The organism is Flavobacterium sp., from assembly GCF_027531905.1.
In the GTDB taxonomy this organism is placed as follows: Bacteria; Bacteroidota; Bacteroidia; order Flavobacteriales; family Flavobacteriaceae; genus Flavobacterium.
The window spans coordinates 1-57,671 of sequence record NZ_JAPZSU010000007.1 but is presented as its reverse complement, the minus strand read 5'-3'; the positions used below and the strand labels follow the sequence as shown (position 1 = coordinate 57,671).

Genomic DNA, 57,671 nt, shown 5'->3' with positions numbered 1-57,671 from the left:
TAACAACTTTGCCAGGTTCTTTTGAAATTGGAAAAGAAATATTCATGACCGAATTATCGTCTTCATCTACTTCAATTCGTTCTACTTTATCCAGCTTTTTAATTAAAGACTGCGCCATCGATGCTTTGGAAGCTTTGGCCCGAAATTTTTCAATTAACTTCTCGGTTTCTTCAATCTTTTTGGCTTGATTTTTTTGAGTGGCTAATTGCTTTTCTCTAATTTCATGTCGTAATTCAAGATATTGAGAATAAGGCTTATTGAAATCATACGCTTTTCCTAAAGAAATTTCAATGGTTCTATTGGTTACATTATCCAAAAACATTTTATCATGCGAAACAATAACAACAACCCCAGGAAAATTTCTCAAAAAACCTTCTAACCAAATAATACTTTCAATATCCAAGTGGTTTGTAGGCTCATCTAGCAAAAGAATGTCGTTAGATTGCAAAAGCAATTTGGCTAATTCAATTCGCATTCTCCAACCTCCAGAAAAAGTCTCGGTTTGGTTATCAAATACTTCACGTTTAAACCCTAAACCTAACAAAATTTTCTCTGTGTCACCTACATAATTATAACCTCCCAACAACTCAAACCGATGGGTATAATCAGATAAATCTTCAATAATTTGGCTGTATTCCTCACTTTCATAATCGGTACGAGTCACCAATTGATGATTAATTTCTTCCAGCTTTTTTTCGACAATTTTTATTTCGGTAAAAGCTTCGTAAGCTTCTTCCAAAACGGTTCTTCCAGCTTCAAAATCAATATCTTGTCGCAAAAAACCCATTCTGATTTCTTTTTCTTGTGCAATACTCCCCGAATCTGGGGCAAAATCACGCGCTAAAATTTTAAGCATTGTAGATTTACCCGCTCCATTCTTGCCTACAAGCCCTACTCGATCGCCTGCTCCCAAGCGAAAAGTTACTTCTTCAAACAAATAAGAACCACCAAAAGAAACCGATAAATTGTGTATATTAAGCATAGATTGTGACTAAGGTTACATTGGTAGCAATCTAAAATTGTACCTTTGATAAAAAATTTTTGCAAATGTTAAAAAAAGGATCCAAACTAAATAGCATTTTAACAGGAAGTTGTCCGAAATGCCAAAATGAAAGCATGTACGAGGATAAAAACCCTCTTAATCTAAGTAAAGTACTAAAAATGAATGAAACTTGCAGTCATTGTGGCTTACGCTATCAAATAGAGCCTTCATTTTTTTACGGCTCAATGTATGTAAGTTATGCTTTGAATGTTGCTGTGGGCGTAGCTGCTTTTATCATTTCCTATGTTTTCTTTTCAACAAGTATTAAAAATTCATTCTTTGTAATTATTGCAGCCCTACTCATTTTATTCCCTTGGGTTTTGCGATGGTCAAGAAACATCTACATTAACATGTTTGTAAGTTATGACCCTAGTACCAACAAAAAGTAGCTTATTTTCTGAGTTTCTTTAAAAATCTTACCCAATTGATTTCAGGTGCCAAAGGTATTTTGTATTCGATATGATTATACAATGCCTTTGCCATTGCGGGGCCAAGCATTACTCCTCTTGTCCCAAGTCCATTTAAAATATGAAGCTGTGGATGGATATCATGTGTCCCAACAAGTGGCTTACGGTCTCGAACCGTGGGTCTTACTCCCGCAAAATGTTGAGTTACTTCAAAATCACAATTAATAATTTCATGAATACGTTCCAATAATTCCATACGCCCCTCTTCTGTGGGTAAATCAGTTTTATCTTTCCAATTATAGGTAGCACCTACTTTGAAAAAACCATCTCCCAATGGCAAAATAAAGACACTTGTATTTACAATAACATCAATATTTAATTCGGGTGCTTTTATGATAAACAATTCACCTTTGGTACCATCAAGAGGCAAAAAATTAAAGTAGGGATTTTGATGCAAACCAAAACCTTCTGCAAAAACTAGTTGCTTTGCTTTAATACCCATATAGTCGATCCCATCAGGTATTAGCGACAAAGAAGAATAGTGAAATTGGTCATTAAAATACATTCCTAAATTTCGTAAAAAATCACGGTAATGCTGTAAAAGGAGCGCAGTATCTACATAACCCGTTTGCAATACTTCACCATATCCATACGGAGCTTCTATACCGCTGTAATTTGAAAATTTTAAGGTCGTAGATAAAAAGGGAGCAAGGGCTTTTTTATCAGAAGCTAAAAACCAATTATTCTGTTCTTCAATGGAAAAAAACTTTCGATAAATTGGTAATTTATTATCAAATGTAACAGAAAATTTAGCTTTTAATGCGTCATAAAATTCTGCCATGTCTTGTAGTTGTGAGCCAGCATCCCAAACTTCTGAAAAACGTTTAAGAATTACAGGATTGTACAACCCCCCTGCAATGTTTGAAGAATTTTGAGAATCATTATCAAAGACCATAATCTTTTTATCATTCTTCAAAGCCAATTCAGCAAAAGAAATTCCAGCTAAACCTGCACCAACAATTAAATAGTCAATCATGTCAAAAAATTTATAAATAGAATAAAAACAAAAAAACTCTTACCCAAGAGTAAGAGTTTATTGATATTGCAACCAATTAAATTAGTAATTCCACATATCTTGTTCAAAATTGCGAATTTTTTCTTTAATTCTTTCAGACTCTAAAAGTTGATTTTGAGAATTATCTTTCATGTATTCTTCGATAGTACGATCTCCGTAAACATTTTCTTCTTTGTAAACCACTGCATTGAATCTTCTTGAATTCAAAATCTGATCAAATGAAATAGGCATAGATGAATTTTTATCGTTGAAAGCTTTAGCTTCATGCAAAACTTCTCTTGCCGCTGGGAAAAATATCCAGAACAATTCAATATAGTCCTTTTCTTCACTGTTCATACTGTAAACATCAGGCGTTACAGGACAAATACCAAGTAAACGATACTTTAATTCACTCTGACGTTTATCAAAATACCAAAAGCCTTTAATTTTATACTGACTTACATCCTGAGCCGTTAGATCTTGTTTTAATACAAACTCAAGCGGAATAGTTTTGGTTGGCCCCACTGTTTCGTCCACATAAGTAACTTTCTTCTTTTTTCCTGTTCCTGTCACTACTTTTTTCTTAACCACTCTAGTTCTATAAGCGTCTGGGTCTTGATTAATCAACTCACGACCAGCATCTGTAGTATCGATACGTGATAATGAACCTTGTATATCTTTCAGTGATTTTTTTGTATTAAAATAACTATCAGTATATACCTCAGTAATTTTTCCAGCTTTCATTGCTTTAGTCAACACATCATACAAAGAACGTCTGTCTGTACCAATGTTAGCTGTATCAATAGGAAAGTATAAAGGAAAATTGATTTTTTCACTCAAATCAATAATTTCCCATGTCGTTTTACCCATCAAGATATCTCTGTCATGAACATAGCCGTAAGCCAATGGTTTATCATTATCAGAAATACGCTGAGCTGCAGTTTTAAGTCCAATTTCACTAGGTTTTTTGGCATTCAAAAGATTGGATTGTGAATATCCAGCTGCACTACCTAATACGGAGACAATAGCTATTAAAAAAAATCTTACATTCATCATGGTGTCCTTATAAATATTGGAGTAGTTTTTTTACAAACGTACTATTATTGTATTTCGAAAATTACTGGTGCCGTTCTTGGTAATAAATAACTACCAGCTCCCACTAATTTAGTTTTTATTTCAGAAATCGTTACTTGATCTCCTCTACCCGCTTTTGATAAAGCAGTGATACATTGTGAATTCAAACGGTTCCCAGAAACTACAACGGTAGGCTGACCAGCAATTTTAAAATTGAATCCAACAACGTCTAATCCAACTTGAAAATCAAAATCAACTAATTTTGCTCCAATGGTCGCTACTTGTAGGTTTGATTTAGGTCCTTTTACCACACCCATTTCACCTCTAATTGTACCAGCTGGTCCAGGAATACCTTTAATTCTATAAACTTTCTTGTCAGATGCAATTTTGCCATCAGACATTTTACCTGTAACATTAATAACTACTTCGGTACCTGTACCCGGGCTCATGTTGTATTTTCCGTTACCAACTTTTGTCAAACCAGGCGCAGAAGCTACAACATCTTTATCAGAAATACCTGCAAATGAAATAGACATTGGATTTACCACTCCTCGGTACACTACATTCATTTTATCAGCAGAAATTGTTGCAGAATTAGGTCTTGGAACTACAACATATTTACCTTCAAATTTTAAAGGAATGGTTTTGCCATCTTCTAAGAAAGTAAATTGACCATTGATATTTTGTTCTCCAACACCACCAGCTGTAAGAGAAATAACAGCTTGACCATTCTCTAATCTCCCAGGACCTTGAAAAGAAGTTGGTTTAGTGTTTTCGTCATAACGACCTAAAACTACTTTACCTTTTACATTTTCACCTTGAAAATAAGCATTCTTTTCTAAAACTACAATTGCTTGATAGTTACTGTAAGATGCTGCTTCAACAGCTGCTTTTCCTAAGGCAGAGTTATACACATCTGATTCCGCTTTCTTAACATCATTTTGCCAAGCAGATAATTTTGCTAAAGATGCAATAGCGGGAAAACCTTTAAAATGATAATTCAAATATTTTATTTTAGTTCCCTCCGAATCTTTAACATCTTCTAAACTAAATTTGTTTTCTACTTCACGAACAATAGAGGCATATTTCTTGTCTGTACCTAAAGCAGCTTTCATATCTGCTTTGTACTTTTCAATTTTTGCTACAATTTCTTTTCCTTTTTTAGTATAGCCTTCTCCAATGAACCAATTGTCAATGTTGTCCCCCTTGTCCATATCTTCATACGGTAATTTCCCGGTTTCAGCATCTACGGTATATCCTTTAAGAACATCCGTTTTTAAAGTAGCGATATATGCATCAAATTCTTTAGAAATACTTTCTACTTTATGAGCTGTTGCAGCCGCAGCAACGAAATCACCTTTTGCCTCAGCCGCTTTTGTATCCAAAGACATCAATAAAGATTGATTAGTTTGGGTAGATGCAGCATTTGCACTTTCAAATTTTTCATTAAAAATACCAAATGCAGAAATGATTTCTTTTCCAACATTCATTGCTAACATTGCGATGAAAACCAGATACATTAGGTTAATCATCTTCTGTCTAGGGGTTAATTTTCCTCCTGCCATTTTTTCTAAATAATTAGTTTAATAAATAATAATTTTAGTCTAAAACTAATTATCCTTTGTTGTTCATTGCAGAAAGCATACCACCATAAACACTGTTTAATGAAGCAATATTTGCAGTCATAGAAGCCATTTGCTCTTTCAATTTACCAGCATTTTCAGCGATTTCTTTGTTAGCCTCAGCATTTCTTGAAGCGCTTTCTAATTGAACTTTGTATAAACTATTTAATGATTCCATTTGAGCAGCGGCCATTGAAAGCTCTTCGCTGTATTTTTTAGTAGACGCAATAGAATCAACTGTTGGAGAAATTGCTTTAGCAGCACCTTCGAAATTTTTGATGCTATTACCTAAGCTTGACATCAATTCAGAGTCGATTTTAGCTTCTTTCAACATAGCATCCAATTTTTGAGATAAAATCCCTTGAGCATCAACTTTTTCTTCGTTTTTAACTTTAGATTTAGCTTGACCGTTAGCTAATTCAGGATAAACTAAGGTCCAATCTAATTCGTCTTCTACTGGTTCGAAAGCAGATAAAGCAAAAATTAATGCTTCGGTAACTAGACCAACTGATAACATCACAGTTCCAGTTAATGGTCCTAATTCAAAGTGAGTAATTTTGAATAACGCTCCAATAATAACTACTGCCGCTCCCATCCCGTAAGCGAAATTCATTGCTTTTTTACTTAAAATTGCCATAATAATTTGTTTTTAGGTTAATATAAAATATTTAGATTTGGTTTAATACTATTTTTTTCTTTTGTTCCCTGTTGCTTGAGTTCCCATATAATCTTGAACTGTTCTGAATCCGATAAAGCTTCTAGCTGAATCAGCATATTCAAAATCACGTGTACTCACTTGTAAGAAGTAAGCAACATCTTTCCAAGATCCACCACGAACTACTTTACGTTTGTTTGATGCATCGGAAACGTTTGGATTCATTGTTGAAACATACTCGAAACCGTTTGGATCATATGCGTCATTTGTCCACTCTGAAACATTTCCTGCCATGTTATACAAATTGTATCCATTAGGTTCATAAGATTTTGCTTCAACCGTATACAAGGCATTATCTGCGGCATAATCTCCACGACTTGGCTTAAAGTTGGCCAAGAAACAACCTCTATCATTTTTAGTGTAAGGACCTCCCCATGGGTAAGTTGCTGATTCGAGACCACCTCTTGCAGAATATTCCCATTCTGCTTCAGTAGGCAAACGGAAAGAGTTTACTAAATCACGTCCCTTTTGTTTTGATTTGATATATGAGTTTTTATTTTGAGTTCTCCAAGCACAAAAAGCTTTGGCTTGCGTCCATTTAACTCCAACAACAGGGTATTCTCCATAAGCTTTATGCCAAAAATAGTCATTATGCATTGGTTCATTGTAAGAATAGGCATAATCTTTAATCCAAACCGTAGTGTCAGGATATACATTAATTTCTTCAGTTCTAATAAAATCTTTTCTAGAACCTTTAGCTTTAGCCGCTGCTTGTATATCCATCCAAGTGTATTTGAACTTCAATTTATTCACATCAATTGTTCTAAGACCGTTGTAGGATTGGTCAATTGGCAAATACATTGAATCCATAACCTCAGCGTAGTACTCATCTGGATATTTCTTCGTGTCTTTTATTAATTTTACTTTACGATTCAATTTTCTATTTTCTGTACCCACACTATAATAGTTGTCATACATGTATTTGTCGTAAGCAGTCATTTTAGCAGGATCAGCATCATTAAAGGCAAAGTCAGCAATACTTCCAGCATTTTTTCCTTTACCTGCAGTACCTTTTTGTCCACTAGCTTCAGCAAGAATCGCTAATTGAACTCTAATTGTAGAATCTTTTACCCATTCTACAAATTGACGGTATTCACTATTCGTAATTTCGGTTTCGTCCATGTAAAATGAACGTACGGTAACTGTTTTAGTTGGAGCATCGTCGATAGCAGCAATATCATCTTCTGATTTACCCATGATAAAAGATCCACCTGGAACTAATGTCATTCCATAAGGTTTTTCTGGGTGCCACTTACCTCCTTTAACTCCTACTAATTCTCCTTTATCGCTTGATTTTCCACAGCTTATTAACAGAGTTAAAAATGCCGTAAACACAATGACTTTCTTCATATAAATTTGGGGGTTAACTATTCATTATTTAAAGTGTGTAAACCTATTTATTATTTTTTAAATAAACAATTTTTACAACGAACAAATCTTCTTTTTTTTAAACTACTTTTAAACACTGTTTTTGCGCTGCGCTTTCCACCATCTCTCAGGTAGCTCTTGATTACAAGCTGCTAAATATTCTTCATAAGAACAAGGTAACAACGTATTTCTTTTTAATTTATTGCTTCCATTGGTCAAAAAAGGTATTTCGATCCACCAGCGATCTGTTTTATTGCTTTTATAAAAAACCAATTCTTCTTCTTCCAATGGCACTATATATTTAAGGTAATTGTCTTTAGTTCCGAAGGGATACTCCCCAGATCGAAACTGATATCCTTCCATAAAGTACCACACAATTTGCGCAATAAGAACCGCCTCTTGAGCACTATTTGCATGATTAAAAATACCAAACAATGACACCTTATCGCTTATTCCTGCATAGCGAGCCAAAGAACATATCTCTTTTCCATTAAACCCATTCGGCGCGAAAATATTAAAATTTCCGGAATCCGAAGACTTTACAGCCGTTAAATCCAAACTTACGACATCAGCATCCCTAAAAACGGGCTCTGCGAGTGCAATATTATTAGATATTTCTCCTAATCTATAGGCGTCAAAATATAATTTCTCTATAATATCTATCTCTTCTTGCGAGTTATAGTAGGTTTGATAACCAATGTTGCAATAATTGAATAAGTTATTTGGAGAATCAATAACCATTTTTGTCAAATACGAAGTGCTTGATAAGCGATCTGTTTCTTTACCAAAATCAAACTTATTATCTATTGCGACCAAATTAACCATTTGTTCCAACTCATCATAAGCTCTATAAAGTGCATAAGTCAAGTCTTGAGAACCACCAATAACAATTGGAACAATTCCTTTTTTTATTAAACTAGCGACTACTTTTTTTACTGCAAAATAAGTATCCATTGCCGAATTGCCTGGTAAAATATCTCCCAAATCTGCAATCCCCATTTTCCAATTCCCCATAAACAACCCGTAAAACGATTTACGAACTGGCGTTAAATCTACCATGGACTGCACATGATCTTCGCCTCTATTATCAAGCACACCAATTATTGCAATTTTAATTTCACTTAAATCAGGAAAACCATCTTCGGTATGCAATGCCATTACACCGCCTACATGATGAGTGGATAAATCGTTTTTGAAAGCTACGATTTCACTATCAATTGGTACTAGAAAATCAAACTCCATTGCTTACTTTTTTTTAGCTACTGCTTTTTTAGCAGGTGTAGATTTTTTTGCTGCTGCCTTTTTTGCAGGAGCTTTTTTTGCTGGTGTTTTCTTTGCAATCATTTCCTGAACTTCAGCTAAAGTCAGTTTAGACGCATCAACATCTTTACTTAATTCGATTTTTATCTTACCTTTAGTAATAACCGAACGTCCCCAACGCGCTTTTTCAACTAAAATTCCTTCGTCTTCCCAATTGTGAATGACTTTATCAATATTCTTCTGTAATTTATCCTCAATCAAAAACTCAATATCCGCTTGAGACAAATTATCAAAATCAAACTTCTTGGAAACATTGATAAAAATACCATTCCATTTGATAAAAGGTCCAAATCTTCCGGTACCTTTTTGAACACTTTCACCTTTATAAACAGCAATAGGCGCATCGGCCAATGCTTTTTCATCAATTAATTCTTGAGCGCGTTCTAACGAAACATCCAATGGATCTTCGCCTCTTGGCAAAGAAATAAAGACAGCTCCGTGACGTACATAAGGCCCAAAGCGTCCGTTGCTTACTTCGACTTCTTCTCCTTTATAGGTACCTAAATTTTTTGGTAATAAAAATAAATTCAGCGCTTCTTCTAAAGTAATGTTTCCGATATTTTGTTCGTTACGCAGACTGGCAAATTTTTTATCTTCATCTTCAGCATCTCCAATTTGAGCCATTGGACCAAACTTACCCAAACGAACTGAAACAGGTTTTCCAGAAGCTGGATCTGTTCCTAAAATACGCTCTCCACTTTCTCTATCAGCATTTGCTTCAACATCTTTTACATTAGGGTGGAATTTATCGTAGAACTCTTGCATCATTTTAGCCCATTCGATGTTGCCTTCTGCAATCTCATCGAAATCTTGCTCCACTTTTGCAGTAAAATTGTAATCTAATATAGAACCAAAATTTTTCACCAAGAAATCGGTTACTATGGTTCCAATGTCTGTAGGTACTAATTTTCCTTTGTCAGAACCTGTATTTTCTTTTAATACTTTTTCGGCTATTTTTCCAGCTTGAAGGGTAAGCTGAGTATAATTACGCTCCTGCCCTTCTAGTGTTCCTTTTTCAACATAATTTCTATTAATGATAGTAGAAATAGTTGGTGCGTAAGTAGAAGGACGACCAATTCCAAGTTCTTCTAACTTTTTTACCAAAGAAGCCTCTGTATACCTTGCAGCAGGTCGAGAATAACGCTCCGTTGCAGTAATAAATGTGTTGGCTAATGGCTCGTTTACTTTCAAAGCAGGCAACATTCCTTCTTGTTCTTCCTCGTCATCATCATGTCCTTCCAAATATACTTTTAGAAAACCTTCAAAAAGCAACACTTCTCCAGAAGCCACAAAAACTTCACTATGATTATTCGCTTCAATTTTAACATTAGTACGCTCTAATTCTGCATCACTCATTTGAGAAGCCAAAGTTCTTTTCCAAATCAAATCATACAAACGCGCTTGATCTCTATCCACATTTACAGTATGCAAAGACATATCAGTTGGACGAATCGCCTCGTGCGCTTCTTGTGCTCCTTTGCTTTTGTTAGCAAAAGTTCGTGGCTTAGAAAATTCTTTTCCGTAAGACTTTATGATTTCGGCTTGAGCCGCATCCATCGCTTCTTTAGACAAATTCACACTGTCCGTTCTCATATAAGTAATCAATCCCGCCTCATACAAACGTTGTGCTAACTGCATGGTGATTCCAACTGGTAAATACAATTTACGAGCCGCTTCTTGTTGTAAGGTTGAAGTTGTAAAAGGTGCAGTAGGTGATTTTTTCGTCGGTTTCGTTTCTAAATCTGAAACCTTATATAAGGAGTTGGCATTTTTATTTAAAAAATCTTGTGCTTCTTGTTTGGTAGCAAAATTTTTAGGCAATTTCGCTTTTACCGTTTTTCCTGCTTCGTTGGTAAACTCGGCAACAACAGAATAACTAGCTGTTGGCGTAAAATTTTGAATTTCTCTTTCGCGTTCCACAATCAAACGAACCGAAACAGATTGTACACGACCTGCAGAAAGTCCTCCTTTGATTTTTCTCCAAAGAACTGGAGACAACTCATATCCTACTAATCGGTCCAAAACACGACGAGCCTGCTGAGCATTAACTAAATTATAGTCAATCTCACGAGGATTATCAATGGCTTTTAATATTGCATTCTTAGTAATTTCATGAAAAACAATACGTTTGGTTTTTTTAGCATCTAATTTTAATTCTTCTGCTAAATGCCAAGAAATAGCTTCTCCCTCACGGTCCTCATCGCTTGCTAACCAAACCATTTCTGCATTCTTAGAAAGTGTTCTTAGTTTACTCACCAAAGCCTTTTTATCCGAAGAAACTTCATACTTGGGTTTAAATCCATTTTCAACATCTACCCCTATTTCTTTGGAAGGCAAATCGGCAATATGCCCATAACTTGACTCTACTTGAAACTCACTTCCTAGAAATTTTTCGATTGTTTTGGCCTTTGCAGGTGACTCCACTATTACTAAATTCTTTGCCATATACCGTTTGTTTATGTCGGCAAAAGTATATGATTTTTTTAAATTTTAAGATTATTACACTTTAAAAGTACATTTTATAGTTGAATTACATATTCTTTAAACTTTCAAATGCACCTGTTTTAGAACTATCAATTAGTAAAAAACACTCCTTTTTGTTTTGAAAAAAGGCTGTCGGTCATCACAAAATCAAATACAATATCTCCAGTTATTCTTCTTGAGAAAAACTCTAAAAACAATGTTAATTCTTAATCTGACATCTTGTCATATTTGCTAATTTTCACTTATATTTGCGCTTTTAACATTCCCATGGAAAAGATTATTGAAGAAAGCAAACAAGGCGAAAGTCTTGTTTTAGAAAATAAGCCCGAAAACACCAAAAAACTTTTTATAGAAAGTTACGGTTGTGCTATGAATTTTTCAGACAGTGAGGTTGTCGCATCGATATTATCGACTAACGGATACAACACCACTCAAAAACTAGAAGAGGCTGATTTAGTTTTAGTGAATACTTGTTCGATTAGAGACAAAGCCGAACAAACGATTAGAAAGCGACTAGAAAAATACAATGCTGTAAAACGAATTAATCCAAAAATGAAAGTTGGCGTTTTAGGATGTATGGCGGAACGTTTAAAAAGTCAATTTTTAGAAGAAGAAAAAATTGTAGACTTGGTTGTTGGACCAGATGCATACAAAGACTTACCCAACTTACTAAATGAAGTTGAAGAAGGTCGCGACGCTATTAATGTAATTCTATCCAAAGAAGAAACTTATGGTGACATTGCTCCAGTTCGATTAATGAGTAATGGAGTTACTGCTTTAGTTTCTATAACACGTGGTTGTGACAATATGTGCACGTTTTGTGTTGTTCCATTTACCCGAGGTAGAGAAAGAAGTCGTGAACCTCAAAGTATAATGAATGAGATTCAAGAATTACAAAACAACGGATATAAAGAAGTTACTCTTTTAGGACAAAACGTAGACAGTTATTTATGGTATGGTGGCGGATTGAAAAAGGATTTCGTCAATGCTTCTGAAATGCAAAAAGCCACAGCTGTAGATTTTGACCAATTACTCGAAATGGTGGCTGTAGGTTTTCCAAAAATGAGAATTCGTTTTTCGACTTCCAATCCGCAAGACATGCACGAAAGCATTTTGCATGTTATTGCAAAATATCCTAATATTTGTAAACATATCCATTTACCTGTTCAATCTGGAAGCAACCGAATTCTAAAAGAAATGAATCGTTTGCATACTCGAGAAGAATATATGGCACTTATTGACAAAATCAATACAATTATCCCAAATTGCGCTATCTCTCAGGACATGATTGCGGGATTCCCAACCGAAACCGAGCAAGACCATCAAGATACATTGAAGCTGATGGACTATGTTAAATATAGCTTTGGGTACATGTACAGTTACTCTGAACGTCCAGGAACTTTAGCAGGAAGAAAAATGGAAGATGATGTTCCGGAAGAAACAAAAGCAAGAAGATTACAAGAAATTGTAGATTTACAACAAGCCCACGCTCGATACAGAACAGAACAATACATCGGTCAAACCGTAGTAGTTTTAGTTGAAAAAGTATCCAAAAAGTCGCCAAACGAATTCTCTGGAAGAAATTCACAAAGCATCACTGTTGTTTTTCCAAAAGAAAACTATAAAATAGGTGATTTTGTTAATGTACTAGTAGAACGAACAACTGGCGCTACACTTATTGGTAAAGCAATTGGGCTTAGCGAGATGAATTAAGAAAAAGTTTAATAGTTTAAAATGGCTTAAAGTCGTTCCAAAAAACAACTTGAAACCATTAAACACTTAAACCTTTAAACGAAACAATATGGAAACAGTTCAAGCAATAAAACAACGATTTGAAATTATTGGGAATGACCCAAAACTCAATCGCGCCATCGAAAAAGCCATTCAAGTGGCTCCAACAGATATTTCGGTTCTGGTCTCTGGTGAAAGTGGTGTGGGGAAAGAAAACATACCTAGAATAATTCATTCTCTTTCTCATAGAAAACACGGCAAATACATTGCCGTAAACTGTGGTGCCATCCCTGAAGGAACTATTGATAGCGAACTTTTTGGTCACGAGAAAGGCGCTTTTACTGGAGCAACGAATACGCGTGAAGGCTATTTTGAAGTTGCCGATGGCGGAACCATATTTCTAGACGAAGTGGGAGAACTTCCTCTTACTACGCAAGTTCGTTTACTGCGTATTCTTGAAAATGGTGAATTCCTAAAAGTTGGTTCGTCTCAAGTACAAAAAACGAACGTTCGAATTGTAGCTGCCACCAATGTTAATCTTTTTGATGCCATTGAAAAAGGAAAATTCAGAGAAGATTTATACTATCGTTTAAGTACGGTAGACATTACTTTACCTCCTCTTCGCGACCGTAAAGACGACATTCATTTATTGTTTAGAAAATTTGCTGCCGATTTTGCGCATAAATACAAAATGCCTCCATTAAAACTAGACGATAACGCCGTTCATATATTGCAAAAATTTCGTTGGAGCGGAAACATCAGACAGCTAAGAAACGTTGCAGAGCAAATTTCTGTTTTAGAAACCAATCGCGATATTAATGCGGCTACTTTGCAATCGTATCTCCCAATGGAGAGTAGTAACTTGCCTTCTGTAATCAAAGACAAGAAAAACGATAGTGATTTTAATACCGAAAGAGAAATTTTATACAAAGTGCTTTTTGATATGAAAAGTGACTTGCACGATTTAAAAAAACTGACGTTAGAGCTAATGCAAAACGGAAGTTCTAAAGTGCAAGAAACCAACCAAAATTTGATTCAAAAAATTTATGGTTCAAAATCAGACAGCGAAATTGAATTCGAAGAAGAACCGAGAACAGCTGTAATTACGACTCAAAATATTGATAACAATTATCAAGAACCAGAAGAAAACTATCTTTTTGCCGAAACCATTGAAGAAGAAGAAATTCTGAAACTAGAACAAAAAGAAATCGAGCTGATTAAAAAATCATTAGAAAAAAACAAAGGAAAGCGAAAAGCCGCCGCCGATGAATTAGGCATTTCAGAACGCACTTTGTATCGAAAAATCAAACAATTTGATTTGTAAGAAGTAATTGTGATTCAAAAATAGCAACAGTACCTAATACAAAACAGTGAACCTTTCACTTTATATTATATGAAAAAAATACTTTATTTATCTGCCGTAGTAAGTCTTCTATTACTGAACAGCTGTGGTGTATACAACTTCACAGGATCAGGAAAAATAGACGCTAAAACCTTTCAGGTCAATTTCTTTCAAAACAATGCCGAGTTGATTGAACCTGGTATCGACCGAAAATTCACCTTACAATTACAAGAATTAATTCAGAATCAAACCAATCTAAACCTAGTAAAATACGGTGGTGATCTAGTATATGATGGAGAAATTACCGATTACCGAATCAGTCCAATGACCGCAACCGCCGATCAAAAAGCGGCTCAAAACCGTTTAAAAATCAGAATTAATGTTCGTTTTACTAATAAAAACAAAGAAACCGATAACTTTGAAAAACCATTTGAGTTTTTCTATGATTATCCTGCTGACCAACAGTTAACAGGTTCTACATTGACTGCTGGTCTAAAAGAAATTTTTGATAGAATTTCGCAAGACATTTTTAATGAATCACTTGCTAAGTGGTAATCTAATTAATCCTATCTTGATTATAAAATGAACGTTACTGATTATACCTTTTTGATAAACAAACCCGATACTATTAATAGTGTCTATACGGATGCACTTGGAAATATTCTAAATGAATTTCCCTACTTTCAAAGTGCAAGAGCCTTGCGTTTAAAAGGTCTTTTCAACCAAAATAGCTTCAAATACAATTATGCATTAAAAGTGACAGCGGCCCATACTACAGACCGTTCGATACTATTTGATTTTATTACCTCAGAACATTTTGACACCATACAAAATGATTTGTACGACAAAAAAAATCTCGAACTGATGAATATGGAAGTGGTAGATAGTGAAATCGTACATCCAAAAACTATTTTGGAACAACAACAAAAAGCACTAGAATTATCTATACTCACGTCTATAAAAGAAGCGACTAATAATAACGATACTATTTCCGATAACGAATCGGAATCGGTTATTGAACTCGGCAAACCCATTGACTTCACTCCAAATGAAAAGCACTCCTTTCAGGAATGGTTACAATTATCGAGAACACAGCCTATCGACCGAAGCATAGAGAGCAATTCAAAAACCTTCGAAGATAGTATGGAAGAAGAAAGAAAGAAAAAAGCAGCATTGATTGATAAGTTCATAGAAACCAATCCTAAAATTGCACCAATTAAACCCGGTTCTGCTCCAGCTCCGCAATTTGAACTCAATTCTTCAGACAATACCCACTTAATGACCGAAACTTTGGCGAGAGTTTACTTGGAACAAAAAAAATATCAAAAAGCGATACAAGCTTATGAAATATTAATTTTGAAATATCCAGAAAAAAGTAGTTTCTTTGCAGACCATATATCAGAAATAAGGAATTTACAAAATAACAATAATTAAACAATGAGCACATTTTCAATTTTTTTAGTTTTAATAACTATAGTTTGTTTTTTACTAATCGTAGTAATTATGGTTCAAAACCCTAAAGGTGGCGGATTATCATCATCAATAGGAGGATCACAAATGTTGGGTGGTGTTCAAAAAACGACTGACTTTTTAGACAAAAGTACTTGGACATTAGCTACTATCTTGATTGCTTTAATTTTGCTTTCTAGCTTAAGCTTTTCAGGATCTATGAGTGATACAGATTCTAAAATCATCGAAAAAACTGAAACTGCTGCTCCACAAACAGCTCCAGTACAAAATGCACCTGCAACACCTGCTGCACCTGCTACAAAATAATAGAAACCTATACATTATAAAATGCCAGCCTGTCAAAGCTGGCATTTTTTTTAGGAAAAATTGTCAGTTTATAAGGGTTGGCACAATTTCTGAAATTCAAGAATCGATTAAAAATTAATTCAAAATAAAAAATAAAAACCATGGCATTAAACATTAAACCCCTATCGGATAGAGTTCTTATCGAACCTGTTGCCGCTGAAACAAAAACAGCTTCAGGGATTTTTATTCCTGATACCGCAAAAGAAAAACCTCAAAAAGGAACTGTAATTGCTGTTGGTAACGGAACCAAAGACCACGCAATGACAGTAAAAATAGGTGATACCGTACTTTATGGTAAATATGCGGGTACAGAATTAAAATTAGAAGGAACCGATTATTTGATTATGCGCGAGGATGACATTCTTGCAATAATCTAAAATCCCCTCCCGACCTCCCCAAAGGGGAGGAGATTAGAATAAATAAAAAAATTCACTAACACACACCCATCTCGACTCCCTCCCTTTTGGGGAGGGCTGGGGTGGGGAAAAATTTAAAAAAATGGCAAAAGATATTAAATTTGATATTGAAGCACGTGACGGTTTAAAACGTGGGGTAGACGCATTAGCTAATGCAGTAAAAGTAACACTTGGACCAAAAGGACGAAATGTTATTATTGGAAAAGCTTTTGGAGGACCAAATGTAACGAAAGATGGTGTAACGGTAGCTAAAGAAATCGAATTGAAAGACCCATTAGAAAATATGGGAGCTCAAATGGTAAAAGAAGTAGCTTCAAAAACCAACGACTTAGCGGGTGATGGTACTACAACTGCAACTGTTTTAGCGCAAGCCATCGTAAAAGAAGGTTTAAAAAACGTAGCCGCTGGAGCCAATCCAATGGATTTAAAAAGAGGAATCGACAAAGCTGTTGAAGCTATTGTTGCCGACTTAGCCAAACAAGCTAAAGTAGTAGGAAGTGATTCTGAAAAAATCAAACAAATTGCTTCTATTTCTGCCAACAATGACGAAGTTATTGGTGAATTAATCGCTACTGCTTTCGCAAAAGTTGGAAAAGAAGGTGTAATCACTGTTGAAGAAGCCAAAGGAACTGAAACCTTTGTTGATGTAGTAGAAGGAATGCAATTCGATAGAGGCTATTTATCTCCTTACTTCGTAACGAATCCAGAGAAAATGGAAGCTGAATTAGAGAATCCATTCATCCTTTTATACGATAAAAAAGTTTCTTCATTAAAAGAATTATTGCCAGTTTTAGAACCGGTAGCACAATCAGGAAAACCATTATTAATTATTGCAGAAGATGTAGATGGCGAAGCTTTATCAACATTGGTAGTAAACAAATTACGTGGTGCCTTGAAAATTGCTGCTGTAAAAGCACCTGGCTTTGGAGATAGAAGAAAAGCAATGTTAGAAGACATCGCAATCTTAACAGGAGGAACTGTAATCTCTGAAGAAAGAGGCTATACTCTAGAAAATACTACTATCGATATGTTAGGAACTGCCAACAGAGTAACGATCGACAAAGACAATACTACTATTGTAAACGGTGCTGGAGATACGGAATTGATCAAAAACCGTGTGAACCAAATCAAAGGTCAAATGGAAACTACGACTTCTGATTACGATAAAGAAAAATTACAAGAGCGTTTGGCTAAACTAGCTGGCGGTGTTGCTGTTCTTTATGTAGGTGCTGCTTCTGAAGTAGAAATGAAAGAGAAAAAAGACAGAGTTGACGATGCTTTGCACGCTACTCGTGCCGCTGTAGAAGAAGGTATTGTTGCTGGTGGTGGTGTTGCTTTATTGCGAGCTAAAAATGTGTTAAGCACGCTTAAAGCGGACAACCCTGATGAAGCTACTGGTATCCAAATCGTTTCTCGTGCGGTAGAAGCTCCTTTGAGAACTATTGTAGAAAACGCTGGACTAGAAGGTTCTGTTGTAGTAGCAAAAGTTGCCGAAGGTACTGGAGATTTTGGTTACAATGCCAAAACAGATGAATATACTGATATGCTAAAAGCAGGGATTATCGATCCTAAAAAAGTAACTCGTGTAGCTTTAGAAAATGCAGCTTCTGTTTCAGGAATGATCCTAACTACAGAATGTGCTTTGATCGATATTAAAGAAGAAAATGCCGGAGGCGGAATGCCAATGGGTGGTGGTATGCCAGGAATGATGTAATTTCAAGTACGAGGTACGATATACGAAGTAAGAAGTTAAAAATAAAAAAAATCCGAAGTTTAAAAGCTTCGGATTTTTTGTTTCTATTAACTAAGGACTAATCACTGTTCACTAATTATTCTGGTCGCTTTTTTAACATCTTCATAAAAACCGGAATAGTTGATACTAAAATGATTCCAATCACAATATATTCAATGTGTTTTTTCAAGTCGATACCATATTCCAGAAAAATGCCATACAAATAATGTCCCGCGAAAATTAACAAAAATGCCCACAAAAAAGAGCTTAGTATATTAAAGAACATAAACTTCTTCTTATCCATCGATACAATTCCTGCAACTATGGGCGCAAACGTTCTGAAAATAGGTAAAAATCTAGCATAGATAATGGCTTTTCCTCCATACTTTTCAAAGAAATCTTTCGATTGCAACAAATACTTTTTCTTGAACCAAAACGTATCTTCTTTTTTAAATAAGTAATAGCCGCTTTTCGCGCCAAACCAATACCCTACCGTATTTCCTAATACACCAGCAATAGCGACCATAATAGACAAAAAAGTTACATTGATAAAATCGCTTTCAACAACAAATAAATTTTCGACTAAATCACGACTATAAATTCCCGAAAGAAAAAGTAAACTATCACCTGGAAGAAAAAAACCTGCGAAAAGTCCTGTTTCAGCAAAAACAATAAACAAAACTACATACAACCCAATTTGAACGCCACCAATACTTAATGTGATATAAAACTCAGGATTTAACAATTGGGTCCATTCAAAATTATTCATATTCGGGTTTTAATTTGGATTTATAAAGGGGTGAAATTAGGGATTTTTTAACAAAGGCACAAAATAAACCCTTATTTTAAAGTTTTATTAACGGTTTAAAAAAACACCCAAAACAAGAGTCTTGGGTGTTCTAAAAAACTATTCTTTCCTTTCATACAAACAACACGAATGCAAATTATCATAATCTTCTTTGGTTGCTTTTACCTCATCCGTATCATGACCCACTTTTGCAATTGCCTTTTTAACATCAAGAAGGGAACACTTTTCTTCATTGAGAATTAAAGATAATTGATGCGAAGGAACATCCCAAGTTGCTGACTTCACTCCTTCTACCGAAAGAGCTGCTTTTTGAATACGTTTTTGACACAAACCGCAATTCCCGTTTACCTCGGTTACATATTTAGCATTTTTGTTCTTTTTTTCTTGTGCTTGAGCAACAAAACCTACTAAAGCAACTAATACAACTAAAACTATTTTTTTCATGATTTCTATTTATTTAAAGTTTATTTTATTTTAAAACGTAGGCCTGCATAATACATTTGACCAAAGATTGGCGCATATACAATTGAGGCATCAAAAGTAGGCCCAAAAGGGGTTTCTGCTCCAAGTATTGCTTTGCTTTGCTTGTAATTCCCAATATTTTCTCCTCCAACATATATTTCAAAGCTAGAAGAAAACACGTGTGTTACTTGAGCATTAATCAAGTTATAAGAAGGTGAAAACTCAGGCAAACGATCTTGAGCAGGATTCGAGGCTGTTACTGGCAATTGTTGTTTGCCTAACCAGTTATAAGTCGCATCAAAACGCCATTGACTTCCAGATTCACTTCGTCCTGTTTCATATTCTAAATTTCCAAAAAACCGATGCTTCGCCTGCAAAGGTCTTTGATAAACACCTGACAAATATTGCGTTTGAATATCATAATACTTATAAGCAGAACGCAAACTAAAACGATTCGCTAGTTCATAATTGAATTCGATTTGCAAACTCGTCGCATAGGACTTCCCCTTTAGATTATAAAACAAAACCTGCTGTGGCGATTGCATAACATCGACTACGGCTTGATTTTGAAAATCGGTTCTGTAAAGATCAAATCCTGCATCACCGTTTCGTCCAAACAATTGAAATTTTTGATTAAAACTTAGACCGTAATTCCATGCAATCTCTGGATTCAAACCATAGATTTTTCCATCGGTATCCAAAACAGAAAGCGTTCTAGAGCTAGCAAACAACGATTGGTTCTCGGCAAAAATATTCGCCGCGCGTTTTCCTCTTCCTGCTGAAAAACGAATCACCGATTTTTCCCAAGGATTGTAACGAAGATGTAAACGTGGCGTTACAAAAGTCCCCAATCGATTGTGATTATCGACTCTTCCACCCAAAACTAAACTAAAATTATCATCGTTATCATACGTATACTCAAAAAAAGCACCTATCGAATTATCTACTCTTCCATAATCTATCAACCCCACAAACTCATTGTAGTTATCGTTTGCAAAGTTGATTCCTGTCGCAAACTTATGTTTGGTATTGTTAATGATAGAATTGAAAATCAAATTCGAATAAAAGCTACTTTGCTTAATATCATACACATTCAATCCGTAATACGAATTTTGATCATGTAACGTAAAAGCATTTTGAAAACCTATACTTTGAAACGGCATATCTTTGAAGACATAGCCCACTTTTGTAGCCAAATCCAATCGTTGTGTATTGATTTCAGAACCCCAACGACTAGTAGTACCTCTGTCTTTATCTGGATCAAAATCAACCTCTCCCGATTGCTTTTTGTCATTCATATACCTGAAATTGATAAAACTCACAAGACCTTTTTCGGCATCATAATATTGGTAGCGATTCATAACATTAATTTGCTTCGCCAACGGATTATCCATAAATCCATCGTTGTTCTGATCCATTTTAGATACACGAGTGTTACCGTGTACAAACAAACTACTACTCCATTTTTGAGACAATTGCGTGTTAAAATGCGTGTTTAACTCAAATCGAGAATCGGTAGAACCGTAGGCATTCAAAAAGAAAGGAATATCGTTGATAGGCTTAATCAATTCGGTGTTTATTTGACCCGAAATGCTCTCATAACCATTCACCACACTTCCCGCACCTTTGGTAATTTGAATACTTTCGACCCACGTTCCTGGAGTAAACGACAGTCCATAAGCTTGTGAGGCACCACGAACAGAAGGCACATTTTCCTCAGTAATCATCAGGTACGGACTCGTCAAACCTAACATTTTGATTTGCTTCGTGCCCGTCAAAGCATCCGAAAAATTAACATCGATAGAAGGATTGGTCTCGAAACTTTCGGCCAAATTACAACAAGCTGCTTTAAGCAACTCTTTGCTGGTTACCAAGGTAGTGTTGGTGGTAACCGTGAAGGATTTTTGCAATCCTTTTCGCTTTTTGGTCACCTTTACTTCGTCTAGATTTTCTTGTGAAAAAACCGGAAACGCGAGTAAAATGGTGGCTAAAAGCACTATTTTTTTATACATTGTTTACTCTGATTTATGCCGTCGTTTCAGCTTATTTTGGGCGTAACCCCATTAAGTTAAGGGTTAAATGATAAAATGATTGCTGATTTTCGATTAACGATTTCTGATGTGTAAACCATTGAAAAAACTAGTCTTTTTTATTTATTAGCACAAAATCTAAAATCAAGAATCGTTACTCTTCAATCTAAAATTTCTTAACTTAATGACATTGGCTGCTATCCCTTACGCAAACCTGCACATAAGGACAAAAGTGCTCAAACGACAACTGTTTATAAAATTTTCAAGAAATTAAATAAACAAAATCAGGCGTAAAAAATGTATTGATGGTATAATTGGTAAAGCGGCGGTGCATTGATAGCGACATAAAAATCGTTAACTACCGCTTTTTGAAAATGAAGTGTTCTAGCAAAAACTGGAACTTGTTGCACAGCCACTAAGAAAGGAGTCGAAATATCAAACAGTACAATTTTCACAGTCGCATTATCCGACTTTTTTTCAAAATGCACCACTTTATCTTTACAGCAAGAATCTTTTTCGACAACTGCTGTTTTCTCACAACAACCATCAGGCTCTGTCAAAGATAAAAGTTCAGAATGCAAACTTATCGCAACAATAGAGTCGCCACAATAATGCACATTAAAAGCCATTCCTATATTGGAAACCAATAATAGGAGTGCCAAAAATAAACTAGTGCTCTTCTTTACATTCATGATACAAAACTAATTCTTTTCTCTTTCTAAAGTACTAATAAAATGTTATTTATTACTTTTCATCTTTTGATAATAAAACCCCGGAATAAAAAGCAGAATAAAAATCGGTTGAATCAAAAACCTACGCACATAAAAAAGAAGCAAATAATTTTGATTCTGAAAAGAAAGGAGACAAAACAAGACAACTACTAGCAAAACAAAAAAAACTACAAATAAAATCCCCGAAAACTGAACCATATCTAGGTCTTTAAAAAGAACATATAACAAAGCCAAGGATAACAGAGAATTCAATCCATATCTAAAAAGCAAGCCAAAAAACAAACAAAAGGAATCGTACTTTGGCAGAGGCGAATTAGCATAATCTCCTTTAAAAAAACTTAAAAAAGGGTCATAAAACAGTTGCGTCTCATATTCACGGATTAGCGCAAAAAGAAAAATCACCAGCAGCCCAAGAACGATTTTGCCTTTATTTTGAAGTAGATTTTTTACCATAAGAAGAAAAATAGTTGACCCAGATAAACCAAAGAATAAAAACAACCCCATAAATAAACAGCGGAAAAATCACGCCATGCAAAAGATGTTCGTAGGCCGGAAAACGATACAAAAGAACGCTCAAAACCGCAATTCTAATCACGTTGAGCAGATAAATCAACACACTACCTCCAATCAAAAACAACAAAGCAGTGGTTATCCTTCCTGCAAAAGCCATCACAAAGGAAACAAAAAGAATCACAACACTTATAGCATTACATCCTTCAATTATTCTTGCCACTTCTTTTTGATGCATCAAGATACTGATTTTGGTCTTGTTGTCATACACCACAGCCGAATTGGAATCGAATACTTGCAATACTTTTTCAACATGACTAGCCACAAGACGGGTGATGCCATCGATTTGATTCTTTTCATATCCAGACAAATACCACTGGTATAAAAAAGTGAGCAAGATAAACGCAAGTAAGAAAGTGCCAATGAATTTCAAAAAAGGCTTGTAAAGCGTCCAATAGTTTTTCAAAATTGATTTTTTTTCAAATTTATGTAATTTATAAGACCCGCATTAAATACTTTTGTATAAAATATTTTTAAAATGACATTTCAAGAATTACAACCAAAAGTAATTGCCATTACAAGCAACGATACTTCCACAAGAGACGAGAAATTACTAAGCATTTGCCAACTGCTGAACGAATCTATTGCATACTACAATTGGGTAGGATTTTACTTCGCCAATCACGATGCCAAAACCTTGCACTTAGGGCCTTATGTAGGCGCCGAAACAGATCACACGGTTATTCCTTTCGGAAAAGGAATTTGCGGACAAGTAGCAGAATCAAATGCGAACTTTGTAGTGCCTGATGTGGCAGCACAAGACAACTACATTGCGTGCAGCTTCACCGTAAAATCAGAAATTGTAGTACCGCTATTTGTAAATGGCATAAACATTGGTCAAATCGACATTGACAGTCACGTGATCGACCCTTTCACGGAAGCCGACGAACGATTCTTGGAGTTTGTGAATGAAGAAATTGCGAAGTTATTTTAAGGAATTCATCAATTTATCACTCATAATTGATATTTTTTTTATACTTTTGCACCCGTCTTACAAGAGCTGTAAGTCATACATAAAAATCATTTAAATAATATTAGCATGTATTTAACTAAAGAAGTTAAAGCGGATATTTTCGCTAAGCACGGAGGAAAAGCAGAAAACACGGGATCTGCAGAAGGACAAATCGCTTTATTTACACACAGAATTAGCCACCTTACTGAGCACTTGAAAAAAAATCGTCATGATTACAACACAGAGCGTTCTTTGGTACTATTAGTAGGTAAAAGAAGAGCTTTGTTGGATTACTTGAAGAAAAAAGAAATCAACAGATATCGTGAGATTATCAAAGTATTGGGTATTAGAAAATAATCAATATAAAAAAGAGGTGCGAGAGTGCCTCTTTTTGTTTATACATTACGCGCATTTTACAAGAAAAAAAGTTTGGTTTTTCATTGGGTTTTAGAAACAACAACTACACACAACAACTACAACACAACTAAAACCCATTTAATAACCATTAAGGAAAAAATTTATGATTCCACAATTATTTGTAGAAAGTATCGATTTAGGTGATGGCAGAAGCATCACAATCGAGACAGGACGTTTAGCCAAACAAGCGGATGGTTCTGTAGTAGTTAGAATGGGCGACACGATGATCCTTGCCACAGCAGTTTCAGCACGTAGCGCCAACCCAGCGGTAGACTTTTTACCTTTGACGGTAGATTACCGCGAAAAATTCGCAGCAGCAGGTCGTTTTCCAGGTGGTTTCTTCAAAAGAGAAGCACGCCCTAGCGACAGCGAAGTATTAACCATGAGATTAGTAGACCGTGTTTTACGTCCGCTTTTCCCAGACGATTACCATGCTGAAACACAAGTTATGATTCAGTTGATGTCTCATGATGAAGAAGTAATGCCAGATGCATTGGCTGGTTTAGCGGCATCCGCAGCATTAGCAGTATCTGATATTCCTTTTTACAATTTGATTTCCGAAGTACGTGTTGCACGTATTGATGGTAAATTTGTAATCAACCCAAGTAGAGAAGACTTAGCAAAATCAGACATCGACATGATGATTGGAGCTTCTATGGATTCTGTAGCGATGGTGGAAGGCGAAATGAAAGAAATTTCAGAAGCCGAAATGGTAGAAGCCATCAAATTTGCACACGAAGCGATTAAAGTTCAAATTGAAGCACAATATCGTTTACAAGCTGCTTTTGGTAAAAAAGAAACTCGTACTTACGAAGGAGAAAAAGAAAACGAAGAAATTTACAAAAAAGTTAAAGCGGCGGCTTACGATAAAATTTATGCTATCGCAAAAGTAGGTTCTGCTAAACACGAAAGAAGCGCTGCATTTGCTGAAGTAAAAGAAGAAGTAAAAGCTTTATTTACTGAAGAAGAATTGGCGGCTGACGGTGATTTAGTTTCAAAATATTTCTACAAAACCAACAAAGAAGCCGTTCGTAATGTTGTATTAGAATTAGGTGTTCGTTTAGATGGTAGAAAAACCACTGACATTCGACCAATTTGGTGCGAAACAAATTATTTACCAAGAGTTCACGGTTCTTCATTATTTACTCGTGGAGAAACACAAGCTTTGGCTACCGTAACTTTAGGAACTTCTAGAGAGGCTAACCAAATCGACTCTCCATCAGAACAAGGTGAAGAGAAATTCTATTTACACTACAACTTCCCTCCTTTCTCTACAGGTGAAGCAAAACCACTAAGAGGAACTTCAAGAAGAGAAGTAGGTCACGGAAACTTGGCACAACGTGCGTTAAAAAACATGATTCCTGCTGATTGTCCTTATACCATTCGTGTGGTTTCTGAAGTATTAGAATCTAACGGTTCTTCTTCTATGGCAACCGTTTGTGCAGGAACAATGGCTTTGATGGATGCTGGAGTTCAAATGGTAAAACCAGTTTCTGGAATTGCTATGGGATTGATTACTGACGGAGAGAAATTTGCGGTATTGTCTGATATTCTAGGAGACGAAGATCACTTAGGAGATATGGACTTTAAAGTAACGGGAACTGCTGACGGAATCACTGCTTGTCAAATGGACATCAAAATTGATGGATTGCGTTATGACATCATGGAACAAGCCCTTAACCAAGCTCGTGACGGACGTATGCATATTTTAGGCAAATTGACTGAAACGATTGCTACACCTAGAGCCGACGTTAAAGCACACGCTCCAAAAATCATCACTAGAACCATTCCTGGAAACTATATTGGTGCCTTAATTGGTCCTGGTGGAAAAGTAATTCAAGAATTACAAAAAGCTACAGGAACGACCATCGTAATCAACGAAGTAGACGAGCAAGGTGTGATTGAAATCTTAGGAACGGATCCTGCTGGAATCGAAGCAGTATTAGCAAAAATTGCTTCTATTACTTTCAAACCACAAATGGGAGAAGCGTATGAAGTGAAAGTAATCAAAATGCTGGACTTTGGTGCTGTGGTAGAATATACTGCTGCTCCAGGAAACGAAGTGTTATTGCACGTTTCCGAATTAGCTTGGGAAAGAACTGAAAACGTTGCCGATGTTGTAAAAATGGGAGATGTTTTCCAAGTGAAATACTTAGGTATTGATCCTAAAACTCGTAAAGAGAAGGTTTCTAAAAAAGCATTAGTACCTAGACCTCCACGCGAAGAGAAAAAAGAATAGCAATTCTCAAATAAAGGTTAATTTCCAAAAGCCCCTTATTCATTATGACTAAGGGGCTTTTTTTGCATAAAAGCCAACCCAATCTCTATGTTACTGACACATATCACAATAAAAATTAAAAAAAATCAGACAACTTTACATTTAATTCACATAAAAAAAATATCTTTAATCTTTTTAACCTTATAAATCATTTACAAACATGGCATTTACAGTTATTCAAAACACAAAAATTAACACAACTCCTTTTACTTTTTCAAGCCCAGGAACAGTACAATATCCTGTTTCTCCTTTGGTTTCGGCAAAATTCTACACCCCAACAGGTGGTGCTTTGACCCTAAAAATTAGAGCTACTTTATACATGAACTCCGAGGACACTATCCCACCAACAGTGCAAACGCCAATAGAATCTGGCAATGTACTAACCATGAACTACGATTACAATTTCTCGGAAGAAACCCCAGAAAGTTGCGATGTATATTATGTAGAAGTAGATTATACTTCAGACACTGTTGCCAATATAACAGAAATTGATTCTTTTATGGTAAATGAAGACCCTGTGACTTCTAGAGGGACTGTGACAACAGTGGGACAATAATATATCTAAGAAACATAAACTTCATTGTCTAATCTCTCAAAAGAATCAAACAATGAAGTTTATTTATTATTGGCTTAATTAAAAAAAGCTTACTGCAAATGACAAAATTGAAACTATTTTTAATTTTATTTTTTTTCATCCAACCTCTTACTCTGCTATCTCAAGAGGAAACAGTAAATATTGTTTTCAACAAAGTGTTAAAACAAAAATCAATCGAGTTTAAAAACGAATTAAACTTTAATAAAGCACAATATTTTTTTTCCAAGCAGAAATGGGACTCTACTTTAGTTTATTGTATGAAACAATTAAACTCGAGTCGAAATAAAGAATTAACCGACTATTGTCATTATCTAAGAGGAAATTCTTTTAGACAACTAAAACTATTCAAAGAAGCAAAATATGAAGTTATTAAAATTTCTAAAAATTTTTACTTTTACCCATTAGTCAATAAAAAATTAGGAGAAATTTCATTAGAACTAAAACAATTCAAGAAAGCCATTTATTATTTCAAAAAAGTAGAAAAAATTCCAATTCCAAATCAACAAGGTTATAAAATAAGTATTATTTATCAAAATTTAGGCACTAGCTATTTACATCTAAATCAATTTCCAGAAGCCGAAGAATACTTATTTAAAAGTCTTCAACTTCAAGAAAAAGAGAATGATAGTATATCTATATTTGGCATATACAATGACATAGCTAATTTATATTATGTCCAATACAAAGACGCACAAGCCATTCCCTATTTTGAAAAAGCGTATTCATTATCAAAAAAAATAAATGCCTTTGATAAAAAAAGAGATGCCTCTTTAAATATGGCTGTCGTTGAAGAAAACCGCGGCAATTTCAAACAAGCCCTAGCCTACCGCAAAGAATCAGAGCAATGGAAAGATTCCCTCAACAATCAAAACAAAGTCTGGGCACTAGCAGATTATGAAAAAAAATATGCCGTTGCCCAAAAACAAAAACAAATCTCAGTACTCAAAGTAGAAAATGAATTAAAAAATACGCAACGCAATACCATGTTTTTCTCCACCATAGGTTTGCTACTCCTTTTAACAGGTGGTGTTTATGTCTATGGGCAAAAGGTAAAAAATGCTAAAATCATTTTAAGCCAAAAAGAAAAACTAGACGAGCTCAACGCAACCAAAGACCAACTGTTTTCTATTGTTAGTCACGATTTGCGTTCGTCCGTCAATGCACTCAAAACCAGCAACACCAAACTCACCAACTCCCTAGAATCCAAAAACTACGACGAACTCGACAAACTCCTTCATCAAAACAGTGCGATTGCCAACAGCGCTTATAGTTTACTAGATAATTTGTTACATTGGGCGTTATTACAAACCCAACAATTGTATTTTCATAAAGATTCAGTGCATTTGTTTTCTATTGTACAACAAATAGAATACAGCTACAAACCCCTACTGTTAGAAAAAACAATTGCCTTTGAAAACGAAGTGTCCAAAAACGGTTTCATCTTCGTAGATCTCGATTCGTTAAAAATCATTTTGCGCAACTTGTTGGACAATGCTATTAAATTCTCTCCAGAACACAGCAGCATTCGTTTTTATAGCCTAGACACCCCATCCGAGTTCCATCAATTGATTATTGAAGATCAAGGCATTGGAATGAGCCCAGAAACCATAGCCGAGTTATTAGAAGACAACGAACTATTGGCCAAGAAAAGCAATTCAGAAATCATAGGAACGGGACTTGGCATGCAATTATGCAAACAAATGATTAAAAAAAATGGTGGCACGCTCGCCATAGAAAGCGAACTCAACAAAGGCACTAAAATGATTTTATCATTCCCTAAAACCGTATAATATGGATACCATCAACATTCTAATCATTGAAGACACGCTAGAAGAAAGCAACACTTTAAGCAAAGTACTTTTGGAAAACAACTACAACATCGTTGGGGTAGCAAGAACCTTTAAAGATGCCTTAACGCTGTTTTATAGCCAAAAAGTAGATATTGCCATCATAGATGTTTTTTTGGATGGAAAACCCGATGGTATTGCTTTTGCTGAAGCGATTAGCATAGTGCCCAATGCCGTAAAGCCTTTTGTATTTTTAACCAGTTCGCAAGACCGTCAAATCTTCGATAGAGCCAGACTTACCAAACCGTTTAGTTTCTTAATGAAACCCTTCAACCCCTTAGAAATTTTGTACGCTATTGAAATGGCAGTAGAGAAATTTTATGCCCAAAGCCAAGTCTTTCAAAGCGAAGAACAAGATACCGTGGTGAGCCATGAGTATTTGTTTATCAAGAAAAAAAATGCCTTAAAAAAAGTAGCCTTAAAAGACATCCTCTACATCGAAGTGGAAGAACGGTATTGCAACATCATTACCGAGAAAGAAAAATTTGTGATTTTAATTTCGCTGACCAAAATTAGCGGCTTACTCAACTCTAATCAATTCATTAAAACCCATCGCAATTACTTGGTCAATGTAAACAAAATCGAAGAAATCATCCTTGCCGACAATTTAATCATCGTACAAGGCGGACACAAAGTCAACCTAAGCGACACCTACAAAGACTTCATTAAGAAAATGAATATTTTGTCTTAAAAAAACATACAATCCCAACCAACAAGTCTCCTAATAAGGAGATTTTTATACCAATTGAGAACAGTGCTTTTATGACAAAAAAAAGGTGACTGATGACAATGTCTTTCATACATCGATCCAATCAAATTACTTTTACGCTATAATTAACAAAGCAACTAAAATGAATATAGCAGCAAAAAACCAATTTGAGATGAAACTTTTGAAACAACTTTTAACTGCCAAACTAAATCCATGGATTGGAATCCTGGTTTCCTTGCTAATAATAGTGCCAAGTTTGTATCAAATTCTAGATGATGTAACAGTTTTAAGAAAAGAATATCTTTTTTTAGCTATAGGTTTTCCTTTGTATGTCAAATCTTTAAAAAACCTTTTTGACGAAATCCTAAAAACCACTGATGACCTATAAATCAAATACTTAAACAACCAAATAAGATTTTTTTTTCAATCAACCACCCCAACTTTCATAGTAAAGTTGGGGTATTTTATTTTTTCATTGAAAAAAAATGATAAATATGTAACTTTTTTGAAATACCACTCGTATAACATTTGTACACTTAAACCATAAGGAGACAAATACCATGAGACAACTTAAAATCACCAAGCAGGTCACCAATCGTGAAACTGCATCATTAGACAAGTACTTACAAGAAATAGGAAAGGTAGACTTAATTACTGCCGATGAAGAAGTAGAATTAGCACAAAAAATTAAAGCCGGTGATCAAAGAGCTTTAGAAAAACTCACTAAAGCTAATTTACGTTTCGTAGTATCTGTTGCTAAACAATATCAAAACCAAGGATTAACATTACCCGATTTGATCAATGAAGGAAACTTAGGATTGATTAAAGCCGCACAACGATTTGATGAAACTCGTGGTTTCAAATTCATTTCGTACGCTGTTTGGTGGATTCGTCAATCGATTCTTCAAGCTTTAGCAGAACAATCACGTATTGTTCGTTTGCCATTAAACAAAATTGGTTCTATCAATAAAATCAACAAAATGTACGCGTTATTGGAGCAATCTAATGAGCGCCCACCTTCTGCAGAAGAAATTGCAAAAGAGCTAGACATGACTGTAAATGACGTTAAAGAGTCTATGAAAAACTCTGGTCGTCACTTATCGATGGATGCCCCTTTAGTTGAAGGAGAAGATTCTAACCTTTACGACGTTTTACGTTCAGGAGAATCTCCAAACCCAGATAGAGAATTAATTCACGAATCCTTACGTACGGAAATTGAGCGTTCTTTAGAAACGCTTACTCCAAGAGAAGCGGATGTAGTACGTTTGTATTTTGGTTTAGGGGATCAACACCCAATGACTTTAGAAGAAATTGGAGAAACATTTGACTTAACTCGTGAGCGTGTGCGTCAAATTAAAGAAAAAGCTATCCGCAGATTAAAACACACTTCTAGAAGTAAAATCTTAAAAACCTATTTAGGATAAAATATAAATTCCAAAAATCTTATATTTGGAATTTTACCACAAACAACAGTCTGATTAACTGTTCGTTTTTTGATTGATGATTGAAAACTCCGGCTGATTACCGGAGTTTTGTTTTTTGCAGGGCAAACAAAACACCGGTCAGTTCGCTTTGCTCGGGTATCCGGAGTTTTGTTTTTTGCAGGGCAAACAAAGCTAAAAAATTCTGTTTTACAACATGCTTTAATCTGTATCAATTCTTTGCAAACTTTGCGATTAAAAAAATTATCTTTGCAAAAAAATAACACAACACAACAATGAGCAAAAACACAATTATAGCTCCATCGGTTCTTGCAGCCGATTTTGCAAATTTGCAGCGCGATGTAGAAATGATTAACAATAGTCAAGCGGATTGGTTCCATATTGACATCATGGATGGCGTATTTGTACCTAACATTTCGTTTGGTATGCCTGTACTTGAAGCTATTGCAAAACATGCCACTAAAACAATAGATGTACACTTGATGATTGTTGATCCTGATCGTTATATTAAAACATTTGCTGATTTGGGTGCCAATGTATTAACCGTTCATTATGAAGCTTGCAATCACCTTCATCGCACTTTACAAGCGATTAAAGCTGAAGGAATGCTAGCGGGTGTTGCCATCAATCCGCACACTTCAATTGATTTATTAGAAGAAGTAATCCACGATATTGACTTAGTTTGTATCATGAGTGTTAATCCAGGATTTGGAGGACAATCATTTATCGAGAACACCTATAATAAAGTAACCAAATTAAAAGATTTAATTATTAAAAAGGGAGCCAACACTATAATTGAGATTGATGGCGGAGTAACTAATAAAAACGCAGCAGCATTAGTAGAAGCTGGTGCTGATGTTCTGGTAGCTGGAAGTTTTGTTTTCAAAGCGACAAATCCAACAGCAACTATAGCAGATTTGAAACAAATTACTACGCTATAAAAAACTAAAACAAAAGGCTATCTTTTTCTAACAAGATAGCCTTTTCTTTTAGCAATTATCAATCAAAAACTGAATCAAATCGGTTGTAGTAACGATTCCCATAAGCAATTCCCCTTCACATACAGGCAAAGCATGAAAATCATTGTGGGCTAAAATTTTTGCCGCTTCTTTTATTGTCGTTTCTGGCCCTACAGTTGTTACTTTTTTCACCATCACCTGCTCTACAGAAAACAGGTTATAAACCGTAGTATCAATCACTTCTTCGTCGTCATCTATTGCATCTGCGAATGAGATTCGCAACAAATCGGTATAGCTCAAAATACCTAAAATCTTATTTCCATTAACAACTGGAATATGTCTAATTTTATGGTGTTTGAATAGCGATTCAGCTTTAGTTAAATCATCCGTCAACTGTAACTTTACTAAATTTTTGGACATTATTTCGGAAACCGGGACATTGCTTTTCATAATCTTAACTTTTAAATATATCCAAATATAAAATAAAAAAAAGGCAAGAAACCTGATGATTATCAGGCAGAAAGTAATTATTTTTCTATAGTATAAATGAAACTAAAAATTCTTTTATAACTAAATAAAAAGGTTTTCGTTATAATTGATCATTCGTTTTACATGAAAATATAATTGAGGATGGATCATCTTAAAATCATTGGGGGTTTCAAAGAAATGCTCAAGCAATACCGAAATAAACTCAAACTGATTTTCATAAGCATACAATCTTAAATAGCCTTTTTCATTTAGCTCCTGAATCAAATTTGGCGTCTTATAAATGGTTACTATTTCAGTATATTCATCCTGAAAAATCACCGCATTTACATCTCTTTTTTTCAAACAATGAAAATGCAACACATGAGCAAATTCGTGCAATCCCAAATTGATATTATCCGAAGCTACCCCATGACCCAACAAAAAATCTTCCCAAGAAAAAACGACAGTCTTCATCCTCGGGTTAAATTCACCCTTATGAAACACATCATTTAGTGTAGAATAATAAGCGGTGGGGTAAATCAAAATTCTTTGAAACAAGTCACTTAAATAGTGTCTCATCCCAAAAGTTAACATCACATATGTTCCTGAAATGAGTATGATTATCTCATCGGTGATTGCAATATCATGGCCAATAAATTCATATTTGGTTATGAACTTATTTATTCTATGTTCAAAATAACGCTTCTTACTAGAAGTCAATCTATTGTAAAAGGGGAAATTTTGACTCAAAATTTTTCTTTGCTCTTCAGAAATACTACTTGGAAGTAAATGCCAATACACCACCAGAGGTTTGTTATAGAAAAACACATAAATAGGTTCAACTATATTAAAGAAAAGAAAACCTAATCCTATAAGTACTAATAAAAATTGTAGCAAAAATGACTCCATTGATTAAATACTTACAGTTATTCCATAAAAAAAAATGAGAAATATAATCATTCCTCATCTTTATTGGTGACCACGGCAGGGTTCGAACCTGCAACCCTCAGAGTCGAAATCTGATATTCTATCCAGTTGAACTACGCAGTCAATAGTTATAAAATTAAATTTTAAAATTCCAAACTCCAAAAAAATGGAATTTGGAATTAAATAAAACTTTAAAATTAAGACAATAACTTTTTCACTATAGTAGATATTGTTTTGCCATCAGCTTTTCCAGCTAATTCAGCAGATGCCAATCCCATTACTTTACCCATAGCTGCCATTCCTGATGCATCATTATCCGCAATGATTTTTGCTACTACTGCTTCCACTTCTTCTTCACTCAATTGAGCAGGTAAAAACTTTTCAATAACAGCTGCTTGCAACAACTCTGGTTCAGCCAAATCAGCTCTTCCTTGTTGTGTATAAATAGCCGCACTATCTTTTCTTTGTTTTACCAAACGTTGTAATAATTTGATTTCTTCTTCTTCAGCAATTTCTTCTTTTACACCACTTTCTGTTTGCGCTAAAAGTATAGCTGATTTAACTGCTCTTAAGGCTTCTAGAGCCAAAGTATCTTTTGCTCTCATGGCGTTTTTTATTTCGTCCATGATACGTACTGATAAACTCATTATGTAGTATGTTTAATTTGTTTTTTTTCTTTTGAATGGCAATCTGCTACTTACATTTTCGTCTAAAATGTACAAGCGGTAAAAGCAATGCAAATTTAGGACATTTAACTGGTATTAACAACTCCAGAAAAGTTTCCAAATTTTTATAAAAAATCAAAAAAATAGCCTGAAATAGGTTTCAGGCTATTTTTTCTTTTACATCAATACTTAATCTACATTATCATGCAAATAAGAATTATTAGAACGAAATTGTAAATCATTATTACTGTCTGTACTTACAGAAATTCTTGAATTTTGATTCACCGCTTGCGTGTTGGTCAAATCCACTCCAAGACGTTTGTATGCAGGTTCTCTTTCTAACTCATCAATTCTAGTTATGTTATTATGAAACTTATAATTGAATTCTTTTAGTTTTTTTCTTCTCTCTTCCGCTCTGAAACGAAGGGTTTCTTCAATAGTCATGTCCATAGGAGAAACCGACTCAGGCGCCATTTCATTTGTTTCGACTGGAGTCACTTGTTTCATGGTAATATTTAGCTCTGCAGGAATTTCTTCTTGTTTCGCTTGTGGTTTTGATTGTACAAAATCATTCTCTACTTCCATGTACTCTTCCAATGAATATTTAATAACACCATTATCCGTTAACTCAGTCACAGGTACAAATTGAATTGGCTGAACCACATTAATGTTACTTGCATCATTTGACAATTCAAAAACCACTTTTTCTTCTGCAATTGGCGCCGTTGGAGTGACAAAAGTTGGTTTTGAAGTTACTGGTAAATCAAAAGTAAAGGTAGTTTGTTTTTGCTCCTCTACCATAATAGCTTGAGGAATTTGAACCTCTTCTTTGGAAGGAAGCGATATATTAAAATCAAAATCTTCAATCGGAGACACGATTTCAAATGTAACATCTAAATTTTTAATAAACTCAGACATTACAATCAGTTCGTCGTTGTTCATTACCGGTTTTTTTACTTCCAAAACAACTGGCGTTTCTTCCTCAATTTCTTCTTCCAATTCAAACACTACTCGCTCAGCTGTAGCATCTGAAGGCGTTTCGTTTAAACTAAATGAAGCTACTGGCGTATTGATCAAATTGTGCACACTTCTTTGTTCTTCTTCTAAAGTGTGAATGATTTTCTTAGGCTCTGTATTTACGATTTCATTTTGCTGCTCTACGTCGAAACCAGTTGCAATAATTGTTACAGAAATAGCATCTCCTAATAATTCGTCTTCACCTACTCCCATAATGATATTAGCATTATGGCCTGCTTCATTTTGAATATGATCGTTAATTTCTCCTATTTCATCAATGGTAATTTCGTTGGTTCCTGAAACGATAAGCAACAATACGTTTTTGGCACCTGTAATTTTATTATCGTTTAACAAAGGGGAATCCAAAGCAGCAATAATGGCCTCCTTAGCTCTATTTTCGCCAAGAGCCGTTGCAGAACCCATAATTGCTGTTCCACTATTATACAATACCGTTTTAGCATCTCTTAAATCGATGTTTTGTGTATAGTGATGCGTAATTACTTCAGCAATTCCTCTTGAAGCCGTTGCTAATACTTCATCGGCTTTAGAAAAACCTGCTTTAAAACCTAAATTACCATATACTTCTCTTAATTTGTTGTTATTGATAACAATTAAAGAGTCTACTTGCTTACGTAACTTTTCGATACCAATAATAGCTTGTTCTTGACGAACTTTACCTTCAAATAAAAATGGTAAAGTAACAATACCTACTGTTAAGATATCTCTTTCTTTGGCTAATTGAGCAATTACTGGCGCTGCACCTGTTCCAGTTCCACCACCCATTCCTGCAGTGATAAAAACCATTTTGGTATTGCTGTCCAACATTTTCTCAATATCGCCGATACTCTCTATCGCAGATTGATGTCCAACATCTGGATTAGCTCCTGCACCAAGTCCTTCGGTTAAATTTACTCCCAATTGAATTTTGTTGGGTACTGAACTATTTTGTAAAGCTTGTGAATCTGTGTTACAAACTATAAAGTCAACACCATTAATTCCTTGCTTAAACATATGGTTAATAGCATTACTACCACCACCACCTACTCCAATAACTTTAATTACATTTGATTGGTTTTTTGGTAAATCAAATGAAATGCTTCCAAATTCTGAGTTGCTTGTCATCTTATTGGGTTTTTGAAATTCTTATTTATATTATTTGCTCTTTAGGTTGGGACAAAAAGGGCATTTATTTTATTATTTATTCTGCGTTATCTAAAAATTCTTTGATCTTGTCTACATATTTATCCAGAAAAGATCGTCTTATTTTAGTCTCTGTAGACTCTGCACTTGGTATGTGTCTTTCTTCTTTTACCTCTAAATCTACTACAACCGGTTTTTCGATTTCAGGCAATGGTGCTGTTTCAACCACGCGTTCTCTATAATAAGGTGCCCTTTCTATCACAGGACTTTTCTCAATTTTGATAGCACTTTGTGTTTTTTTCTCAATACTATTCATTACCAAACCTACCGCAGTAGCATACAATGGACTTGAAATTTCTTCATCGGAATTACCTGCCAAATGCTCATTTGGATAACCAATTCTAGTATCAATTCCTGTAATATATTCCACTAATTGCTTAATATGCTTTAATTGAGCACCTCCACCTGTTAAAACAATTCCTGCGATTAGTTTTTTACGTGGGTCTTCGTGACCATATAATTTGATTTCGGCAAAAACTTGTTCAATAATTTCTACGACTCTTGCGTGGATAATTTTAGATAAATTTTTCAAAGAAATCTCTTTAGGCTCTCTTCCTCTGATTCCTGGGATAGAAACAATTTCATTGTCTTTGTTCTCCCCAGGCCAAGCGGAACCAAATTTTACTTTCAACAATTCAGCTTGTTTTTCCACAATAGAACATCCTTCTTTGATATCATCGGTAATTACATTTCCTCCAAAAGGAATTACCGCTGTATGTCTGATGATGCCATCTTTGAAAATAGCCAAATCTGTAGTTCCACCACCAATGTCAATCAAAGCAACTCCTGCTTCTTTTTCTTCTTGACTTAATACTGCATCAGATGAAGCTAAAGGCTCTAAAGTCAAACCAGATAACTCAATTCCTGAACTTTGAATACATCTTCCTACATTTCGAATAGATGAAGCTTGTCCTACAACAATATGGAAACTACTTTCTAATCGTCCTCCGTACATCCCAACAGGTTCTTTGATGTCAGATTGTCCATCAATTTTAAACTCTTGTGGAAGAACGTGTATAATTTCCTCACCAGGCAACATGGCCAACTTGTGTACTTGACTAATCAATAAATCAATATCACAATCACCAATTACTTCTTCTGGATTATTTCGACTGATATAATCGCTGTGTTGAATGCTTCGAATGTGTTGACCCGCAATACCAACAACTACATCTTTAATTTTATAACCTGAATTATTTTCTGCTTCAAAAATAGCTTGTTGAATAGATTGAATGGTTTGAGTAATGTTGTTAACAACACCTCTAGCCACACCTAAGCTTTTGGACTTTCCAACACCCAAAATTTCCAACTTCCCATATTCATTTTTTTTGCCAATCATGGCAACTATCTTGGTTGTTCCAATATCTAGACCTACCGCAATATTCTCTTTTTCCATTTTCTATTATTTAGTACACACTACTTGTTCCGCAAATCGAAGATCAATCTTTTTATATTTTGTGATTGAACTGTCTAAAACTACTTTTTGAAAAAACGCTTTATAATTCTTGAATTTCTGTTCTACGTTTATCAACTGACCAAAATCAATTGTAAAATTGTAGTTTCTATTCAGCAACAAAACGCTACCATTTGGCATAACTTGTATTCCAATGATGTTTTTTTTCAAAAAAACATCGTCGTAGATTACACGAAATAGCTTGGCAAACTTTTCCTTATTTTTATCGTTTATTTCCCCCGAAACAAGAAGAACTCGGGCTGTATAATTGCTAGACAAAGGCATTTTATTCCCCTTATAATCAATATAAAAAGACACACCCTCATCACTAATTCTTGCAATTGGCGTCTTTTGTTTCACTACAGCTTTTAGAACACCGTCAACACTCACAAACACTTCTGACTTTTCAATCATTGGATGTGAATCGATTGTTTTCTCGAGTTTATTCAAATCTAAGGCATCTCTGCCAATAGTTTTGGGGTCAGTTCTATTTTCTATTAACAATTTATTAACCGCTTTTTGTTTGACGAATAGTTGATTTTCTCCAACAAAAACAACTTCAGCTTTGGCAATTTTTCGATTCAAATTTCTTTTTCCTGTGAAAGAATATAAAAAAATCACCATGCCAAACATCAACATTAAACGAATGGATGCCCAATTAAACCGTTTCATCTAGCGCTTTTTTTATTGATGGTACCATTTCTCCTAAATCCCCTGCGCCAATAGTCACAATAACCGTTGCGTTAGAAGATTGAATTGAAGCAATTAATTGGTCTTTTTCAACCAATTTTTTATCACTATTAGTCATTTTATCCATAAGCCATTGAGAAGTTACGCCTTCCATTGGTAATTCACGAGCGGGATAAATATCCAACAATAAAACTTCATCAAAATTAGATAAGGAAGCTGCAAAATCATCAGCAAAATCTTTAGTTCTACTAAATAAATGCGGTTGAAAAACAGCCAATACTTTTTGATTCGAATACAACTCTCTAACGGCTTGATGCACCGCATTAATTTCTGTTGGATGATGTGCATAATCATCAATATACACCAAATCTGGACGTTTTATTTGATAAGAAAAACGTCTTCTGATTCCTCTAAATGTCGATAAAGCACTAGCAATAGCTTCAGTTGGGGTGCCGTAAGTTTTAGCCATTGCCAGCGCCATCAACGCATTCATTAAATTATGTCTTCCTGGTAAACCAAAACGTAAATTTTTAATTGTTTCTGTTGGAGTTTGCACATCAAATACATAGCTTGACTCTTCAACTCTAACGTTATAAGCTTTGAATTGCGCATCTTGATCAATAGCACAAACCAATCCCTCTAATGGAAGTCCATGAGCCACAAACAATTTCGTTTTATCTTCTACTTTTTCAGCAAATTCTAAAAATGATGCCTCAATCGCCTCACTTGTTCCATAAATATCTAAATGGTCCGCATCCATTGATGTTACACAAGCAATATTTGGATGTAAGTGCAAGAAAGAACGATCGAATTCATCTGCCTCGACCACTGTAACTGTTTTGCCCATGCCGATTAAATTAGAGTTGTAATTTTCGACAATTCCTCCTATAAAAGCAGTAACATCAGCTCCGCTTTCATACAAAATATGCCCCAAAATACTTGAAGTAGTTGTTTTTCCGTGTGTACCAGCTACAGCAAAACTAAAAGTGTCTTTTGTTATTATACCCAATACTTCCGCTCTTTTTTTAACCTCATAGGTTTGATTTAAAAAATAATTCCACTCCAAATGTGATTTTGGAACTGCCGGAGTAATAATTACCAAAGTATTCTCAGGTTTAAAACTAGCTGGAATTAAGTCAATATTATCTTCAAAATGAATATCAATTCCACTTTCGATAAGTTCGTTTGTCAACATCGACGGTGTTTTATCATAACCGCAAACTTGTTTTCCAATATTTTTGAAATAACGAGCCAAAGCACTCATTCCGATGCCTCCAATGCCAACAAAATAGACGTTATGTATTTGATTTAAGTTCATTTTTTGATTTTAAAAATTAACAAAATAGTATCTCTATTTTTTCAATAACTTTTCAATTGCATCAACGATTTGTATCGTTGCTTGTGGCAAAGCCAATTTTTTTATGTTGTCCCCCAAGAGTTGTTGCTTCCCCTCATCTTTTAACAAAGCCTCCAGTACTAAACTAAATTCATCTTCTAAAGCAGCTTCTTTGATCATAATTGCTCCTTTTTTATCTACAATAGCTTGCGCATTTTTAGCTTGATGATCTTCTGCTACATTTGGAGAAGGAATAAAAATCACTGGTTTCCCAACTATACATAATTCAGAAACCGACGAAGCCCCAGCTCTAGAAATAACTACATCGGCTGCCGCATAGACCAAATCCATTCGCTCAATAAAAGCAACTACTTGCACTTGTGCCGAATTGTATTTCGAATAATCATCTAAGTACAATTTTCCGCATTGCCAAATAATTTGAACTTTTTGCGACAAAAGACCTTGCAATTCATTTTCGATTAATTGGTTGATTCGTCTCGCTCCTAAACTTCCACCTAAAACCAATATGGTTTTCTTGTTTGGATTTAGTTTAAAAAAAGCGATTGCTTCTTCTCTTTTGGTAGTTACATCAATCAAGTCTTGACGAACAGGATTTCCTGTCAAAATCATCTTTTCTTTAGGGAAAAACCGTTCTAAATTTTCATAAGCAACACAAATTTTTGCAGCCTTTTTACTTAATAATTTATTGGTTATTCCTGGATATGAATTTTGCTCTTGTATTAATGTTGGAATATTTAAACTATTGGCGACATTCAACAAAGGACCACTTGCAAATCCACCAGTACCAATAACTACATCAGGCTTGAAGTTTTTAAGTATTTTTCTAGATTCCCACAAGCTACTTAATAGCTTGAAGGGAAATAATGCATTTTGAAGTGTCAATTTTCTTTGTATACCAGCAATCCAAAGTCCTTTTATAGCATAACCCGCTTGAGGTACTTTTTGCATTTCCATTTTGTCTTTGGCACCTACAAAAAGAATTTCAGTATCAGGGTATCGTCTTTTTAGTTCATTTGCAATAGCAATTGCTGGATAGATATGACCACCAGTACCTCCACCACTCAATATGAATTTTAATTTTGACATCTTAAAAAAATTTAGAACAAATAAACAATTTACTACTATCAGACACTATCGATTAAGAACCGCATTCATTGGGTTGGCGCGATCTTCTATTGAAAATTCTTCTTCTTTTTCTTGAGTATCCGATTCGAGTTGGGCATCAATTAATTTTTGCAATGCTTCTTCTCGAATTTGTTTTTCTTTTAACTCTTGAGCAATTTCCTCTTCCTTTTTGGTCACACTCAAAATTACACCAAGAGAAAAACAGGTCATCCATATAGAGCTTCCTCCACTACTTATCAAAGGCAGGGTTTGTCCTGTAACTGGCAATAATTCTACCGCTACAGCCATGTTAATCATCGCTTGAAAAATCATTGGAAAACCAAGAGCAATTACAATTAATTTTCCAAATAATGTATTGGCCTTATGAGATGCAATCACAAAACGAAACATCAATAACAAATACAATCCAAGTACAGACAAACCACCTATCAATCCCCACTCTTCTACTATAATGGCAAAGATAAAATCAGAGGAGGATTGAGGTAGAAAATTTTTCTGTACACTTTTACCTGGTCCCAAACCATAAAGTCCTCCAGAGGCTATGGCGGTTTTAGCCTTTTCGATTTGATAATTGTCTTCGTCTGCCTTATCTGAAAAAAATCGTTCAATACGGTTTTCCCAAGTCCCTACTCTACTAAAGAATCTAGAATCTGGAAATGCTTTTGCTATTAGCACAAAAAACAGGAGCATCACTATTCCTGAGCCAATTATAAAACCAATATATTTTAATGGATACTTTCCAATAAAAACCAACATCAATACCATCGAAAAAATCAAAGCAGTAGTAGAAAAGTTAGAAGGCAAAATAAAGATTAACGTTACAAAAACCGGCAACCATAATTCGAGTAACGACGATTTAAAATCAACTGGCGTTTCTCTTTTTTTGGATAAATAACGAGCAACAAACACAAACAACACAATAGCCGCCATAGTTGAAGGCTGAAAGGTAATTTTTATAAAAGGAATCTGTATCCAACGACTCGCATTGGCTCCAGCTATGACCGTCCCTTTGATTAAAGCATAAGCCAACATTATCCAAACAACAGGCAATGCTGCTTTTGAAATGGCTCTGAAATATAAGTAAGGAACTTTGTGAACCCAGTAAATAATTAAAAAACCAATACCAACATGCGCCAAATGTTTCAACAAATACCCTAGTGTATTTCCTTTGCCCAAACCAATATAAGCCAAATTACTACTAGCACTAAAAACAGGCATAAACGAAAACAAAGCCAATAAGGCCACAAATGACCATATTACTCTATCTCCTTTTAACTTGTTTACTAGTTCCTTCATTATTTATATTTTATTTTAGTGATTTATATACTTACAAATTATAAACTGCTTGTTTGAATTGACGCCCACGATCTTCATAGTTTTCGAATAAATCAAAACTGGCGCAAGCTGGCGATAATAAAACAGCATCCCCTTTTTCTGTGTAACGTTGTGCCATTCTTACAGCATCGTTCATAGTGTTTACTTCTATTAAATCATCAACCACATTACCGAAAGCAGCAATAATTTTGGAATTATCTATTCCTAAACAAATAATTGCTTTTACTTTTTCTCGTACCAAAGACATTAATTCATTGTAATCATTCCCTTTGTCTACGCCTCCAACAATCCATACTGTTGGGACATTCATGCTTTCTAAAGCAAAATAGGTTGCATTAACATTGGTCGCTTTGGAATCATTGATATATTGTACATTTTGAATTTTCAAAACTTTTTCTAATCGATGTTCAACACCTTGAAAATTGGATAAACTTTCACGAATGGTGGCATTTCGAATTTGCATCAACTTTGCTACAGATGTTGCTGCCATTGCGTTCTTCATATTATGTTTTCCTTCTAATGCAATGTATTCGGTCTCCATTGAAAATTCTTCTTGATTCATTTTAACTTCCATAGTATTATCTTTTAAAAATGCTCCTAAATCCAGTGTTTGAGAAATAGAAAAAGGTAGTAATTGTGCTTTTGTTTTATTGTATTTTAACCATTCTTGCGTTGCTTCATCGTCTGCATCATAAATCAAATAATCTGATTCGGTTTGATTCATGGTAATGCGAAACTTTGAAGCGATATAATTTTCGTATTTGTATTCGTATCGATCCAAATGATCTGGGCTAATATTCGTTAGAATGGCAATATGTGGCTTGTAATTAATAATTCCATCCAATTGAAAACTGCTTAGTTCTAACACATAAACATCATAATCGTGCTCTGCTACTTGCCAAGCAAAACTCTTTCCAATATTTCCTCCCAAAGCCACATTCAAACCAGCACTTTTTAGCAGATGATAGGTAAGCATAGTGGTAGTCGTTTTCCCATTACTTCCTGTAATCCCTATAGTAATTGCTTTGGTAAAAGGGGCTGTAAATTCAATTTCAGAGATAACAGCAATTCCTTTCTCTACCAATTTCTTTACCATTGGTGCTTTGTCTGGAATACCTGGACTTTTCATCACCACTGTGGCATTTAGAATTAAATCCTCAGTATGTTGCTCCTCTTCCCATGGAATTCCATATTGATTAAGAACGTCTTTATAATTTTGCTTAATTTTTCCAAAATCAGAAACAAAAACCTCATACCCTTGCTTTTGCCCCAAAATAGCGGTTCCTACTCCACTTTCGCCACCACCTAAAACAACTAATCTCATGTTATCTTAATTTTAGTGTTACGATAGATAAAATAGCCAACATAATTGCTACAATCCAGAAACGAGTGACTATTTTACTCTCGTGATAGCCTTTCTTTTGATAATGGTGATGCAAAGGCGACATCAGGAAAATCCTTCTTCCTTCCCCAAATCGTTTTTTGGTATATTTAAAATAAGCTACTTGTAATACGACTGAAAAATTCTCCACTAAAAAGATCCCACATAACAACGGAATCAACATTTCTTTTCTAACCGCAATGGCCAAAACAGCAATAATTCCTCCGATGGTTAAACTTCCCGTATCTCCCATAAATACCGAAGCAGGATAGGAATTGTACCAAAGAAAACCAATGAGTGCTCCTGCAAAAGAAAAGATAAAAACCGTCATTTCTCCAGAATGCGGGATATACATGATGTTGAGATAATTTGAAAAAATAATATTACCAGAAACGAATGTGAATATCCCAAGAGCAAAAACAGACACAGCCGATGTTCCTGCGGCTAAACCATCGATCCCGTCGGTTAAATTGGCACCATTAGAAACCGCCGTAATGATAAAAATCACAACCGGAATAAAGATCAACCAAGCCCATTTTTCGTAGCCCTCACCAGTCCACGCCAACAACTCAGCATAATCAAATTCGTTATTCTTAAAAAAAGGAATAGTCGTAGCTGTAGATTTTTCCTCAATTGGCGCAGGAAGAATCACAGTTTGCGTAGCCGATTTAAAAATATCCGTTTTTCCTGTATCTGTCCTAACTGTTACGGCAGGACTAAAATAAAGTACAGAACCTACAATTAAGCCTAAACCTACTTGACCAAATACTTTAAAAATCCCTTTTAAACCTTGTTTATCTTTTTTGAAAATTTTGATATAATCATCCACAAAACCAATGATTCCCATCCATAAAGTCGTCACAATTAGCAAAACGATGTAAATATTTTGAAGTCGAGCAAATAAAAGAACAGGAACCAAGGTCGCAAAAATTATGATAAGACCACCCATTGTAGGCGTACCTGCTTTTTCATTTTGACCCGCTAATCCAAGTTCACGCACCGTTTCGCCAACCTGTTGTCTTCTTAAAAATCCAATAATTCGTTTTCCATAAATCGTAGAAAGCAACAAAGACAACATGAAGGCCAATGCCGATCTAAATGTGATGTACTGAAAAACTCCTGTTCCAGGAATATCCATTGTTTTGTTTAAATATTCAAATAAGTAGTACAGCATATTTTTTTATTTTAAAATTTAAAATTCTTCTTAACTAATGACTAAGGAATTTTGATCTTTGTTATTTTCCTAATTGTTCTAAAGTCTCTTTTACAATTTTCATATCATCAAAATCATGACGAACTCCTTTGATTTCTTGATAGGTTTCGTGTCCTTTTCCAGCAATGAGAATAATATCATTGGGGTGAGCCAATTGACAAGCAGTTTTTATAGCTTGTTTTCTATCTGTGATAACTAAAACTTTTTTGAAATTATGAGGTGCAACCCCAGCTTCCATTTCGGCAATAATTGTTTCTGGTTCTTCATCTCTTGGATTATCAGAAGTAAGGATGGCTTTATCGCTTTTTTCGGAAGCAATTCCACCCATAATAGGGCGTTTGGCTTTGTCTCTATTTCCTCCACAACCTACCACAGTAATTAATTGTTCGTTTTGAGTACGCACATCGTTAATCGTATTCAAAACATTTTCTAGTGCATCTGGCGTGTGGGCATAATCAACGATAGCCGTAATATTTTGTGCTGAAACGATAAATTGAAACCTACCCGAAACACTTTCTAATTCGGACAACAATCGAAGTACTTCAAGACTTTCTAGACCTAATTCTACCGCAGTGCCATAAATCGCTAATAAATTATAAGCATTGAATGTGCCTATTAATTTTACCCAAACTTCGTTATCATTAATTTTTAGCAATAAGCCTGACAATTGATTTTCAAGAATCAAGGCTTTATAATCTGCATACGTTTTAAGAGCATAAGTACGTTTGATTGCCTTGGTGTTTTGTAACATCACAACCCCATTTTTATCATCTGCATTAGACAAAGCAAATGCGGTTTTAGGTAAAAAGTCGAAAAAAGATTTTTTTACATCACGGTATTCTGCAAAAGTTGGGTGATAATCCAAATGATCATGAGAAAGATTCGTAAAAACCCCACCTACGAAATGCAATCCCTCGGTTCTTTTTTGATGAATACCATGAGAACTAACTTCCATAAAACAGTATTCAACACCTGCAGCATTCATTGCTTCCAAATAATAATTGATGGTTAATGAATCTGGAGTAGTATGCGTTGCTTTAAATTCTTCATCATTAACCAAAATTTTGACAGTAGAAATCAAACCTACCTTGAAACCTGCTTTTTTGAACAATTGATATAACAAGGAAGCAATTGTCGTCTTGCCGTTAGTTCCTGTTATTCCAACTAATTTTAATTTTTGAGATGGATTATCATAAAAATTAGCTGCCATGTAAGCCAACGCCGCATTGGTATCTTTTACTCTAACATAAGTCACTTTTGGATGTAAAACTTCTGGAAAAACATCACATACAACAGTAGTTGCTCCTAATTCTATTGCTTTCTCGATATAATCATGTCCATCAGAAACTGAACCTCTTATGGCCACAAAAACATCATTAGCCACTATTTGTCTTGAATCAAAATGCAAATGATTCACAGCAATATCGGTAGCACCATTTAGTGCGTCGATGGCTACTTTATACAGTATATCTTTTAGTGTTTTCATGATAATTCTAATACTATAGTTGCATTTTTAGCTATATTCTCTCCAGCTTGAAGCGATTGTTTCTTTACTTTACCGATACCAATAGCCTTCACTTTTAATCCTAAATTTTCAAGTAACGCAACAGCATCCATGCCGGCCATTCCTCGAACATTTGGAACTGCTTTGAACTTTTTTTGCGCCTTCACATAATAAGAGTTATAATTATTCTCTTGATTCTGAATTTTTCGATTCAGATTTTTAATCTCATTGGTTGTTGGCGAATCGGTAAATATTTTTTGAGCAATACGCTTAAAAACTGGACCCGCAACATCAGCTCCGTAATAATTATTATTGGTTGTATTGGGTTTGTGAACTACTACAATACAAGAATATTTTGGGTGATCTGCTGGAAAATACCCTACGAATGAAGACGCATAGTATTTTTCGGCACCACCTGATTTAGCATAATTTACTTGGGCCGTTCCCGTTTTACCTGCCATAGAAAAGTCTTTGGAGTACAACTTAGAACCTGTTCCTTTTTTAACCACATTTTCCATAACCGCTTTGAGTTTTTTTATAGTTTCTTGTGAACAAATTCTTGGATTCAGCACTACTTTGTCGTACTTTTTGATAGTTTTATTCCATTCTTTGATTTCAGAAACAAATAAGGGCTTTACCATCTCTCCATTATTAGCAACCGCATTGTAATAAGCTAAGGTTTGCAAAGGCGTTACCGAAACACCATATCCAAAAGCCATCCAAGGCAATGTTACTCTTGACCATTTGGGATCCGTTGGCTGAGGAATATAAGGTCTGCCTTCGCCATTGAACCCTATTCCTAATTTTTTGTTCAATCCATAGGAATTGATATGATTCACAAACTTTGTTGGATTAGATTTATAATTATTATAAACCGCTTGAACCATTACAGTATTAGAAGAAACTTCGAATCCTTTTGCTAAAGAAATTTTTCCGTAGCCTCCTTTGTGGGAATCACGAACTGATCGTCCAAAGTATTTTATTTCTCCACCTTTACTATCAAAAACAGCACTAGTATCTACTAATTTGTCTTCCAACAAAGCCATTAAATCTACCAACTTAAAGGTAGAACCCGGTTCATGAGATTCTCTAACAGCATAATTCAATCGCTCAGAATACATGCCTGTTTTTTCATTTCTCCCAAGATTAGAAATAGCTTTTACATAGCCTGTTTTTGTTTCCATAACCACCACACAACCATGATCTGCTTGGTATTCTTCTAGTTGCTTCAACAAAGCATGATGCGCTATATCTTGAATAAATACATCAATAGTCGAAATAACATCATAGCCGTCTTGTGGTTCAACCTGATTGATATCACTAATGGGTTTCCATTGCCCCTTTGCGATTTTTTGTTTTAAAATACGACCATCTTTACCGTTAAGATATTTACTATAAGCACCTTCTACTCCAACTGGGTTAATGTGCCCATTCAAATCCCGTCCTATATAACCAATGGTTCGTTCAGCAATTTTGCCGATAGGATGTTCTCGAACCGTTTCTTGTTCTACAATAATACCACCTTTATAAGCACCAAGTTTGAATAATGGAAATCCCTTTATAGCAATATACTCGGTGTAACTCAAATCGCGAGCTACTAGAAAATACCTGCTTTTATTTACTCTCGCTCTTCTTAAGTCTCTCTCAAAAGTATCCGAAGATTTATTTAAAAGTTTACCTAAGGAATCTGCTAATTGCTTTATATTTTTTTCAAAATCTTCAGTCTTTGGAGCAACCGCATCAAAACGAATCTCATAATTAGGTATAGAAGTAGCCAAAAGACTTCCGTCGGCAGAATAAATATTTCCTTTATTGGCTGGAATTACAAAGTTTTTAACCGTTCTTTCTTTGGCTAATTTTCTGTAATAGTCACCTTCTACCCACTGAATATTCGTTAGCTTTACAGTGATAGCAACAGCCATAATGAAGAGGAAAAATGCCACTAGATAAATACGATACGATATGTTTTTATCTTCTACTGCCATAGTTTTTCGAATATATTCGGGTCTTCTTCTTTTTTTACTTTAATTTTTACTGGTGGAATTGTTGAGGGATAAATTTGTTTAGCCTCCATTTTTTTTGAAACCGTCGACTCCATTTTCAATTTCATCAATTCAGATCTTTTATCTACAAATTCTGAACGAAGTTCTTTGACCTGATTGTTTAGCTCATTGATTTCAAACACTTTTTGTTCAAATCGTTGTGTATTGGCAATCATTAAAATCACAAGTACAACCAAAAAAACAATAAAACGCCAATTTTTAATGGCATCATCATGAATCAAATATTTCGCTTTTAATATGGCGTAAACTCCTTGTTTCATTACTATTATTTCTTTTCTGCAATACGCAATTTGGCACTTCGTGCTCTATTATTACTTTTTATTTCCTCGTTAGTAGGCACAATCAATTTTCCGATAGTTTTGAATGGAACTGAAAAATTGCCAAAAAAATCGCGTTCTGGCTCTCCTTCAAACATGCCGTTTTTCACAAATCGTTTCACCAATCGATCCTCAAGTGAATGATAAGAGATTACACTTAATCTTCCTTCTGGATTTAAAATCTCTAGAGATTGCTCTAAAAATTCTTTTAAAACATCCATTTCTTGATTTACCTCAATTCGAATGGCTTGGTATATTTGAGCCAATACTTTATTACGCACTTTTTCGGGTAAATATTTAGCCAAAATTACTTTCAACTCATCTGTAGTTTTGATAGAATGTTTCTCTCTCGCTTCTATAATAGTTCTGGACAAAGCTGGAGCATTTTTTAATTCTCCATAATCCCAAAAAACTCTTCTCAAATTCGCATCATCATATTCATTGACTACTCTATAGGCGCTCAGATCATTTTTCTGACTCATTCGCATATCCAATTCTGCATCAAAACGAGTAGAAAAACCTCTTTCAGCCACATCAAACTGATGAGATGAAACACCTAAATCTGCCAAAATTCCATCAACCCCTTTTATTCCATAAAAACGTAAGAAGCGCTTGATAAATCTGAAATTTTCATTAATTAAAGTAAAACGCTCATCAGGCAAAGCATTTGCCAAAGCATCTTCATCTTGGTCAAATGCAAATAATTTTCCATCAGGCCCAAGTCTTCTTAATATTTCAGCCGAATGTCCTCCACCTCCAAAAGTAACGTCTACATACACCCCATCAGGCTTGATATTCAAGCCATCTACAGTCTCTTTTAGCAATACAGGATTATGATATTCCATTGTCATTATTATTTAGGTTACCCATAACTTCTTCTGCTAAATCAGCAAAATCAAGATCCTCTCCACTAATTGATTTTTCATACAAGTCTTTATCCCAGATTTCAACAATTGTTACCGCAGAAGAAAAAACAACATCTTTGGCTATACTTGCAAAACCAACCAAGTCTTTTGGAATCAACATTCTGCCTAAAGCATCAATTTCTACCACTTTTACACCAGCGGTAAATCGACGAATAAAATCATTGTTTTTTTTCACAAACCGATTCAATCCATTTACTTTTTGCATCATGACATTCCATTCCGCCATTGGATATAATTCTAAACAAGATTGGAACACGGAGCGCTTCAAAACGAAACCGTCTTGAAGTGAAGAAGCCAATTGCTTTTTTAAAGGTGAAGGCAACATTACCCGACCTTTAGCATCGACTTTACACTCATATGTACCAATAATTGCGTCCACTTATTTTGCATTAGATTGTATAAAGCAAAAATATATAAAATTCTACCACAATTTACCACTTTATACCACTTTGTTGATAAGTTTAGCCACTTCTAACCAAAAAGCCTTAATTTATGCACTATCAACACATTAGCATTGACTATTTTTTTTTGTAAGAAAGTTAATAGCTATAAATATTTATCAAATACTTCTTTCAAAAATCAGACAAACTACAACAGACAAATCCTAAACATTCACAACTTAAAACCTCTAGTTTTAAGTCCAATAAATAAGTAAAAAAGAATAATATCCGTAAAAAGCAGCCTTAACAATTTATTTTAATTTAATAAATCCTATATTTGTCGAAATTGAAATTGAGTCACATATTACATGGAAAAATACTATAAAAAAGAAGGCAAGTATAGCTATTATGAAGCCGGAGAAGGCACTCCAATCGTAATCCTTCACGGGCTTATGGGAGGATTAAGTAACTTTGATGCTGTGGCAAGTTATTTTTCTGAAAGAGGATATAAAATTATTATTCCCGATTTACCCATATATACCCAAAATATCTTAAAGACTAACGTTAAAAGCTTTGCGATTTACGTAAAAAACTTTATTACCTACAAAGGTCTAGAACGTGTTATCCTTTTAGGTAATTCCTTGGGAGGCCATATCGCTTTGTATCACACCAAAATGTATCCTGAAAAAGTAGCTGGTCTAGTGATTACAGGAAGTTCAGGGCTTTATGAAAGCGCCATGGGCGATAGCTACCCGAAAAGAGGAGACTACGAATACATCAAGAAAAAAGCAGAAGATGTCTTTTACGACCCAAAAATTGCTACTCCAGAATTAATAGATGAAGTTTTTGCTACAGTAAATGACCGAATTAAATTAATCAAAACCTTGACCATTGCCAAAAGCGCCATCCGTCATAATATGGCCAAAGATTTACCAAAAATGCATGTTCAAACCTGTATTATTTGGGGAAAAAACGACAAAGTAACGCCTCCTGAAGTCGCTGAAGAATTTCACAAACTCATGCCAAACTCTAGTTTATATTGGATTGACAAATGTGGTCATGCCGCTATGATGGAGCATCCAGAAGAATTCAATAGAGTTTTAGAAGATTGGTTAAGTCATACACACTTATCAGCACATTAATCAAACCGATTATTAGAAAACAAAAAAATGAAAATCAATACCGCTGAGTTTGTTATAAGTAATTCTGATGTAAGCAAATGTCCGAAAGATTTCTTGCCAGAATACGCTTTTATTGGCCGATCTAACGTAGGTAAATCCTCGTTGATCAACATGCTGACCAATCACAAAAAGTTAGCTAAAACTTCGGCAAGACCCGGAAAAACACAGCTTATCAATCATTTTTTAATCAATAATAATTGGTTCTTGGTTGATTTACCTGGTTATGGCTATGCCAAAGTTTCCAAAAAGACAAAATCCATATTTCAAGAATTTATCACTGATTATTTTGAATCAAGAGAGCAGTTAGTTTGCGCTTTTGTTTTGATAGACATTCGTCATGAAGCACAAACTATAGATATTGAGTTCATGTCGTATATGGGAGAAAGTGAAATTCCTTTTTGTATCATTTTCACAAAAGCAGACAAGATAAGCCGAGTGAAGATTGATTCTCACATTGCTGCTTACAAAAAGAAAATGCTAGCCAACAATTGGACTGAAATGCCTCATTATTTTGTCACTTCTTCTACTGAATCGACAGGAAAAGAAGAACTATTGCATTACATTGATGAGGTAAATCAAGAAGTTTTCAAAAACAACAATACGTTTTAAATAATAAAAAATAAATCCCAAATCTTATGATTTCAAATTAAGATTTGGGATTTTATCCTTTTAAAAGTTTACTTTTTCAATTCTAATTTTTCGGCGAAATAATCGCAAAAATCCATCATGGTATCTGCCATTTTTTCGTCATTGGTAGCTCTCTTGAATGTTTCTGACATTGCTACTAACGTTTGGTGAAAGAAAATCTTCATTTCGTCCACTGGCATATCTTTCGTCCACAAATCTATTCGCATACTTTCTTTATGATTGCTATCCCAAATAGAAAGCATAATTGCTTTTGCCTCTTCCGCATTTACGCCTCCATCTTCAGCAGACCAAAGCAGTTTTTCGGGTACTCGATTTTCATCTAATTCTACTTGAAACTTAATTTCTGAGGTATGTGTATTTGACATTATTTCTTGGGTTTATATTTGGATTGTTCAAAAATTTCTTTTGCTTTTTTATTCAACAATTCATTAACTGAAATGTCATTATTTTTCATATAAGAACGTACAATTTGCCATCCAATCCAAGCACCCACTTGGCCTGGTGACTCATTATCTATTTCTAAATAAAATTTTGAAAAAGGCGCTGGGCTCAAAAAACGAGGTACTAATTTAGCATCTACACTATACAACATCTCTTTATCGATAAAATAACGCCAAATGTATCCTTCATTTTCAGAACACCAAGCTAATTGTTCTGGGGTATAACCCATTCTGACTGCATCTGTATATTCTGGAAGCAATAATTCTTTTATATACAACTCTTTACCCAAATAAATCATTTGAGATATGAAGGTTTTATCGGCATCCGGAACCATTTTAGTTTGAATAAAACTTGAAGCAATATCTGGAACTATTTGTGAGGATTCGAAATTTTGTTTAATATATTCAGGAAACTGATAAAACTTATGATCTTTACCCAAATACAATTCCAAAGAAACTATAACCAAACTATCCGCATAAATGGATTTTGTATTGTAATCCATTTCTGAAATCAAGGTAACCACTTTGGGCGTCTTCGTTTTCGGGAAGTAAAACTTAATATGTTTAAATAAAGTTTCAATTTCTTGATGCACAGGCTCAAAATCACCATATTTTTTTTGAACTTCAGCATACAATTCCCTCCATTGCGGATGTTGTATTTTTTCAATCCAAACGGCATCATCTGTTCCTGCAGGGAAAAAATAGGGGTATTGTTTCTTTAATTGATTCAAATCTTCAGGTTTTGTCTCAAAAAAAGCTTTGTCAAATCGATCTACTTTAATTTCAACTGGAATTTCTTCAACAGCTTTTTCTACTTTATTTTTTTTACCACATGAGAGAAAAAAGAAACAAATAATTAGTGGGGATAGATAGATTTTCATGTATATAAAATTAATTCGTGCTTTATTAAAAAAACTTTAATTCATCCAGTTTATGAACTGGAATCATGGCGCTTTCACATTTATTATATAATTTAGCTTCAAAATGTCTTGTAAAAAATCCTTTTGAAAACATTTTGCAAATATACATTCCTGCTTTTTAAAACGTAGATTATTATGATTAAAAAAACACTCTTATCTCCAGAAAAAATAAACACACAAATAGTAAAATGGTTAATGGACTATGCCAAAAATGCCAAGGCGAAAGGATTTGTAATTGGTATTTCTGGAGGCGTTGACTCCGCGGTGACTTCTACATTATGTGCTCAAACGGGAATGGAAGTGCTTTGTATAGAAATGCCCATTCATCAAGCACCATCTCACGTTAGTCGCGCTCAAGAACACATCAAACAATTAAAAGAGCGTTTTCCTAATGTAAAAAGTGCAGCTTCAGATTTAACCTCCGTTTTTGAAGCCTTCAAAAAAGTAGTGCCCGAGCATGAAGATATAACCAAAATGAATTTATCATTAGCCAACACAAGAGCTCGTTTGCGAATGAGCACTTTATATTACTATGCTGGAATTCATGGATTACTCGTGGCTGGAACTGGAAATAAAGTTGAAGATTTTGGCGTGGGTTTTTATACTAAATATGGTGATGGTGGAGTAGATTTAAGCCCAATAGCCGATTTACTCAAATCTGATGTGTATGCATTAGGTGAATTTCTCAAAATTCCAAATTCTATTTTAGTTGCAGCTCCGACAGATGGACTTTTTGGAGATGATCGATCAGACGAAGATCAGCTAGGTGCGAGCTATGACGAACTCGAATGGGCTATGCTTCAAGACGAATTAGGAAAAACTATTTCAGAATTTCAAGGTAGAGAAAAAGAAGTTTTTGCAACTTACAAACGCCTAAACACCGCTAATCAACACAAAATGAACCCAATACCTGTATGCGTTTTAGATAAAAAATAAAAAAAATTAACATTTTTAAACTTTATTGTATTTTTTTTACTACATTTATGCTATCATTTTGATAGACAACTCTTAAAAAATAAATACCATGATTAAAGTTTGTTTAGCAGATAACTATCCTGTAACGCATTTCGGAGTAAAATCGTACTTTAAAGATCACGATGAAATCTCTATTGTAGCCAATGTTGGTAATTTTTCGATGGTCCGAGACATCCTTCAAAACAAGGAAATCGATGTCTTGGTAATCGACTTAGAACTAGAAGGATTGGCGAGTATTTTTGAAATCAAGGCGATGTTGAAAAACTACCCTAAAACGAAGATTATTATTTTTAGTAGTCTATCGGAACAAATTTATGCTCCAAATGCAATTAAAGCAGGAGTTTCTGGCTATGTTCACAAATCCGAGAAACTTGAAACTTTAGGTCAATCTATTGTAAAAGTACACCAAGGGAAAATTATTGTGAACGAAAATGTTCGTAAAAACATGGCTTTGATAGCCAAACAAAGTAAAAGCGAACGTTTGTATCGTAAATTATCTAACCGAGAAATTGAAGTATTGCGCTATTTAAGCGATGGTAAGAAAAACCATGAAATAGCTGAAATTCTTTCTCTAAACGAAAAAACAATTAGTACTTACAAATTGCGATTATTGACCAAATTAAACGTAACCAACTTGGTAGATTTAGTCAATAAGGCCAAAACATTAGAAATTGTATAATTTCTAAATCTCTAAACAGAGATTCTATTGTAGAAGAGGAAGCAAAAGCTTCCTCTTCTTATATATAGGTAGAACGAATTCTACCAATAGCTCCTGTCAAATTTACCTTGAGCTTATTATAATCATTAATCATTACCTTCAATTCTTCTATATCCGCTTCGGGATTAGATGAGAATTCATTCATCAAATCCATAATTAATTTATTGATTAGATATTCACGAATAGAAATAATAGTTTCTGAAGTGTGCTGACTGACTGTTTCTGTTTTTTGTTTTACAAAAATATTCTGCCCTTCCCAATTATGAAGCACGATTTGTTCTTCTTCCATCAAAATATCCGTAACTTCTTGTGCAAACTCAGGTTTTAAATTTTTCAGATAATTATCTATTCCTTCTGTTTCATTTTGAAGATAATATGAAATCAAATCATTGAAAATAGCTCTGAAATGGGGATGTGCAAGCTCTACCTCATCTTCTTGTAAACTCAAATAAATCCTCTGAAAAACTTTATATTCCTTTTTTTCAACTACGTGAACAATCTCCCCATCTGAATTCGCTTTTAAAAGTACATCTTCAAAAACTTCATCTTTATTTCCGTAAAGCAATAGAATTTCGATTATTTTTCGTTCTAAACGATATAAAACATCAACTTTCTCTGCTTGAACGGGATTTTCATTCTTAACAATTTCAAATGCTTTTTGCTCTTGCTTTTGTTTTTTCCCTACTTCGGTAATGTCTTTTTGAACTAATTGTGCCAAAGTACTTACCAAAACTTGCTCCGAAATATCCATAATCCTAGAACATTCTTGCAAATATATTTCTCGTTGAATGCGGTCTGGAATCTTAGAAATACTCGTCACCATATCCCGAATCAAATCGGCTTTCTTTATTGGGTCGTTCTTAGCTTCGTTCATTAAAAGCGAGGCTTTGAACTGGATAAAATCCTTTGCATTATGCTCTAAATAAGCCACCAAATCATCATAAGATGTTTTTTTAGCAAAACTATCTGGATCATCGCCATCAGGAAAAGTGCAGACTTTTACGTTCATCCCTTCCTCCAAAATCAAATCGATTCCTCGAATGGAAGCACGAAGGCCCGCAGCATCACCATCAAAAAGTACGGTAATGTTTTTGGTCAATCTATTAATTAATCGGATTTGGTCGGGTGTTAAAGCCGTACCTGATGAAGCCACGACATTTTCGATTCCCGCTTGATGAAATTGAATTACGTCCGTATATCCTTCAACCAAATAACAATTGTTTTGTTTGGCAATGGCTTGTTTGGCTTGGAAAATTCCGTACAAGACTTTGCTCTTATGATAAATTTCGCTCTCGGGAGAGTTTAAATATTTGGCCGCTTTTTTATCATTGGTTAAAATTCGCCCTCCAAAACCCAAGGTTCTACCCGACATACTTTGGATAGGGAACATCACCCTTCCTTTGAATCGGTCAAATGGTCTGTCGTCTCTCGGAATGGTTAAGCCTGTGCTTTCTAAATATTGTAATTGGTATCCTTTCCCAAGTGCTTCTTTCGTCAGCGCGTCCCAAGTTTCTGGAGAATAACCCAAACCGAATTTTTTTATGGTTTCGTTGGTAAAACCTCTTTCTTTGAAGTACGAATAGCCTATCGCCTTCCCTTCTTCGGTATTTAATAGTGTGGAATGAAAATAATTTTTAGCGAATTCAGACACCAAAAACATACTTTCTCGAACATCAGTATTGGCTTTTTCTGCATCAGTTTGTTCTGTTTCTTCGATTTCGATATTGTATTTTTTGGCCAAATATCGAATGGCTTCTGGATAGGTAAAATGTTCGTGCTCCATTAAAAAAGCCACTGCATTTCCTCCTTTTCCAGAGCTAAAATCTTTCCAAATTTGTTTTACTGGCGACACCATAAAGGAAGGTGAACGTTCGTCTGAGAAAGGACTCAAGCCTTTGAAGTTACTTCCTGCTCGTTTTAATTGCACAAAATCGCCAATAACCTCCTCTACACGAGCGGTTTCGAAAACGGTATCTATGGTTGCTTTTGAAATCAATTTAATAAGGGATAAAGTTGGAAAAGGTCAAAGATACAAAGTTAATTTTGGATAATTAAACTTAGCATTATTACGCCATAGATTCGTCTATAAAGGTTTTAGCAATGCACCGATTTAACACAAATTAGTGTGAATTTTTAACCGCAAGGTTCGCAAAGGGAAAATCGCAAGGTTCGCAAAGTTTTGGCTTTGTGGTTTAATTGAAAAAAAAAAATAGTGAATCTACTAAATCAATGCAAAAATTATGGCACGCATATTTCGCGGATTTAAGTAGAATAGGTGGTGCTTGAGGTTTCAAAAAATATAGTAGCTATTCAGCTTGTAAAGGTTTTTGCCACGAATGCACCGATTTAACACAAATTAGTGTGAATTTTTAACCGCAAGGTTCGCAAAGGAAAAATCGCAAGGTTCGCAAAGTTTTGGCTTTGTGGTTTAATTGAAAAAAAATTAGTGAATCTACTAAATCAATGCAAGAATTATGGCACGCAGATTTCGCGGATTTAAGTAGACAGGTGGTGAGGGTGGCTTCAAAAAAAACATAATTTATCATTCAACCGTTACTCTCAAATTTCTTCCAAGTAAAAAACCTTGCTAATCGTATAGCCCCGACAGAAGGGAAAAACCTCGTGAGCTGGGGTTCAGCTCACGAGGTTTAGGAATGATGGCGGGAACGATGTGGCCTGAAAAAGCCTGATGATTCGCTCCTAATTTTAACCCAGATTCCGCATTAGAAATCTACTACAACTAAATTCTTCTTCAAAAGCAAGAACTTACTCCCATTTTTAAATTCAAAATACAAAAGTATTCCTTCTTCAAAAATAGTCCGTGAGCTCTTGCTTTTATTGAATAA

At 34.8% G+C, this 57,671-nt stretch carries 54 protein-coding genes and 1 tRNA gene (1 of these 55 running past the window's edge); 21 read left to right on the top strand and 34 right to left on the bottom strand.

Translation table 11 applies throughout. The features are described 5' to 3' along the window. Positions 1–982, bottom strand: the 5' portion of a protein-coding gene (locus O9307_RS02175; RefSeq protein ID WP_298294876.1) for an ABC-F family ATP-binding cassette domain-containing protein. 932 nt of this gene lie to the left of the window's left edge; only the first 982 of its 1,914 coding nucleotides appear in the window; its start codon is at positions 980–982; its stop codon lies beyond the left edge, outside the window. Between the two features lie 65 nt (positions 983–1,047). Between O9307_RS02175 and O9307_RS02170 the strand changes: the two genes are divergently transcribed. Then, positions 1,048–1,431: a DUF983 domain-containing protein gene (locus O9307_RS02170; protein WP_298294875.1), complete on the top strand. Its 384-nt coding sequence runs from the start codon at positions 1,048–1,050 to the stop codon at positions 1,429–1,431. Position 1,432: 1 nt separating this feature from the next. Here the strand turns inward: O9307_RS02170 and O9307_RS02165 are convergent, their stop codons facing one another. From O9307_RS02165 to topA, 7 genes are all read right to left on the bottom strand, one after another. Further along, a complete protein-coding gene (locus tag O9307_RS02165) occupies positions 1,433–2,485 on the bottom strand; it encodes an FAD-dependent oxidoreductase (protein WP_298294873.1) in 1,053 nt (350 codons plus the stop codon). Between the two features lie 81 nt (positions 2,486–2,566). Then, positions 2,567–3,556, bottom strand: a complete 990-nt coding sequence (gldN, locus tag O9307_RS02160; protein WP_298294883.1) for a gliding motility protein GldN — start codon at positions 3,554–3,556, stop codon at positions 2,567–2,569. Positions 3,557–3,603: 47 nt separating this feature from the next. Continuing rightward, the gene (gldM, locus tag O9307_RS02155) at positions 3,604–5,142 is read right to left on the bottom strand and encodes a gliding motility protein GldM (RefSeq protein ID WP_298294871.1); all 1,539 of its coding nucleotides are present in this window, start codon (positions 5,140–5,142) and stop codon (positions 3,604–3,606) included. Between the two features lie 49 nt (positions 5,143–5,191). Further along, the gene (gene gldL, locus O9307_RS02150) at positions 5,192–5,836 is read right to left on the bottom strand and encodes a gliding motility protein GldL (RefSeq protein WP_298294869.1); all 645 of its coding nucleotides are present in this window, start codon (positions 5,834–5,836) and stop codon (positions 5,192–5,194) included. A 48-nt stretch (positions 5,837–5,884) separates the two neighbouring features. Further along, on the bottom strand, positions 5,885–7,264 hold the full coding sequence (gldK, locus tag O9307_RS02145) for a gliding motility lipoprotein GldK (protein WP_298294867.1): 1,380 nt from the start codon (positions 7,262–7,264) through the stop codon (positions 5,885–5,887). A gap of 108 nt (positions 7,265–7,372) precedes the next feature. Next, positions 7,373–8,524, bottom strand: a complete 1,152-nt coding sequence (locus tag O9307_RS02140) for a formimidoylglutamase (protein ID WP_298294865.1) — start codon at positions 8,522–8,524, stop codon at positions 7,373–7,375. Positions 8,525–8,527: 3 nt separating this feature from the next. Beyond that, the gene (gene topA, locus O9307_RS02135; protein WP_298294863.1) at positions 8,528–11,047 is read right to left on the bottom strand and encodes a type I DNA topoisomerase; all 2,520 of its coding nucleotides are present in this window, start codon (positions 11,045–11,047) and stop codon (positions 8,528–8,530) included. A 306-nt stretch (positions 11,048–11,353) separates the two neighbouring features. Between topA and miaB the strand changes: the two genes are divergently transcribed. The 7 genes from miaB to groL all read left to right on the top strand — a co-directional run bounded on the left by miaB (position 11,354) and on the right by groL (position 18,104). Beyond that, a complete protein-coding gene (gene miaB / locus O9307_RS02130) occupies positions 11,354–12,799 on the top strand; it encodes a tRNA (N6-isopentenyl adenosine(37)-C2)-methylthiotransferase MiaB (RefSeq protein ID WP_298294861.1) in 1,446 nt (481 codons plus the stop codon). Between the two features lie 88 nt (positions 12,800–12,887). After that, positions 12,888–14,141: a sigma-54 dependent transcriptional regulator gene (locus O9307_RS02125; RefSeq protein WP_298294859.1), complete on the top strand. Its 1,254-nt coding sequence runs from the start codon at positions 12,888–12,890 to the stop codon at positions 14,139–14,141. A 69-nt stretch (positions 14,142–14,210) separates the two neighbouring features. Next, positions 14,211–14,714 (top strand): LptE family protein, encoded by a 504-nt coding sequence (locus O9307_RS02120; protein ID WP_298294857.1) that lies wholly within the window; start codon positions 14,211–14,213, stop codon positions 14,712–14,714. 27 nt (positions 14,715–14,741) lie between these two features. Then, positions 14,742–15,593: a tetratricopeptide repeat protein gene (locus O9307_RS02115; RefSeq protein ID WP_298294855.1), complete on the top strand. Its 852-nt coding sequence runs from the start codon at positions 14,742–14,744 to the stop codon at positions 15,591–15,593. Positions 15,594–15,596: 3 nt separating this feature from the next. Further along, positions 15,597–15,935, top strand: coding sequence for a preprotein translocase subunit SecG (gene secG, locus O9307_RS02110; RefSeq protein WP_159690734.1), 339 nt, complete (start codon positions 15,597–15,599; stop codon positions 15,933–15,935). A gap of 140 nt (positions 15,936–16,075) precedes the next feature. Beyond that, on the top strand, positions 16,076–16,351 hold the full coding sequence (locus O9307_RS02105; protein ID WP_298294851.1) for a co-chaperone GroES: 276 nt from the start codon (positions 16,076–16,078) through the stop codon (positions 16,349–16,351). A gap of 121 nt (positions 16,352–16,472) precedes the next feature. Continuing rightward, positions 16,473–18,104 carry a chaperonin GroEL gene (gene groL / locus O9307_RS02100; RefSeq protein WP_298294849.1) on the top strand — a complete coding sequence of 544 codons (1,632 nt, stop codon included), beginning with the start codon at positions 16,473–16,475 and terminating at the stop codon, positions 18,102–18,104. Positions 18,105–18,219: 115 nt separating this feature from the next. Here groL and O9307_RS02095 read toward each other — a convergent pair whose 3' ends face one another. From O9307_RS02095 to xrtF, 6 genes are all read right to left on the bottom strand, one after another. Continuing rightward, on the bottom strand, positions 18,220–18,891 hold the full coding sequence (locus O9307_RS02095; RefSeq protein ID WP_298294847.1) for a VTT domain-containing protein: 672 nt from the start codon (positions 18,889–18,891) through the stop codon (positions 18,220–18,222). Between the two features lie 138 nt (positions 18,892–19,029). Next, positions 19,030–19,374 carry a heavy-metal-associated domain-containing protein gene (locus tag O9307_RS02090; RefSeq protein ID WP_298294845.1) on the bottom strand — a complete coding sequence of 115 codons (345 nt, stop codon included), beginning with the start codon at positions 19,372–19,374 and terminating at the stop codon, positions 19,030–19,032. Positions 19,375–19,394: 20 nt separating this feature from the next. Next, a complete protein-coding gene (locus O9307_RS02085; RefSeq protein ID WP_298294843.1) occupies positions 19,395–21,404 on the bottom strand; it encodes a TonB-dependent receptor in 2,010 nt (669 codons plus the stop codon). A gap of 302 nt (positions 21,405–21,706) precedes the next feature. Beyond that, positions 21,707–22,114, bottom strand: a complete 408-nt coding sequence (locus tag O9307_RS02080; protein ID WP_298294841.1) for a hypothetical protein — start codon at positions 22,112–22,114, stop codon at positions 21,707–21,709. Between the two features lie 45 nt (positions 22,115–22,159). Further along, positions 22,160–22,606, bottom strand: coding sequence for an exosortase F system-associated protein (locus O9307_RS02075; protein WP_298294839.1), 447 nt, complete (start codon positions 22,604–22,606; stop codon positions 22,160–22,162). Further along, the gene (xrtF, locus tag O9307_RS02070; protein WP_298294837.1) at positions 22,581–23,129 is read right to left on the bottom strand and encodes an exosortase family protein XrtF; all 549 of its coding nucleotides are present in this window, start codon (positions 23,127–23,129) and stop codon (positions 22,581–22,583) included. The genes O9307_RS02075 and xrtF overlap by 26 nt, the downstream gene beginning before the upstream one ends. Positions 23,130–23,201: 72 nt before the next feature. Here xrtF and O9307_RS02065 point away from each other — a divergent pair, with 72 nt between their 5' ends. From O9307_RS02065 to rpe, 9 genes are all read left to right on the top strand, one after another. Next, complete coding sequence (locus tag O9307_RS02065; RefSeq protein ID WP_298294835.1) at positions 23,202–23,657, top strand: GAF domain-containing protein; 456 nt, start codon at positions 23,202–23,204, stop codon at positions 23,655–23,657. Positions 23,658–23,762: 105 nt separating this feature from the next. Beyond that, on the top strand, positions 23,763–24,032 hold the full coding sequence (gene rpsO, locus O9307_RS02060) for a 30S ribosomal protein S15 (RefSeq protein ID WP_298294833.1): 270 nt from the start codon (positions 23,763–23,765) through the stop codon (positions 24,030–24,032). 163 nt (positions 24,033–24,195) lie between these two features. Next, complete coding sequence (locus tag O9307_RS02055; RefSeq protein WP_298294831.1) at positions 24,196–26,331, top strand: polyribonucleotide nucleotidyltransferase; 2,136 nt, start codon at positions 24,196–24,198, stop codon at positions 26,329–26,331. A 199-nt stretch (positions 26,332–26,530) separates the two neighbouring features. Beyond that, positions 26,531–26,926 (top strand): hypothetical protein, encoded by a 396-nt coding sequence (locus O9307_RS02050; RefSeq protein ID WP_298294829.1) that lies wholly within the window; start codon positions 26,531–26,533, stop codon positions 26,924–26,926. Between the two features lie 296 nt (positions 26,927–27,222). Continuing rightward, positions 27,223–28,755, top strand: a complete 1,533-nt coding sequence (locus tag O9307_RS02045; protein ID WP_298294828.1) for a tetratricopeptide repeat-containing sensor histidine kinase — start codon at positions 27,223–27,225, stop codon at positions 28,753–28,755. A gap of 1 nt (position 28,756) precedes the next feature. After that, entirely contained in the window at positions 28,757–29,503 is a 747-nt protein-coding gene (locus tag O9307_RS02040) for a response regulator transcription factor (RefSeq protein WP_298294826.1), read from the top strand. Between the two features lie 160 nt (positions 29,504–29,663). Further along, the gene (locus O9307_RS02035; RefSeq protein WP_298294824.1) at positions 29,664–29,909 is read left to right on the top strand and encodes a hypothetical protein; all 246 of its coding nucleotides are present in this window, start codon (positions 29,664–29,666) and stop codon (positions 29,907–29,909) included. Positions 29,910–30,081: 172 nt separating this feature from the next. Further along, the gene (locus O9307_RS02030) at positions 30,082–30,945 is read left to right on the top strand and encodes a sigma-70 family RNA polymerase sigma factor (protein ID WP_026707723.1); all 864 of its coding nucleotides are present in this window, start codon (positions 30,082–30,084) and stop codon (positions 30,943–30,945) included. A gap of 293 nt (positions 30,946–31,238) precedes the next feature. Beyond that, the gene (rpe, locus tag O9307_RS02025; protein ID WP_298294822.1) at positions 31,239–31,904 is read left to right on the top strand and encodes a ribulose-phosphate 3-epimerase; all 666 of its coding nucleotides are present in this window, start codon (positions 31,239–31,241) and stop codon (positions 31,902–31,904) included. Between the two features lie 48 nt (positions 31,905–31,952). On the opposite strand, the gene O9307_RS02020 is transcribed toward rpe, so the two are convergent. The 17 genes from O9307_RS02020 to O9307_RS01940 form a co-directional block, all read right to left on the bottom strand. Continuing rightward, a complete protein-coding gene (locus tag O9307_RS02020) occupies positions 31,953–32,372 on the bottom strand; it encodes a CBS domain-containing protein (protein ID WP_298294820.1) in 420 nt (139 codons plus the stop codon). A 120-nt stretch (positions 32,373–32,492) separates the two neighbouring features. Further along, on the bottom strand, positions 32,493–33,299 hold the full coding sequence (locus tag O9307_RS02015; protein WP_298294818.1) for a zinc-dependent peptidase: 807 nt from the start codon (positions 33,297–33,299) through the stop codon (positions 32,493–32,495). Between the two features lie 64 nt (positions 33,300–33,363). Beyond that, a tRNA-Arg gene (locus O9307_RS02010) sits at positions 33,364–33,440 on the bottom strand. Between the two features lie 74 nt (positions 33,441–33,514). Continuing rightward, entirely contained in the window at positions 33,515–33,964 is a 450-nt protein-coding gene (locus O9307_RS02005; protein WP_298294815.1) for a GatB/YqeY domain-containing protein, read from the bottom strand. 207 nt (positions 33,965–34,171) lie between these two features. Beyond that, positions 34,172–36,121, bottom strand: a complete 1,950-nt coding sequence (gene ftsZ, locus O9307_RS02000) for a cell division protein FtsZ (protein ID WP_298294813.1) — start codon at positions 36,119–36,121, stop codon at positions 34,172–34,174. A 76-nt stretch (positions 36,122–36,197) separates the two neighbouring features. Then, positions 36,198–37,595 (bottom strand): cell division protein FtsA, encoded by a 1,398-nt coding sequence (gene ftsA / locus O9307_RS01995; RefSeq protein ID WP_298294811.1) that lies wholly within the window; start codon positions 37,593–37,595, stop codon positions 36,198–36,200. A gap of 6 nt (positions 37,596–37,601) precedes the next feature. Beyond that, the gene (locus O9307_RS01990; RefSeq protein WP_298294809.1) at positions 37,602–38,324 is read right to left on the bottom strand and encodes a cell division protein FtsQ; all 723 of its coding nucleotides are present in this window, start codon (positions 38,322–38,324) and stop codon (positions 37,602–37,604) included. Further along, positions 38,311–39,660: a UDP-N-acetylmuramate--L-alanine ligase gene (gene murC / locus O9307_RS01985; protein WP_298294808.1), complete on the bottom strand. Its 1,350-nt coding sequence runs from the start codon at positions 39,658–39,660 to the stop codon at positions 38,311–38,313. Before murC ends, O9307_RS01990 begins: the two co-directional genes overlap by 14 nt. 33 nt (positions 39,661–39,693) lie before the next feature. Next, a complete protein-coding gene (gene murG, locus O9307_RS01980; RefSeq protein WP_298294806.1) occupies positions 39,694–40,785 on the bottom strand; it encodes an undecaprenyldiphospho-muramoylpentapeptide beta-N-acetylglucosaminyltransferase in 1,092 nt (363 codons plus the stop codon). 45 nt (positions 40,786–40,830) lie between these two features. Further along, complete coding sequence (locus O9307_RS01975) at positions 40,831–42,120, bottom strand: FtsW/RodA/SpoVE family cell cycle protein (protein WP_298294804.1); 1,290 nt, start codon at positions 42,118–42,120, stop codon at positions 40,831–40,833. 31 nt (positions 42,121–42,151) lie between these two features. Then, a complete protein-coding gene (gene murD / locus O9307_RS01970; RefSeq protein ID WP_298294802.1) occupies positions 42,152–43,483 on the bottom strand; it encodes a UDP-N-acetylmuramoyl-L-alanine--D-glutamate ligase in 1,332 nt (443 codons plus the stop codon). Position 43,484: 1 nt separating this feature from the next. Further along, positions 43,485–44,714, bottom strand: a complete 1,230-nt coding sequence (gene mraY / locus O9307_RS01965; protein WP_298294800.1) for a phospho-N-acetylmuramoyl-pentapeptide-transferase — start codon at positions 44,712–44,714, stop codon at positions 43,485–43,487. 61 nt (positions 44,715–44,775) lie between these two features. Further along, the gene (locus O9307_RS01960) at positions 44,776–46,239 is read right to left on the bottom strand and encodes a UDP-N-acetylmuramoyl-L-alanyl-D-glutamate--2,6-diaminopimelate ligase (RefSeq protein ID WP_298294798.1); all 1,464 of its coding nucleotides are present in this window, start codon (positions 46,237–46,239) and stop codon (positions 44,776–44,778) included. After that, entirely contained in the window at positions 46,236–48,242 is a 2,007-nt protein-coding gene (locus O9307_RS01955; RefSeq protein ID WP_298294796.1) for a penicillin-binding protein, read from the bottom strand. The genes O9307_RS01960 and O9307_RS01955 overlap by 4 nt, the downstream gene beginning before the upstream one ends. Beyond that, on the bottom strand, positions 48,233–48,580 hold the full coding sequence (locus O9307_RS01950; protein WP_298294794.1) for an FtsL-like putative cell division protein: 348 nt from the start codon (positions 48,578–48,580) through the stop codon (positions 48,233–48,235). The genes O9307_RS01955 and O9307_RS01950 overlap by 10 nt, the downstream gene beginning before the upstream one ends. 5 nt (positions 48,581–48,585) lie before the next feature. Further along, complete coding sequence (gene rsmH, locus O9307_RS01945) at positions 48,586–49,494, bottom strand: 16S rRNA (cytosine(1402)-N(4))-methyltransferase RsmH (RefSeq protein ID WP_298294881.1); 909 nt, start codon at positions 49,492–49,494, stop codon at positions 48,586–48,588. Then, positions 49,469–49,942 (bottom strand): division/cell wall cluster transcriptional repressor MraZ, encoded by a 474-nt coding sequence (locus tag O9307_RS01940; RefSeq protein WP_298294792.1) that lies wholly within the window; start codon positions 49,940–49,942, stop codon positions 49,469–49,471. Before O9307_RS01940 ends, rsmH begins: the two co-directional genes overlap by 26 nt. 369 nt (positions 49,943–50,311) lie before the next feature. On the opposite strand from O9307_RS01940, the gene O9307_RS01935 reads away from it, so the two are divergent. Continuing rightward, positions 50,312–51,085, top strand: coding sequence for an alpha/beta hydrolase (locus O9307_RS01935; protein ID WP_298294790.1), 774 nt, complete (start codon positions 50,312–50,314; stop codon positions 51,083–51,085). A 27-nt stretch (positions 51,086–51,112) separates the two neighbouring features. Continuing rightward, positions 51,113–51,733, top strand: a complete 621-nt coding sequence (gene yihA, locus O9307_RS01930) for a ribosome biogenesis GTP-binding protein YihA/YsxC (RefSeq protein ID WP_298294788.1) — start codon at positions 51,113–51,115, stop codon at positions 51,731–51,733. A 68-nt stretch (positions 51,734–51,801) separates the two neighbouring features. Here the strand turns inward: yihA and gldC are convergent, their stop codons facing one another. Both gldC and gldB read right to left on the bottom strand, forming a co-directional pair. Further along, positions 51,802–52,137 (bottom strand): gliding motility protein GldC, encoded by a 336-nt coding sequence (gldC, locus tag O9307_RS01925; RefSeq protein ID WP_064716438.1) that lies wholly within the window; start codon positions 52,135–52,137, stop codon positions 51,802–51,804. Continuing rightward, positions 52,137–53,093, bottom strand: coding sequence for a gliding motility lipoprotein GldB (gldB, locus tag O9307_RS01920; protein WP_298294785.1), 957 nt, complete (start codon positions 53,091–53,093; stop codon positions 52,137–52,139). Before gldB ends, gldC begins: the two co-directional genes overlap by 1 nt. A 174-nt stretch (positions 53,094–53,267) precedes the next feature. Here gldB and nadE point away from each other — a divergent pair, with 174 nt between their 5' ends. Continuing rightward, a complete protein-coding gene (gene nadE / locus O9307_RS01915; protein WP_298294783.1) occupies positions 53,268–54,068 on the top strand; it encodes an NAD(+) synthase in 801 nt (266 codons plus the stop codon). Positions 54,069–54,156: 88 nt separating this feature from the next. Further along, entirely contained in the window at positions 54,157–54,786 is a 630-nt protein-coding gene (locus O9307_RS01910) for a response regulator transcription factor (protein WP_064716435.1), read from the top strand. A gap of 58 nt (positions 54,787–54,844) precedes the next feature. On the opposite strand, the gene dnaG is transcribed toward O9307_RS01910, so the two are convergent. Further along, complete coding sequence (gene dnaG, locus O9307_RS01905) at positions 54,845–56,821, bottom strand: DNA primase (RefSeq protein ID WP_298294778.1); 1,977 nt, start codon at positions 56,819–56,821, stop codon at positions 54,845–54,847. Positions 56,822–57,671: the final 850 nt, after the last annotated feature.

What these genes read in the sequence shown, in the direction of transcription:
- O9307_RS02020 (WP_298294820.1), bottom strand. Translation starts at nt 32,372, where the DNA reads ATGAAAAGCAATGTCCCGGTTTCCGAAATAATGTCCAAAAATTTAGTA.
- O9307_RS02125 (WP_298294859.1), top strand. Translation starts at nt 12,888, where the DNA reads ATGGAAACAGTTCAAGCAATAAAACAACGATTTGAAATTATTGGGAAT.
- O9307_RS02050 (WP_298294829.1), top strand. Translation starts at nt 26,531, where the DNA reads ATGGCATTTACAGTTATTCAAAACACAAAAATTAACACAACTCCTTTT.
- O9307_RS02115 (WP_298294855.1), top strand. Translation starts at nt 14,742, where the DNA reads ATGAACGTTACTGATTATACCTTTTTGATAAACAAACCCGATACTATT.
- gldM (WP_298294871.1), bottom strand. Translation starts at nt 5,142, where the DNA reads ATGGCAGGAGGAAAATTAACCCCTAGACAGAAGATGATTAACCTAATG.
- gldL (WP_298294869.1), bottom strand. Translation starts at nt 5,836, where the DNA reads ATGGCAATTTTAAGTAAAAAAGCAATGAATTTCGCTTACGGGATGGGA.
- O9307_RS02055 (WP_298294831.1), top strand. Translation starts at nt 24,196, where the DNA reads ATGATTCCACAATTATTTGTAGAAAGTATCGATTTAGGTGATGGCAGA.
- murG (WP_298294806.1), bottom strand. Translation starts at nt 40,785, where the DNA reads ATGTCAAAATTAAAATTCATATTGAGTGGTGGAGGTACTGGTGGTCAT.
- O9307_RS01935 (WP_298294790.1), top strand. Translation starts at nt 50,312, where the DNA reads ATGGAAAAATACTATAAAAAAGAAGGCAAGTATAGCTATTATGAAGCC.
- O9307_RS01975 (WP_298294804.1), bottom strand. Translation starts at nt 42,120, where the DNA reads ATGAAGGAACTAGTAAACAAGTTAAAAGGAGATAGAGTAATATGGTCA.
- gldN (WP_298294883.1), bottom strand. Translation starts at nt 3,556, where the DNA reads ATGAATGTAAGATTTTTTTTAATAGCTATTGTCTCCGTATTAGGTAGT.
- O9307_RS02080 (WP_298294841.1), bottom strand. Translation starts at nt 22,114, where the DNA reads ATGAATGTAAAGAAGAGCACTAGTTTATTTTTGGCACTCCTATTATTG.
- O9307_RS02030 (WP_026707723.1), top strand. Translation starts at nt 30,082, where the DNA reads ATGAGACAACTTAAAATCACCAAGCAGGTCACCAATCGTGAAACTGCA.
- ftsZ (WP_298294813.1), bottom strand. Translation starts at nt 36,121, where the DNA reads ATGACAAGCAACTCAGAATTTGGAAGCATTTCATTTGATTTACCAAAA.
- O9307_RS01960 (WP_298294798.1), bottom strand. Translation starts at nt 46,239, where the DNA reads ATGAAAACACTAAAAGATATACTGTATAAAGTAGCCATCGACGCACTA.
- O9307_RS02045 (WP_298294828.1), top strand. Translation starts at nt 27,223, where the DNA reads ATGAAACAATTAAACTCGAGTCGAAATAAAGAATTAACCGACTATTGT.
- miaB (WP_298294861.1), top strand. Translation starts at nt 11,354, where the DNA reads ATGGAAAAGATTATTGAAGAAAGCAAACAAGGCGAAAGTCTTGTTTTA.
- O9307_RS02085 (WP_298294843.1), bottom strand. Translation starts at nt 21,404, where the DNA reads ATGTATAAAAAAATAGTGCTTTTAGCCACCATTTTACTCGCGTTTCCG.
- yihA (WP_298294788.1), top strand. Translation starts at nt 51,113, where the DNA reads ATGAAAATCAATACCGCTGAGTTTGTTATAAGTAATTCTGATGTAAGC.
- O9307_RS02165 (WP_298294873.1), bottom strand. Translation starts at nt 2,485, where the DNA reads ATGATTGACTATTTAATTGTTGGTGCAGGTTTAGCTGGAATTTCTTTT.
- O9307_RS02075 (WP_298294839.1), bottom strand. Translation starts at nt 22,606, where the DNA reads ATGGTAAAAAATCTACTTCAAAATAAAGGCAAAATCGTTCTTGGGCTG.
- murC (WP_298294808.1), bottom strand. Translation starts at nt 39,660, where the DNA reads ATGAACTTAAATCAAATACATAACGTCTATTTTGTTGGCATTGGAGGC.
- O9307_RS02140 (WP_298294865.1), bottom strand. Translation starts at nt 8,524, where the DNA reads ATGGAGTTTGATTTTCTAGTACCAATTGATAGTGAAATCGTAGCTTTC.
- rpsO (WP_298294833.1), top strand. Translation starts at nt 23,763, where the DNA reads ATGTATTTAACTAAAGAAGTTAAAGCGGATATTTTCGCTAAGCACGGA.
- O9307_RS01950 (WP_298294794.1), bottom strand. Translation starts at nt 48,580, where the DNA reads ATGAAACAAGGAGTTTACGCCATATTAAAAGCGAAATATTTGATTCAT.
- O9307_RS02105 (WP_298294851.1), top strand. Translation starts at nt 16,076, where the DNA reads ATGGCATTAAACATTAAACCCCTATCGGATAGAGTTCTTATCGAACCT.
- mraY (WP_298294800.1), bottom strand. Translation starts at nt 44,714, where the DNA reads ATGCTGTACTACTTATTTGAATATTTAAACAAAACAATGGATATTCCT.
- O9307_RS02035 (WP_298294824.1), top strand. Translation starts at nt 29,664, where the DNA reads ATGAATATAGCAGCAAAAAACCAATTTGAGATGAAACTTTTGAAACAA.
- murD (WP_298294802.1), bottom strand. Translation starts at nt 43,483, where the DNA reads ATGAGATTAGTTGTTTTAGGTGGTGGCGAAAGTGGAGTAGGAACCGCT.
- O9307_RS01910 (WP_064716435.1), top strand. Translation starts at nt 54,157, where the DNA reads ATGATTAAAGTTTGTTTAGCAGATAACTATCCTGTAACGCATTTCGGA.
- O9307_RS01990 (WP_298294809.1), bottom strand. Translation starts at nt 38,324, where the DNA reads ATGAAACGGTTTAATTGGGCATCCATTCGTTTAATGTTGATGTTTGGC.
- nadE (WP_298294783.1), top strand. Translation starts at nt 53,268, where the DNA reads ATGATTAAAAAAACACTCTTATCTCCAGAAAAAATAAACACACAAATA.
- gldC (WP_064716438.1), bottom strand. Translation starts at nt 52,137, where the DNA reads ATGTCAAATACACATACCTCAGAAATTAAGTTTCAAGTAGAATTAGAT.
- O9307_RS02015 (WP_298294818.1), bottom strand. Translation starts at nt 33,299, where the DNA reads ATGGAGTCATTTTTGCTACAATTTTTATTAGTACTTATAGGATTAGGT.
- groL (WP_298294849.1), top strand. Translation starts at nt 16,473, where the DNA reads ATGGCAAAAGATATTAAATTTGATATTGAAGCACGTGACGGTTTAAAA.
- O9307_RS02090 (WP_298294845.1), bottom strand. Translation starts at nt 19,374, where the DNA reads ATGAAAAAAATAGTTTTAGTTGTATTAGTTGCTTTAGTAGGTTTTGTT.
- O9307_RS02065 (WP_298294835.1), top strand. Translation starts at nt 23,202, where the DNA reads ATGACATTTCAAGAATTACAACCAAAAGTAATTGCCATTACAAGCAAC.
- O9307_RS02170 (WP_298294875.1), top strand. Translation starts at nt 1,048, where the DNA reads ATGTTAAAAAAAGGATCCAAACTAAATAGCATTTTAACAGGAAGTTGT.
- secG (WP_159690734.1), top strand. Translation starts at nt 15,597, where the DNA reads ATGAGCACATTTTCAATTTTTTTAGTTTTAATAACTATAGTTTGTTTT.
- O9307_RS02040 (WP_298294826.1), top strand. Translation starts at nt 28,757, where the DNA reads ATGGATACCATCAACATTCTAATCATTGAAGACACGCTAGAAGAAAGC.
- gldK (WP_298294867.1), bottom strand. Translation starts at nt 7,264, where the DNA reads ATGAAGAAAGTCATTGTGTTTACGGCATTTTTAACTCTGTTAATAAGC.
- ftsA (WP_298294811.1), bottom strand. Translation starts at nt 37,595, where the DNA reads ATGGAAAAAGAGAATATTGCGGTAGGTCTAGATATTGGAACAACCAAG.
- O9307_RS02005 (WP_298294815.1), bottom strand. Translation starts at nt 33,964, where the DNA reads ATGAGTTTATCAGTACGTATCATGGACGAAATAAAAAACGCCATGAGA.
- O9307_RS01955 (WP_298294796.1), bottom strand. Translation starts at nt 48,242, where the DNA reads ATGGCAGTAGAAGATAAAAACATATCGTATCGTATTTATCTAGTGGCA.
- rpe (WP_298294822.1), top strand. Translation starts at nt 31,239, where the DNA reads ATGAGCAAAAACACAATTATAGCTCCATCGGTTCTTGCAGCCGATTTT.
- gldB (WP_298294785.1), bottom strand. Translation starts at nt 53,093, where the DNA reads ATGAAAATCTATCTATCCCCACTAATTATTTGTTTCTTTTTTCTCTCA.
- O9307_RS02120 (WP_298294857.1), top strand. Translation starts at nt 14,211, where the DNA reads ATGAAAAAAATACTTTATTTATCTGCCGTAGTAAGTCTTCTATTACTG.
- topA (WP_298294863.1), bottom strand. Translation starts at nt 11,047, where the DNA reads ATGGCAAAGAATTTAGTAATAGTGGAGTCACCTGCAAAGGCCAAAACA.
- O9307_RS02095 (WP_298294847.1), bottom strand. Translation starts at nt 18,891, where the DNA reads ATGAATAATTTTGAATGGACCCAATTGTTAAATCCTGAGTTTTATATC.